Raw genomic sequence first — 57,403 nt, 5'->3', positions numbered from 1 at the left:
GGCTCCCGCCGGGCGGGAGCGAAACGGGACTGCCCGGCTCCCCGTCACCGCCCGACCCGGCCGCCACGGTGGTGGGCGGTCGGTGCGGGCGGATCAGGCAGCCGTCAGACCAGGGCCGTGACGGGCCGGTGCGGAGCGATGACCCGGCCGTCGGGGAGCAGCTCGCCGGTGTCCTCGAAGGCCAGGACGCCGTTGCACAGCAGGCTCCAGCCCTGTTCCGGGTGGCCGGCCACGACGTGCGCGGCCTCCCGGTCCGGGCTGTCGGCGGTCGGGCATGGCGGTGTGTGCGTGCACAGCGAGTCCGGCAGCCGGGTGGAGCCGGTGGCAGTCGTCGCGGCGTCGAGCTGGATGCTGCTACACATGGGCTCTCCTGGGGGGAAGCGGGTCCGGGTTTTCCCGGGCTGGAGACGTGCGAAAGGCCGGCCGCCCGTCGTGCGGGCGGCCGGTCGGTGGCAGTGCTGGCGGGCCAGAAGTTGCCCGCCGGTCTCGTCCAGCGGTCAGGTGCCGGCGCGCTTGCGGGTAGCGCGGCGCTTCATCCGGCGCCGATCGTCCTCGTCGGTGCCGCCCCACACCCCGTGCTCCTGGCCGCTCTCCAGCGCCCACTGCAGGCAGTGTTCGATGACCGGGCAGCGTCGGCACACGGCCTTGGCCTCCTCGATCTGCAGCAGGGCCGGGCCGGTGTTGCCGACCGGGAAGAACAGCTCGGGGTCCTCGTCCTTGCAGGCGGCGCCGCGCCAGTTGGTGTTGACCGGCAGGTCGGCGGAAGGGGTGTAGGTGGTGCGCACGATGGACGCGCGATTCATCAGGGCCTCCAGAAGGTCCGTACGAGACAGCCCCAGGGGTGCGAGTCCTGGGGCTGCTTGCGTGATGGCGGCCGGACGGCCGGAGCAGGGATGACATCCCGACGCTCTCCGCCGTCCCCGCCGGTGAGGGCGGGAACGACGGGCAATGCCGGAGTCAGCGGCGCTGCTGCTTGGACTGGCGGGTGGTGTAGGCGTCCTGGAGCCGGGCAAAGCGCTCGTGAATCGGCGCGCCGACCGGACATTCCCGGCCGGCCTGACAGGCCGCGCAGTCGCTGGAGTGCTCGGTGGAGGCGCTGTACGCCTTCATGTAGCGGACGTACAGATCGTCGGTCGGGCGGCTCATCGACGGTTGTTCTTCGACTGCTTGTTCCGCTCCGCGTTCTTCCGCGAGAGCTCAGCACGCTCCTCGTCGGTCAGGCCGGTGATCACAAGACCATCTCCTCGGCAGCAGCGCCGCGTACGTCATCGGCCTCGCGCACCAGGTAGTCCGACGTGGTCCAGACGGAACCGATCGCGAACGGCTCGGCGCCCGGGCGGAGTACGTCCTTGACGATCAGTGCCCACTGGGCGCAGCGTCGGTTGAGCAGCGCGCGAGCGTGCTCCGGGTCGCGGATCAGGGCCAGGACCTCGAAGGCCCCGTCCTGGTTCTGATAGATCGCTCCCGCGCCACGCGGGCCAATCTGCTCGTCAACGACCCGGCGGAGCGCTCCGAGGATTACCGGGTCGCTCTGTGACGTGGAATGCTGCCGCGGGTGGGGACGGCCGCCGGCGGGGGAGGGCTGGCGGCCGTCACGCTCATGCGGGGTGGGCCGCATCGGAAGCGGCGGCCGGTCGGCCAGGACGGCCGAGGATGACATGATGCTGGTCATGCAGGTCGTGTCCTTTCCAGAGAGTGACCTGCGACAAGAACCCCCAGGGGGCCAGTCCCTGGGGGTTCGTCGCGTCATATGAGCCCCGCCGAGCTGAACTGCGGGGAGTGCGTCAGCTGGGCAGGCACCCGAGATGGCACCGGATCTGCTTGCCGAGCGGTGACGGCTCGACCGTCCAGCGCTCGGTCAGCAGGTCCAGCAGGTGCAGACCGCGCCCGGACATCGCCTCGGTGCTGTCCAGAGCGACGTCGCGGCGGGTCGGCTGACCCGGCACGGCATCGTGGACGATCACCTCGATGCCCGGCGAGGTGGCGTACACCTCCACGATCAGAGGCACGGGCCCTTCGGTACTGGCCCGCACGGCATTGCCCATCAGCTCGGACACCACGAGCTCCGCGGTCTCGCCGAGGTCGGGACCGGGTCCGTACCGCGTCGGAACGGACCGGGTCAGCGCCCGGACAACGCTGAAGGCCTCGGGGGAGGCCGTCAGCACGGCGTGGAAGCCCTTGTCGCGTTCACTCACTACCAGGCCCGGGGCAGGCGCGGGCCACTCGCTCAACGCCACGGTGTGCAGAGCGTCGGAGACGGCCGCGGTCACCGTCCTCCTCCTCCTCCTCCTCCGCCCTGCCGGGCTCGGCGCAGGGCCTCGTCCAGGTCGGGGTCGGAGTCGGTCGGGTGCTGTGCGATGCTGTTGTGCATCAGGTCCTCCAGTCAGGTCCTGGACAGCCCCGGGGGGTTCCAAGTCGCCGGGGCTGTCGTTGTGTTGGCTGTCGTACGAGCAACCACGGCCCCGGCCGCCCCCTTGATGCAGGGCGGCCGGGGCCGTGGTCGTTCGTTCGGAGCGGGTCAGCGGGTGGGGCGCTCCGGGTGGAGCGTCTTGAGTGGCACGCTGCGGGCCTCGGTCGGCGCGTCCCCGACCGGCAGCTGCGAGCGCCGGATGTCGGCGTCCTGCACCTTCGGGAGCACCGAGGTCCACTCAGACGTCCGCTTCGAAAGGGCGGCGTACTGGCGATCGAAGCGCTGGCGTTCCCGGGCGAAGAACTCGCGGACGGCCCGGCGCCTGGGCTCCTGGCGGTACAGCCGGAGGAAGGTGACGGCTAAGCGCTCACCGTCGTGGCAGGGCAGCGGCTGCCCGTCGCGGCCCGTCGCCTCGCCCTTGCAGGCCGAGCAGCGCTGCTGGTGCTGCCGGAACACGCGGCGGACCTGCTCCGCGCTGAGCGGGACGGACCCGATCTGGCTGGCGGCCGGGGCGGGCTTCACCTTCGGCTTCGGCAGCACCTTGGTGGCGCGCCGAGAAGCGGTGGTCGGGGCCGCCTCGATCAGCTCCGTGCGCCAGGCGTCGACCTCAACCTCGATGATGACCCGGCGGTTGCTGCCTTCCGTGCAGCGGCGTCGTTCGGCCGCGCCGGCGCGGCCGGTGTGGTGCGGCACCAGCTTCGGTGTGCCCAGCATGCCGGTGATCGGGACCCAGGTGGAGCAGTCGGGGCAGACCAGGTGCTCCTTGCCGGGGGTCAGGTCGAGCGCGTTGGCCTTGAGGTCGGAGGCGATGATCGGCGGGCGGTGGCTGACGTTCGGGGTGCGGGTCTTGCGGCGGCGCTTGCGGGCCTTCGGCATCGCGGGCGTCGTAGTCGTCATAGGGGACTCCTCGTGATCGGAGGAACGGAGCGCATCGTGGTGCTCTCTCCGCCCGTCAGGCCACACGGGTCGACCCCGGCGTCCTGATGGACGGACAGCGCATCTGCGCTGCGACGTGCACGCGGGAGCCACACCAGCCAGGGGACTGGTCCGGGGGATTTGGTGGAGCTATCAACCCCGGCCCTCCCCGTCAGGGGAAGGGGCTTCCTGCGGTCTTGCTGCCGGTCGCTGCTTCTGAGACAAGCGGACGCACACGACCAGCCACTACACCCCGCACACGGCTACTCACCGCTTGCCGGGCATCTCGATTAGAACCCCGCTATCCCCTCGGGGTCAACCTGTCTAGCTAACTACTTTCTTACACCCCGTCTGACCTGGTACTTTGTTGGCAAGATTAAACACAGGCGAGTCTCGCCTTTCGAGAAACAACTAGACATGCGATGCTGTGCGCACCGGGTAGCGAGATCCGCTAGCCGCACGATGCGCACGGGAGGGGGAGCAGTGGCCGCCAAGAGGGAGCCTGGGAAGGTCGAACGGATCACGTCTGAGATCCGGGACAAGATCGCGAAGGGCGCACTTGCGCCTGGGTCACGCCTGCCTGGCGTGCCTCAGCTTCAGAGGGAACACGGCATCGCCTATCAGACGGCTCGTGACATCTACGGCACGCTCGAGGGTGAGGGCCTTGTGTTCTCGCGTCGCGGCAAGGGGACGTTCGTTTCCCTGGTAATCGGAAAGATCATCTCTGATCGCACGACCCGCTACCTGGCCGTGCTCCGTGAGGCCGGCGGCGCGGCCGGGGCCTATGAAGCGGAAATGAGAGCGAGGGGACTCGAACCAAAGAACACCGTCGTCATCGACCGTGATGTGCCCCCCAAGAAGGTGGCCGAAATTTTTCGGATGCACCACCGTGCCAAGACCCTGAAGCGTCAGCGGATCATGTCTGCGGGTTTGCCTGGCAACGACGAAGCGATCGAGGTCGTCCAAGTGGCCACAAGCTGGTTCCCCCCGGACATCGTCGACGCAGTCCCTGTGCTTGCCGAACGTGAGACGGGAGTCGGAGGCAGCAAATCACGGATGGCGGAAGCCGGGTTCAAGCAGGTACGCCTTCGTGAGGAAGTCGAGGTTAGACCCCCTACGGCTAGCGAAGCTGCCGCACTTGGCGTGCCGGTTGAACAGGCCGTCCTAGAGATCACGCATATGGGGATGACCACTGAAGGCCGCGTCGTGGAGGTCTGTGTGCATGTGCTGCCTCGGGCCAAGTGGCGCCTCGCATATGAGTGGCCCATCGACACCCAGGAACCCGGGTGACATGTAGGAACGCCCGACCTGCTCCGGTGAGAGCCGGGGTGGACCGAATACCCATCGACTACAACAGCTAGGAGCTTGCACCACATGGCTAACAACCGCATCGACGAGACCGGCACGATCCTGCGCGACGCCAGCACTCGGTACACCGCTGCCCGGCGTGAGGAAAACGGCGCGCACGGTGCGTTCGACGCAGAGCTGCAGCGTGCTGGCCGGGCACCGCGCTCCGAGGTTTCTGTCAGCCGCGCGGCCGCCCCGGCCGATGTCGCCGAGCTGCTGGGCACCGACGGCGAGGTTGTCGTCCGCGCCCGCGAGATGTACGACGGTGACCGCCCGGTCCAGCTCGCTACCACGTACATTCCCGTTGATGTTGCTGAGGCTGCTCGCATTGAACAGGACGACACCGGCGTGGGCGGCATCATCAGCCGCATGAAGGAGGCCGGATTCGACCAGGGCGACGCTGCCACCGAAGACGTCACGCTGCGGCCGGCTACCGCTGACGAGGCCGCTCGCCTCGGTCTGCCGGAAGGCGCGGACGTTCTGACCATCAACCACATCGGACGCACGGCCGACGGGCGGGTCGTTGAGGTGACCCAGCACGTGCTGGCCAAGGGCTGGACGCTGCGGTACTCCGTGCCGCTGGCCTAACTTCGCACGCCCCGTGTCGGTGCCCTGCCTAAGACAGGGCACCGACCGGCACCCTCCTTTTTGGACTCCAGGAGATTGAGCCCTTCATGAACGCCGGAAAGCGCCTAACCAGCGAAGAGTTGGTGGAAGAGCTCCGCAGCGCGCTGGATGCTGAAAACGGCTGGCTTCCAGCCCTCGTGAGCCCCGAGGGGCCAGCTGGCGTCTCCAAGGAAGCAACGCTCACCGCGGTGGTCAGAGGGCTGCAGGAGTTTGCGGAGCTGCCCGTTCTACCGGAAACCGTCGCTCGCCAACTTAGAAGCGCGGCCGACGCGGCTGACGCCGCCCTCGTCACTGAGGGCAGTGCACAGTACGGGGCCCTGGGGGCCGCCTACGCGTACATCGTCCAGGCTCGGCGCGCGGCCATCGAATGATGATGTCTGGTGGCATTCCGACTTCGCGCCCTGCGGGATGGCCAGTGACTTTCCCGTGGGGCGAGTGGTCTTCTACGTATTTCCTGCATAGCAGGCCTGGCATTTTGGGCACATCGGGCGTTGCGCGACACCTGATGGAAGGTGATCGCGGACTGAAGAGTACCGGTACCCGCGGAACTGCATGTGCAGCCGTGCTGTCTCGTCATCGTGATCACGTCGGCGCGAGCGTTTTCAGGTATGTCGACGCCGACCTCGGAATTAAGGAGGTCGGGGTGACGTAGCCGCCACCGACCGCGTGCCAAGGAGTGGACTCGCAATCCACCGTGGCCACGCGGCCCGTCTCTCCGACCGGGATTCGCACCCGTGTCGGCCGCCCAGTCTCCGGCTCGCACCCGGCTCTGGGCTCCAGCTCATCGAGCTGGCTCATCACACACGGTCCATAAGGACCACCACAACCGCAGTCACCTCTCTCGCAAAGAGGCTTCTGCATCCGGTTCCGCCGGCTTCGCGGGCCGTCGGGACCAGCACGACCAGCCCGAGGGCTGTTCGCACCATCCGTCCGACAAGAGACCAGGGAGGCCCTTCTCGTCCGGTGCCCGCTCCTCGCGGAGAGGGCTGCCACCCGCATCCACTCGCCGGCCCTTCCCGTTGGCGCGGGACGGTCCGACTTGCACATGGAAGTAGGTGCCCCGCCATAGTGCACGACCTCGCGTCCCGTTGTCAGCTCAGCTGTGTCCGTTTGGTTCGGTTTAGACTCAATTGCGCTTCTCGCCTGACGGGATTCTTAGACTTTTTTGGCCCCATTAGCGTCATTGGTCGCAATGATTCCCCAGCTCGGTGTGGCACATCAGCCTGGGGCCGACAAACCTATTCAAAGTTCAGCCGCGTGCGACCCGTCGCTGTCCACGGCCCCGGCGCCGGATGCCGGACTCTGTCCACAGGTGACTTGCTCCAAGGGCGTCTGACGGTCCGCGTTCAGGCCTCTCCGCGGATGGACCGGTGAGCGGCGTGACGGCGACGTCCCCCGTGACGGTGCGCGCTCCGCGTCCTTCCGACGATGAGGCGGTCGACATGCTGCCGGGCCTGTTCGTGCCGGAGGCGCGGCAGTGGCTGTCGACGTCGACGGGCCGGGTCGCGCCGGACGGTTACAGCTGGATGCAGGGCGTGCACTGGGTGGCGGGTTCGGGCTTGTACGAGCCGCGGCGGCACCGCTCACACGGGCCTCGCTCGTTCGGGCCGACGACGGTGTTCATCGCGCAGCTGCTCAGCGAGCTGTCGCCGTGCCGTCCGGGGATCGAATACCTGATGCGTCGCACCGGCCTGTCCGAGCGGTCGGTGGAGTACCACCTGCAGATTCTGCGGGAGGCCGGGCTGCTCGCGTACATCGTGAAGGGCACCCGGCAGCGGAGCGGACCATCGCTGGCATCGGAGTTCGCGCTGATGCTGCCGCCGGCGTTCGATGCCGCGCTGGGGATTCGTACGGCTGGTGAGGGCGCCGGGCGGCGGATGACGGGAATCGCAGAAGCGGGCCGGGAGCTGATGGCGAAGCTGGCGGCGAAGGCGGCCCGGAAAGTGCGACGGCCCCGGCCGACGATGTCCTCAAGGACGGTGGCGAAGGGCGCCCGGAAGAGGGCTGCTGAAGCCTCTGGGACCACTGTTTCGGCTGGATCGCGTTGCACCCCAATGGGGGGTGGTGCTGATGGTTCTTCTACTGCGGGTGCTACTCCTATCCCCCCTGAGAGCAAGCTCGCCAGCGGGAAGCGCAAGTCCCCCACCCCGAAAGAGCCCAAGGCGAAGGCCGTCGGCTGCCGGAAGCTGAACCGCGTCGGCCGTCGTTTCCAGCTCGCCCGGGAGCTCACCCAGGAGCTGGACTGGCTGCGCGGCTGCTCAGTACCCCGGATCGCCTGGGTCGCCCGAAACGTTGCTGACGCCGGGTGGACCGTGACCGATGTCCGCGCCTGGCTGCACCTACGCGGTGAGGCGGCCCGGGTCCGGCGTGGCTCCGGCCTGCTTGCGGTGCTGCTGTCGAACGCGGTGACCGTGCTGGACACCCCGGCCAAGCGTGCCGAGGCCGTCGCCCAGTGGCGAGCTGCTCAGGAAGCGGCCCGTCGTGACCGCATCCAGCAGGTCCGTACCCAGCGGGAGCGCTTCGAGGGCGACTGGCAAGTCCCCACCAGCCGCGCCGTCACGCGCCAGGTGGCTCAGGCGATGGCCCACGTCCACGAGACGGCTAACGGCGGCCGCCACAAAGACCAGGCCCCGGCCGCGGACGACCGGTGCGAGGACGTAGGGCTGACTGACCTGCAGATCGACCAGATGCGTGCCCAGGCGCGAGGCGAGCTTATGCGGGGCGTGACCGATCTGATCGACCTGGCGGTCGACTCCATGGGCCGCGATGCCGCCGAACAGCTCTACGGCACAGACCTGATGCGCCGCGCCCGCCAGCTGGCCAGTGCCGCCCGCAGCTTGCACATGACCATCACCCACCGCTAGGAGGCCTAGATGACCGAGAGCACCACCCACATCGAGCAGGCCGGCATGGACGGCCCGGAGCTGTCCGGCGTCGACCTCGCGCGGGTCGCGCTGCACGCTGCCCGCGAGGCCGCCCGCAAGCGCGGCGACAGCGAGGCCCGGATGCCGCGCCGCCGCACTCAGCGTGCCGTCAAGCGCGACGGCCGCGAGCCGACCGGGTTCGCCGCCGTACTCCAGGGCTTGATGGCGGAGCGGGCCTGGGCCATCCCGGCCGCTGGCGGCAGCGTTCTGGATCGCTGGCCGGACATCGCGGCCGCAGTCTCCTCCAGGTTGCCCGAGCACGTCCAGGCCGTCGCGTTCCACGCTGAGTCCGGGCAGCTGGATCTGCGCCCGGACTCGCCGGCCTACGCCACCCAGCTGCGGCTGATCACCGCCCGAATCGTCGCCGCGGCGAACCATGCGGTCGGCACCGACGTTGTCCGCACCATCCGGGTCCTGGCCGCCGGCGCCGCACCCGAGCCCCGCACGACGGAGCCCGCCCCGCAGACCGCTGCCGCGCACCAAGCACCGGTGAAAGCCCGCGAAATGGCCTGCGAGGGTTACCACCAAGCGCTCACCGCGCACCAGGCGGCCCGGCCCGACCGGCACGTCGACCCGGCCATCGCGGAGGCGATCGAGTCGCAGACCCGCGCCCTGCGCCAGCTCAGCCGACATGCCTTCCCCGACCCGGACCCCGGCGATCAGCCCAGCCCGATCGAAGCCGCACAAGCCCAGCACCGCCGCCAAACCGCAGCCACCGAAGCCGCTGCGCTGCACCGGGCCCGGACGGAGCGTAACCGTGCCCGGATGGGTGGTACCGACACCGACACCGAGGAGCAGAGGAGTAGACGGCGATGAGCCTGCACAGGAAGGCCCGGATGCGGCTCGCGCAGGGCTTGGAGCTGGACGCCCCGCCAGCGCCGCTGCCGGTGTCGCATAGCTGATCACAGTAGGCGTCTTTCGGCAGGCCGCCCGCCTGTTTCTACTGCTTTCTCATGCGGCTCGCCGCCATCATCTGCCCTTCTTCAGACCGCCTGCCTCGCCCCTTCTAGACTGGCGACGCCACACGAAAGGATTGATCATTTATGCGCCCTTTGGACTACCGCGATTACCTAGTTGACCTGCTGAAAAACTCCCCCGACGTGCAGCGGGTGGAGGTCCTGGAGAACGGCCCCTACCCGTATGCGCTGGCGGCGACGGTCGCAGGCCGTGAGCAGCGTTGGCAGGTGATCGGTCAGCTGGCCGACGGCGCGAAGCACGACAACACGACGCCGCCGGTCCAGGGGCAGCCTCCTGCGTTCGTGGCGGCTCCGGCGACGGCTGCTCCGGATGCGTGGCTGGCTGGGGTGATCGGTTCCGCGGAGCCGGTGGACACGGAGCGCATCGAGGTGTGGTCGACGCGCGAGGATAACAACGCGCAGGGACTGACCGTCTTCTTCCGAAACAGCGAGCGTGCATTCGTGCGCCTGATCTGACCCCTTTCCGGCTCTTTCTCTCTGGCCTCATGGTGCGGGGAGTGATCCCGCCGAAAGGGGGCCGGAATGTGTGATCAGCAGGGTGTGCGACGGTTCGACCCGGGTCGGGTTGGGGCTGCGTGCTCGCAGTGCGGGTCTTGGGTGGGTGCGGAGAAAGGTCAGCCGGCCGCGCATCATCAGAAGCCGGGCAGTCGGGAGACGTGCCCGGGAAGCGGACAGCCCGCGCAGTGAGTAGAAGCCCCCGGCCGCACAGTCTGCGGCCGAGGGCTTCGTGCTGTCACTGTTCGATGTCGGATGCTTCGTCGGCTGCGGCGCGGTCGTCGATGATGATGCGGACGGGTGTCCCGTCGCCGTCGCGTCCGGGCCGGTCGATGATCTCCTGCACGGCGGTGGTGATCTTGCCGTGGATGTGGGCGGCGATGGCCCGGGTGACGGGGCTCTCGGCGGTGTGGTGGACGTGGTCGAGGCTGGTGATGGCGGCTACGAGACTGGGCCCGGAGAAGCGGACGCTGACGAACCCTTCGTGGTCTTCGACGCGGCCGGGAATGTGGAAGTGCTCTTCATTGCTGGCGACTTGAATAAGGAATGCCCAGGTGTCGCGGTGGGCTTCGACGGTGGCGTGGGCGATGCCGGCGGCGGCGTGGAGGATGTCCGGATCGGGCTCGGATGCGGGTTCGACGTGCAGCTCGGGTTCGGGTGCCGGCTGCTCGATGGGCTGCGGCTCGGGGGCGGCGGCGGGTTCCTCCCTAGCCGCCTTCACCTCCGACGCCGTGGCCGGCGTCTCCCGCAGCCGAGTGTCCAACTGGCCGACGACACCGCGGATGGCGACGAGTTCGCTGCCGATGTTGGCGAGATGCCCGGTGGCGGCGTCGCTGGTGCGGCCGAGCGCTTCACGGGCGACGGCCCGGATTTCGGCGAGGCCGCTGGTGATGGCCGCGGTGGCGTCCTGCCGGGCCTGGTCGATCATGTGCTGCTGGTCGGCGACCTGCTGCTTGACGGCGGCGAGGTCGGTGGCGAGTTTCCCGAGCTGCTCGAGGACCTGCTGGATCTGGACCCTGTCTCCACTGCCGAAAAGCACGTATTCCCCCTTGCGGTCACTAACGACCTTGAAAGGGTGGAGTGGGAGCGACTTGTCGGCAAGGTCGTGAACCGGCCAGCGAATCGTCGCCAGCCGGTCACCTGCCAGCCCGCCGGCAGATGACCGGCCAATACGGAGAACCCATATGGGTTAATGAGGTTGAAGCTGCCTAAGGATGCCGCTTTGACGCTGCCACCAGCGCATCTGCCCGTGGTCTTGCGGGTACCACTTCAGTGGGCTTCACTCTCTCGGATGCTGTGTCTGCGGGGTGCCCGACTGGATGTCAGTCGGTGGTGCTTGACTGGCAGTCAGCAACGAACTGGGGGTTCGCTATGACGACGGTGATCCATAAGACGCCGGAGGAGTTACGCGAGCAGCGTGCCAGGCTGCTCGCCGAGGTCGGCATGTCCTACGAGCAGCTGCGCGATCGGGCCGAGGTGTACAGCCTGTCGATGGATGAGCTGGACGTGTGGCACACGATCGAGGGGATCGACTACCTTCTCGACGGTGAATGCCGAGGGGACGTCGAAGCTCGACGAGTTAGCAGCCGCGTTCGCGGATGATCTTACTTCTTTGACGCGGGGTGTCCTAGGTGAGGACACCCCGCGTTTCGCTGCCCTGAACACGGGGACGCGTGTTCGTGTCTCGCCGATAGCGGCGGACGAGAGGGAACTGCGAATCCCTGTCTCGATCAACGATGAACCGGTACTGAGTCTCCGAGCCCGCTACTTCTGCTGCTGGGACGGCAGCAGCACCTTCTTAGCGACGGACCAGGCGGACATCCACCTCCACTACGTGGGGATCCCGGATCCGCTGATCCGCTTCGAGTACGTGCGGAACAGCAAGGAGCCGCCGGGTGCGCACATTCAGGTGCACGCCCACCGGGACGAGATGGCGTACCTGCTGCGTCTCGCTGACGCCGGGAGACCCAAGCAGGGGTTCAAGCGACGGAAGCTGCCGCGGTTGTCGGAGATGCACTTGCCGGTGGGCGGGCATCGGATGCGGCCGGCGCTTGAGGATGTCCTGTTGTTCATGAAGCGGGAGTTCGCGATCGAGACGGCGCCGGGTTGGCGGAAGGTGATCGATGACCGTCTGCGGAACTGGCGGGAGATCCAGTTGATGTCGGCGGTCCGTGATGCGCCGGAGGCCGCCGCGGAGGTGCTACGGACTTTGGGGTACACAGTGCAGCCGCCAACGGTGATTCGGCCGCGGGTGGCTGCCGAGGACGTCAAGTTGTACTGGCCGTAGGTAGCGACGTAGGCGCCCTCGCCCCTCTCCTGAGGGTGCGAGGGCGTCGGCGTGAGCTGAGGGTTTCTTTCCTAGGTAAGTTGACGCATGCGTTAACTACCCTCTACGGGGGCCATCCCCGCAGGTGCGGGGAGCAGGGAGTGGCAGAGACGCAGCCGGGGATCGGCACGGGACCATCCCCGCGGGTGCGGGAAGCGGAGAGGCCGGGAGGTCGTGCTGTTCGCTGTTGAGGGACCATCCCCGCAGGCACGGGGAGCAGTTCGTGTTGGTGCCGCCGACGATGTGCACCTCGGGACCATCCCCGCGGGTGCGGGGAGCAGCCGGGGCCGCGCTCGGGTGGCCCCAAGAGGTCGGGACCATCCCCGCGGGTGCGGGGAGCAGACCTACACCCTGCCCGCTACCCTGCCCGCCCTGGGAGCATCCCTGCGGGTGCGGGGAGCAGACCTCGTCCACGACGTTCATCGCGGACGTGGAGGGACCATCCCCGCGGGTGCGGGGAGCAGAAGTGCTCCTCGTACTTCTCGGGAGGCATCTTGGGACCATCCCCGCGGGTGCGGGGAGCAGGGCGAGCAGCTGATCCTGCACAGCGCGCACGAGGGACCATCCCCGCGGGTGCGGGGAGCAGCTGCTACGCGGGGACTCCTCGGCCCGGGCGACGGGACCATCCCCGCGGGTGCGGGGAGCAGTTCATGGAAGGTGCGCTGTCCGGCGGGGCCTGGGGACCATCCCCGCGGGTACGGGGAGCAGAACTCCCGCACCACCAGGTTGTTGAAGGTGTCGGGACCATCCCCGCGGGTGCGGGGAGCAGTGCGGCGAAGCCCTCGAACACATCAAGAGCTGGGGACCATCCCCGCGGGTGCGGGGAGCAGACCGTCGGCCGCAGCATGCCCCTCGACCACGGGGGACCATCCCCGCGGGTGCGGGGAGCAGACCGTCGGCCGCAGCATGCCCCTCGACCACGGGGGACCATCCCCGCGGGTGCGGGGAGCAAATGTGCGCACACCGTCGTGATCCGAATGAGCGGGGACCATCCCCGCGGGTGCGGGGAGCAGCTGACGGTCGCGCCTGCGGGGGGCGCCGGCCAGGGACCATCCCCGCGGGTGCGGGGAACAGTGGTCCAGCCGGGTCACCCTCATGACGTCGGCGGGACCATCCCCGCGGGTGCGGGGAGCAGCGACCGGTATATGGTCGTACGCATCGCAACGGGGGACCATCCCCGCGGGTGCGGGGAGCAGTCGTCCCACGGGCGGGGGACGGGCCGGTACGTGGGACCATCCCCGCGGGTGCGGGGAGCAGGACATCTCGATGTTCTGGGACTCCAAGAACCTGGGACCATCCCCGCGGGTGCGGGGAGCAGACGTCGGGGCCGATCTGGATACGGCCCCAGAAGGGACCATCCCCGCGGGTGCGGGGAGCAGCGCTCCAGGCCGGGCGGGGTGATGTCGGTGACGGGACCATCCCCGCGGGTGCGGGGAGCAGCCGCTGTTGCACGGCTCGCAGGACGTCACGAGGGGACCATCCCCGCGGGTGCGGGGAGCAGGACGAAGGCTCCGCGGTCGGCGTTGCCGTGACGGGACCATCCCCGCGGGTGCGGGGAGCAGCCGGGCCGTCCGCTCCCAATCTCGCGCCCACGGGGACCATCCCCGCGGGTGCGGGGAGCAGGGCGAGGTTCGCCCGCCATCCTCGACCCGAGCGGGACCATCCCCGCGGGTGCGGGGAGCAGCTCCGGGGCGCCGTCGGAAAACTCCGGGCTGAGGGACCATCCCCGCGGGTGCGGGGAGCAGTGGGAGGGGCCTGGCTGGATCAGCAGGACGCTGGGACCATCCCCGCGGGTGCGGGGAGCAGATGGAACCTACGCGGCAATCGAGTGCGGTGAGGGGACCATCCCCGCGGGTGCGGGGAGCAGGCCTGCGCCACCCCCAACACCCGGATGATGTTGGGACCATCCCCGCGGGTGCGGGGAGCAGGTCCGCGTGCTTCCGGGCCGTCTCTTGGGCCCGGGACCATCCCCGCGGGTGCGGGGAGCAGGGCTCTCTCTTCAGGCCGGCCTGTCCTGCGTAGGGACCATCCCCGCGGGTGCGGGGAGCAGGGGGGGAACACGAGCCCGGATCCTGGGGCACCGGGACCATCCCCGCGGGTGCGGGGAGCAGGGGCGGGATCGGCTTGGGCCGGTTCTCGGTGCGGGACCATCCCCGCGGGTGCGGGGAGCAGGGACACCATCAGCACCCCGTCATCGGCCAGTCGGGACCATCCCCGCGGGTGCGGGGAGCAGTTCCTCAACCCTGACGAGGCGACGCTCGACGAGGGACCATCCCCGCGGGTGCGGGGAGCAGTTTCCAAGGGGCCGCCAGCCGCCGCGTATCCGGGGACCATCCCCGCGGGTGCGGGGAGCAGCTCAGGCCGCACGCGGTGCGCCAGTCAACGGAGGGACCATCCCCGCGGGTGCGGGGAGCAGTATCCCCAGCTCTCCAGCTCCTTATAGGCCCTGGGACCATCCCCGCGGGTGCGGGGAGCAGACGACGAACGGCGTCTTGAGCTGCTCGAAGTAGGGACCATCCCCGCGGGTGCGGGGAGCAGAACGCCAACCAGCCGGGCGAGTGCGCCGACCCGGGACCATCCCCGCGGGTGCGGGGAGCAGACTGTCTGACCTGCAGGTTTATTGCGGCAGGGACGCGCTGTGGATGACTTTTGCAGATTCCGGCAAATGGGCCATAAGGCGCATCCTGGCTTCGTAGGTGCTTCTCGATGGATCGACGATGAGCCGATCATCGTACGTCGTGCGGATGCTGTCTTCTCGTGAATGCTTCTGTTTGCCCATTTTGGTGTGCGGAGTTGGGCTCTGCCTGTATCAATCCTCCATGAGTAGTGGGGGGAGCCGTCGTTCCGGCATGTTGGTCCGGCTCGGGGAGCCGGCTCGGTCGGTGTGGGCCAAGCATGACCGGGACACCGACGGTTGGCTGCCGTTGTGGCGGCACATGGAGGACAGTGCCGCGGTGGCCGGCCTGTTGTGGGACCGGTGGCTGCCCGTCGGGGTGCGCAGGCTGGTGGCCGAGGCGTTGCCGCAGGGTGAGGCGGACGCGCGTGCCCTCGCCGTATGGCTCGCCGGTGTGCACGACATCGGTAAGGCCACCCCGGCGTTCGCCTGTCAGGTCGATCAGCTCGCCGACGCGATGCGCGGCCAGGGGCTGGAGATGCGTTCGGCGAGGGCGATGGGGCCGGACCGCCGGATCGCGCCGCACGGTCTGGCCGGGCAGGTGCTGCTGGGGGAATGGCTGGAGGAGCGGCACGGGTGGGCGTCCGCCCGGACCGGGCAGTTCACGGTTGCCGTGGGCGGACATCATGGTGTGCCGCCCGAGCACGGCCAGATCAAGGCCCTGTACGAGCGTGAGGAGTTGCTGCGCACCCCTGGTGCGAGCAGTCGTGTCTGGCGGCAGGTGCAGACCGAGCTGCTGGACGCCTGCGCCGAGTGTTTCGGTGTGGCCGAACGGCTGGGGGGATGGCGGACGGTCAGGCTGCCGCAGCCGGTGCAGGTGCTGCTGACCGCGCTGGTCATCGTCTCCGACTGGATCGCCAGCAACCCGGACCTCTTCCCGTATTTTCCCGATGGTGCGTCCCGCGACGGCCAGGAGCGTCTCGCCGCGGCCCGGCGGGGACTGGACCTGCCGGGCCCTTGGCGGGCCGAGGAACCGGAGGGAAGTGCTCAGGAGCTGTTCACCTCGCGGTTCGAGCTGCCGGCGGGAGCGGAGACACGCCCCGTCCAGGAAGCGGCCGTGGAACTCGCCCGGGAGATGGAGACGCCCGGTCTGATGATCGTCGAGGCGCCGATGGGCGAGGGGAAGACGGAGGCAGCGCTCGCCGTGGCCGAGATCTTCGCGGCGCGCTCGGGTGCGGGAGGGGTGTTCTTCGCCCTGCCCACCATGGCCACCGGCAACGCGATGTTCCCCCGTCTGCTCGGCTGGCTGGACCGGTTGCCGGGGGTGGCGGGCTCGCGCCGCTCGGTGCAGCTGGCCCATTCCAAAGCCGCTCTCAACGACGACTTCGCCGGCTTGATGGCCCGCACGGGACGGGTCGTGGCCGTCGACGTGGACGAAGCGGCGCCCGCGCCTCGGCGGCAGCGGGACGAGCGGCATCGCGCGGGTGCCGAACTCGTGGCGCATGCCTGGTTACGGGGCCGCAAGAAGGCCATGCTGGCCTCGTTCGTGGCGGGTACCGTCGACCAGTTGCTGTTTGCCGGGTTGAAGAGCAGGCACCTGGCGCTGCGGCACCTCGCCGTCGCCGGGAAGGTCGTCGTCATTGACGAGGCGCACGCCTACGACACGTACATGAGTGTGTACCTGGACCGGGTGCTGTCCTGGCTGGGTGCGTACCGGGTCCCGGTGGTGGTGCTGTCCGCGACGCTGCCGGCCTCGCGCAGGCGTGAACTCGTCGCGGCGTACTCCGGCCGGGCCGATGCGCTCGCCCACGGGGACACGGCCGCATCGGACGCGTACCCACTGCTGACCGCCGTCGCTGCGGGCGGCGCCCCGCTGGTCCGCCGCCCGCAGCCGTCGGCCCGGTCGACGACCGTCCAGGTGGAGCGCCTCGCCGACGACCTGGACGTCCTCGCCGACCGGCTGGAGGGCGAGCTGGCCGACGGCGGGTGCGTCCTGGTCATCCGCAACACGGTCAAACGGGTACTGGAGACGGCTGGTGCGTTGCGCGCCAGGTTCGGCGCCGAGAACGTGACCGTCGCCCACTCCTGCTTCGTCGACCTCGACCGGGCCGACAAGGACAGCGCACTGCTCCAGCTCTTCGGGCCTCCGGAGAAGACGGACGAGCGGCCCACGGGCCGGCACATCGTGGTGGCCAGCCAGGTCGCCGAGCAGTCCCTGGACGTCGACTTCGACCTGCTGGTCAGCGACCTGTGCCCCGTCGACCTGCTCCTGCAGCGCATGGGCCGCCTGCACCGCCACCGGCGCGGACAGGGCCAGAAGGAGCGGCCCGAGCCCTTACGGACGGCACGCTGCCTGGTGACGGGAGCCGACTGGACGACGGACGTACCCGCCCCGGTGCGCGGATCGGTCGCCGTGTACGGGCGGTACGCCCTGCTGCGGTCGGCCGCGGTGCTCCTCCCCCATCTCGACGGCGGGCCCCGGCGACCGGTGCGGCTCCCGGCGGACATCAGTCCTCTCGTGCAGAGCGCGTACGGGGAGGCACCGGTCGGGCCGGACCATTGGCAGGACGCGATGAAGGAGGCGCGCGAGCAGTTCGAGCGGCGCCGCGACGACCAGGCCGAGCGCGCCGCCGTGTTCCGTCTGGGGGACGTCGGCAAGCCGGGGCGGCCGCTGTTCGGCTGGGTCGCCGCCGGTGTGGGGGACACGGATGACACCCCTACCGGGCGTGCCCAGGTCCGCGACAGCCGGGACAGCCTGGAGGTCGTCGTCGTGCAGCGGCGCGGTGACGGAAGCCTCGCCACCCTGCCGTGGCTCAAGCCGGACCGCAGGAACCGGCAGCGCGCCGACCTCGAACTGCCGCAGGACGCGACGCCGACGCGGTTCGCGGCCCGTACGGCCGCGAGCTGCGGACTGCGGCTTCCCCTGCAGTTCTCCGGCGAGAGCATGGACCGGGCCATCGAGGAGCTGGAGCAGTTGTACCTGCCTGACTGGCAGGGCAAGGACAGCCCTTGGCTCTCCGACCAGCTGATTCTCGCTCTGGACGAGGACTGTCAGACCCGGCTGGCAGGATTCTCGCTCCGGTACAGCCCTGAAGACGGCCTCGAGGTGACCCGTGACGAAGACGACTGAGTTATTCCCCGGTGCCGGTGCCGGTGCCGGTGCCGGTGCCGGTGCGGGTGCGGGTGAGGCGCTGTCCTTCGACCTGACCGGCCGGCCGTGGATCCAGGTGCTGCGGTGCGACGGTTCCCAGGACGAGCTGTCGCTGTGCCAGGTCTTCGCCCAGGCCGACGAGTTGCGGCGCGTCGTGGGCGATCTGGCCACCCAGGAGTTCGCCCTGGTCCGTCTCCTCCTGGCTGTCGCGCACGATGCCCTGGACGGCCCCGGCGACATCGAGGAGTGGGCGGAGCTGTGGGAGGACCCGGACTGCTTCGCCCCCGTCCAGGCGTATCTGGAGGAGCACCGTGAGCGGTTCGACCTTCTGCACCCGGTCACGCCGTTCCTGCAGACCGCGGGGCTGCGCACGGCGAAGGACGAGGTCTTCTCCCTCAACCGGATCGTGGCCGACGTGCCCGCCGGGGAGCCGTTCTTCAGCGCGCGGATGCCGGACGTGGAGCGGCTGGCCTTCGCGGAGGCCGCCCGCTGGACCGTCCACGTCCACGCCTACGACACCTCCGGTATCAAGACCGGCATGGCCGGCGACGACCGGGTCAAGGGCGGCAAGGTGTACCCGCTGGGCACCGGCTGGGCGGGCGGGCTGGGCGGTGTCTTCGTGGAGGGCGGCACACTGCGCGAGACCCTGCTGCTCAATCTGGTGGCGGCGGACACCGAGGGACTCGAGTTCTCTCCCGAGGACCGGCCGGCCTGGCGTCGTGAGCCGTGCGGGCCGGGTTCCGACGGGCGTGCCGCGACCGGCCCCCGCGACCTGTACACCTGGCAGTCGCGCCGGGTGCGGCTGCACCACGACGCGGACGGCGTCCACGGTGTCGTCCTCGGCTACGGCGATCCGCTCGCCTGGCGGAACATGCACGGCCGTGAGCCGATGACGGCGTGGCGGCGCAGTCCCGCGCAGGAGAAGAAGCTGGGGCGGTCACCCGTGTACCTGCCCTTGGAACACGATCCGGCCCGCTCGGCCTGGCGGGGCATCGCCGCGCTCCTGGCCGACCGGCTGGAGGAGACCGGCGGCGCCGAGGCACCCTCGCGTCTGCGTCCGCGGATCCTCGAATGGGTCGCCCGGCTGGTGACCGAAGGCCGTCTCTCCCGCCGTTTCCTCGTCCGTGCCCGGGTGGTGGGCGTCAGGTACGGGACCCAGCAGTCGGTGGTCGACGAGGTCGTCGACGATCGGCTGCTGATGCCGCTCGTCCTGCTGCACGGGCAGGACCCCACCTACGCCCGGCAGGCCATCGCCGCGGCCGAGGACGCCGACCGGGCGGTGCGGGTCCTGGGGGACCTCGCGGCCGACCTGGCCCGGGCGACCGGAGCCGAGCAGGAAGGGCCGAGGTCCGCGGCCCGTGCCGAGGGGTTCGACGCGCTGGACCATCCGTACCGCGGCTGGCTGGCCGCCATGGCGGAGGCTCCCGATCCCTTCGAGCACCGGAACACCTGGCAGCGCCGGGTGCGGCAGACGGTGGGCCGTCTCGGTGACCGTCTCATCGGCGCCGCGGGCGACGCGGCCTGGGAGGGGCGGGTCCACACCGACACCAAGGGCGGCACCCACTGGCTGAACGCGGGCCTGGCCGACGTGTGGTTCCGGGGGCGGCTGGCCAGGGCGCTGGGAGACCCCGGTCCCTCCGCCTCCCCGGAACCCCCGGGATCAGATGAAAGTTCCGCCCCGGCCGGCGACGGTCCGCCCGGGTCGGGGCCCGCCGGCCTGCCGGAAGCCGATCACACCGCGACCGCCCCGGAGGTGCACGTATGACCACCGCATCCGCATCCGCGTCAGCCCCGCCCGTCGCGGTCCCGGTTCACCAGCGGGTCGCGGAGCTCGCCGCCGCGCACATCGGCCCCTGGCAGGAGGGGTATCTCAAGGACAGGTCCCAGGCCGTGGCCGCTCTGGCCCGCCTGCGCCGCGGTGCGGGCCGCGAGGCGGGCGAGACGCCCGACCTGTGGAACCTGATCGACACCGATCCGCTGCACACTCCGGCCGAGGGGGCGCGGCCGTTGAGCGAGCAGGAGGTGGTGCGTGCCGAGAACGCGCTGCACGCGGCCCTCACCCTGTGGGCGTTCCACCAGCAGGCCCGCGGCGTCCCCATGCACCGTCGGCACACCCGTGAGCGGCCGGGCGGCCTGGGCGCGGCGGTCCGGCGCCTGATGCCGGCCGACGGCGTCGACGAACCCGTCCGCAAGCGCCTGGTCCGCGCGGGCACCGCCCCCGACCTCGTCACCTTGACCCAGCGCCTGCGCGACATCGTCGCCCTGCTGCGCCGTGAGGACGTCCCGCTCGACTACGCCCTCCTCGCCGGCCAGCTCTACCTCTGGCAGTGGCCCGACGGGCCCGCCGCCGTCCGCCGCCGGTGGGGCCGCTCCTTCCACGAGCTGCGGCGGACCCGGCCGGCCTCGGACGAGAACACCACCCCGGACACCGACAAGGACGCCTCGTGAACCGCATCTTCCTGGACGTGCACGCCCTGCAGACCGTTCCGCCCAGCAACCTCAACCGGGACGACACGGGCGCGCCCAAGACGGCCGTCTACGGCGGGGTTCCCCGCGCCCGTGTCTCCAGCCAGGCGTGGAAGCGGGCCATCCGCACCTGCTTCAGGGACGAGCACCTGCTCGACCCCGCCGAACTGGGCGTGCGGACCAAGAAGGTCGTGGAGCTCCTGGCCGACCGGATCACCGGGCTCGACGCGTCCGTCGAAGGGGAGCCGGCGCTCAGGCTCGCCGACGAGACGGTCAAGGCCGCGGGCTTCAGGACCGAGGTCCCCAAGCGGAAGGCCGAGCAGGCGAAGAAGGACGGCGGTCCCGTCCCCGCGCCCGAAAGCAAGTACCTGGTCTTCCTCAGCTCCCGCCAGCTCGACGGCCTGGCCCGCCTTGCCCTCGAGGGCGCCGCCGACATCACGGCGTTCTTGAAGACCAAGGAGAACAAGGCCCGGGCCAAGGAGCTCGCGGACACCCGTCACTCCGTGGACATCGCCCTGTTCGGCCGGATGGTCGCCGACGTCGCCGACATCAACGTCGACGCCGCCGTGCAGGTGGCGCACGCCCTCAGCGTCCACCGGGTCGACAACGAGTCCGACTACTACACGGCCGTCGACGACGAGAACACCGACGAGGAGACCGGCGCCGGAATGATCGGCACCGTCGACTTCAACTCCGCGACCCTCTACCGCTACGCCGCCCTCGGCGTGCACCAGCTCGCCGCCAACCTCGGCCAGGGCCTGCGCGACGACGAACCGCGCACCGAGCCGGTACGCCGCGCCGTCGAGGCGTTCGTGCAGGCCTTCGTCTCCTCCCTGCCCACCGGGAAGATCAACACCTTCGGGCACCACACCGAGCCCGACGCCGTCGTCGTCAAGCTCCGCACCACCCGGCCGATCAGCTGCGTCGCCGCCTTCGAGGACCCGGTCCGCAGCGACGGCGGCGGGCACCTGCGCGAGGCCGCCGACCGGCTCGCCGCCTACGCCTCCGATGTCGAACGTGCCTACGGCGACCCCGAGACCACCCTCACCTGGGTCCTGCGCGTCGGCCCCGCCACGCAGAAGCTCGCCGGTCTCGGCACCGAGACCGGCACGCTGCGCGAGCTCGCCGCCGCCGTCGGCCAGGCCGTCGCCGAGCGCCTGGAGAAGCCCGCATGAGCCGCACCGGCGTGCTCGTCCTCCGCCTGGCAGGCCCCCTGCAGTCCTGGGGGGCCTCCTCCCGTTTCACCCGCCGCACCACCGAATCGGCCCCGACCAAGAGCGGCGTCGTCGGCCTGCTCGCCGCGGCGGCCGGCATCGAGCGCGGCGACGACGCGCGCCTCGCCCCCCTGGCGGCACTCCGGTTCGGGGTCCGCATCGACCAGCCCGGCACCCGCATCCGGGACTTCCACACCGCCCACCACGGCGTCACCGGCGCGTCCATGCCGCTGTCCGAGCGGTTCTACCTCGCCGACGCCGTCTTCGTCGCCGCCGTCGAGGGCGACCACGCCCTGCTCACCGGTCTGCGCGACGCCCTGCGCGCCCCGGTCTACCCGCCCTACCTCGGCCGGCGTTCGTGCCCGCCCTCCGAACCGGTCGACCTCGGCCTGTACGAGGACGCCCGCCTGGAGGACGTACTGGCGGGCGTGCCCTGGCAGGCCTCCGCCTGGTACCGAAGGCGCCACCGGGCCCCGCAGACCCTGACCGTGCTGCGCGAGACGGCCGCCGACGAGCCCGCCGCAGCGGCGGACGTCCTGCGCGACCAGCCGGTCAGCTTCGACGCCGCCCACCGGCGGCACGCGCTGCGCACCGTCGTCACCGCCCCCGTGCCCACTCCGATCCCGTCGGGCGGCGGCGGCCCGCGGGAGGACGCGCACGATCCGTTCACCGCCCTCGACGTCCTGGAGGATGAGAGCGCCTGATGTTCATCACCCGCTTCCGCGTCAACACCGCGCGGCCCGGCGCCCGCCGCCTCCTGTCCTCGCCTCAGGCCATGCACGCGGCCGTCATGTCGTCCTTCCCGCACATCCTGCCCTCCGACAGCCCGGCGCCCGACGCACCACGCGTGCTGTGGCGCCTGGACCAGCAGGCCCGCGCCGAGGTGCTGCTGTACGTCGTCAGCCCCGACCGTCCCGACCTGACGCACCTGGTCGAGCAGGCCGGATGGCCCGCCGTCGCCGGCCCCGAGAACCCCGGCTGGCAGACCCGGCCCTACGCCCCGCTCCTCGACCGGCTGACCGCCGGCGACCACTGGGCGTTCCGCCTGACCGCGAACCCCGTGCACACCATCCGCCGCAAGGAGGGCGAACCCCGCAAGCTCACCGCTCACCTCACACCCGTCCACCAGATGGGCTGGCTGCTCGACGAGGAACGCCAAAAACGCCTCGGCTTCCGCGTCTGCGAGAAACCGGCCGACCGGCGGCTCCTGCCCGAGGGCACCACCCACCACAAGCGCCCCCACCCCGGCGACCGGTACGAGCTGGCCGTACGGGACACGCGGTCCCTCTCCTTCGACAAGTCCCGCGGCTCCGGCGGCCGTCGGGACAAGCCGGTCACCGTCGTCACCGTCACCTTCGAAGGGCGGCTGGAGGTCACCGCCCCCGACGCCCTGCGCCGCGCCCTCACCCAGGGCATCGGCCGGGCCCGTGCCTACGGCTGCGGCCTCCTCACCCTGGCCCCCCTCGCCCAGCCCGGCCGGCAGGCGCCGTGAGCACGGTCTCCCGGCGCCCGGCACTCACTCCCCGCCAGCTCACCCGCACCGACGAACGCCTCTCCTTCGTCTACCTGGAACGCTGCACGGTCCACCGCGACGCCAACGCCATCACCGCCCAGGACGCGGAGGGCACCACCCACATCCCCTCGGCGACCATCGGCACCCTCCTCCTCGGCCCCGGAACCCGCGTCACCCACCAGGCCATGAGCGTGCTGGGCGAGACCGGCGCGGCGGTCTGCTGGGTCGGCGAACACGGCGTGCGCTACTACGCCTCCGGCCGCGCCCTCAGCCGCTCCTCCGCCCTCATGGAAGCCCAGGCCCGGCAGTGGGCCAACCCGCGCAGCCGCCTCGCCGTGGCACGCGAGATGTACCGGCTGCGCTTCCCGGACGAGGAACCGGCCGGCCTCACCCGGCACGAGCTCCTCGGCCGTGAGGGTCGACGGGTCAAGGACTGCTACCGCGCCCAGGCCGCCCGCACCGGCGTCCCCTGGCGGGGCCGCCGCTACACCCCCGGCGACTTCACCAGCGGTGACGCCGTCAACCAGGCCGTCACCGCCGCCGCCCAGTGCATGTACGGCATCGCCCACGCCGTCGTCACCTCCCTGGGATGCAGCCCGGCCCTCGGCTTCGTCCACTCCGGCCACGAACTGTCCTTCGTCCTGGACGTCGCCGACCTCTACAAGACGGAGATCGGCATCCCGCTCGCCTTCGACGTGGCCGCACAGGACGAGGAGGACGTCGGCCCCCGCACCCGCCGCGCACTGCGGGACCGCATCAACGAGACGTCCCTGCTGAACCGGTGCGTCGACGACATCAAACGCCTCCTGCTGCCGGAGACGGCCGGCTCCAGCGACCCCGGCGGCGACCGGGACGTCGTCACGCTCCAGAGCGACCACGGCCACCATGTCGCCTCCGGCATCAACCACGACGGCCCCGAGGACTACGGAGACGAGCTCTGGTGACCGTCATCGTCCTCACCAACTGCCCCGCCGGACTACGCGGCTTCCTCACGCGCTGGCTGCTGGAGATCTCCGCCGGCGTGTTCGTGGGCAACCCCTCGGCCCGGATCCGCGACGTGCTCTGGGAGGAGGTCCAGCAGTACGCGGGACAGGGCCGCGCCCTGCTGGCCCACACCACGAACAACGAGCAGGGCTTCACCTTCCGCACCCACGACCACGCCTGGCACCCGACCGACCACGAGGGCGTCACCCTGATCCGCCGCCCCGACCCGAACGCTCCCGCTTCCGCTCCCGGCTCGGCTCCCCGGAACGGACCCCCATCAGGCTGGAGCAGGGCTGCCAAACGCCGACGCTTCGGGAGGGGCTGATGCACACCTGCCCCCTTACGCCTCATTTGCCGGAATCAGAGAAAGTACTCGGAAACCGCCCCCGACGCCAGTAAAGCTGCAGGTCATCCAGTCTGCTCCCCGCACCTGCGGGGATGGTCCCTGACCACCCGAACCGCCGGAAGGACGAAACGCCTGCTCCCCGCACCTGCGGGGATGGTCCCCATGTCTGAGGGATAGGCGTGAGTCAAGCAGTCTGCTCCCCGCACCTGCGGGGATGGTCCCGCATACCCACACCGGGGGTTGCAGCTGTAGACCTGCTCCCCGCACCTGCGGGGATGGTCCCGGGGGACGCAGCGAGCTGCAGATCCCGGCGAGCTGCTCCCCGCACCTGCGGGGATGGTCCCCCGTCGGACGCGTTCCTGCGGCTGCTGCTCATCTGCTCCCCGCACCTGCGGGGATGGTCCCGGGTCGAAGTCCTCCGCGGACTCGTCCGCGCCCTGCTCCCCGCACCTGCGGGGATGGTCCCAACGCGGCGGCGGACCTTCCGGTAGCGGATCCCTGCTCCCCGCACCTGCGGGGATGGTCCCGTGGCCGCGCTCGCGCTCGGTCGGCGGAAGCTCTGCTCCCCGCACCTGCGGGGATGGTCCCGGGCGATGCTGCCGCCGATCGTCTGCCGCAGGCTGCTCCCCGCACCTGCGGGGATGGTCCCCTGTACGGCAGCGACGCCAGCCCTGACGGGATCTGCTCCCCGCACCTGCGGGGATGGTCCCGGCCGGCGGGCGCGGCGGGTACCGGGTCCATCCTGCTCCCCGCACCTGCGGGGATGGTCCCCGGGCAGCGACCCAGCCCGTCGACCACCCGGTCTGCTCCCCGCACCTGCGGGGATGGTCCCGGCACGCCGGTGCACATGTCGTCCTCGTACTACTGCTCCCCGCACCTGCGGGGATGGTCCCGCAGCAGGCCCCGCCGTGTGGCGGGGCCTGCGCTGCTCCCCGCACCTGCGGGGATGGTCCTTGGCACTATTGGGCACTTCGGCAAAGACCGAACTGCTCCCCGCACCTGCGGGGATGGTCCTCGTCATCGGAAAGCAGGACATGGTGTCCTGGGCTGCTCCCCGCACCTGCGGGGATGGTCCCGCACACCAGCACTTCCGCGCGCTGAAGACGTTCTGCTCCCCGCACCTGCGGGGATGGTCCCCTGCATGTTCCCTACGAGGCGCGGGACCCGGACTGCTCCCCGCACCTGCGGGGATGGTCCCAGCGGCCACCCGGACGCGATCAGGTCGGCGGCCTGCTCCCCGCACCTGCGGGGATGGTCCCCCGCCACCGTCAACGTCAGCGGTGTCGTAGCCCTGCTCCCCGCACCTGCGGGGATGGTCCCGTCCGCCTCGCCGGCCGCCGCGCCACCGCCGGCTGCTCCCCGCACCTGCGGGGATGGTCCCGTGGACGCCATGTCCGGCGTCTCGATGGGGCTCTGCTCCCCGCACCTGCGGGGATGGTCCCTCGCTCTCAGCTTCACAGCCGTCCGCCGGGAGCTGCTCCCCGCACCTGCGGGGATGGTCCCCCGTGCCGGCGCCAGACGACGCTACGGGTTCCCTGCTCCCCGCACCTGCGGGGATGGTCCCGGCTGCGGAGGGGAAGAAGAAGAGCAGGACGTCTGCTCCCCGCACCTGCGGGGATGGTCCCTTGCCCAGCGCGGAATGCTGCTGGAGCGCATCCTGCTCCCCGCACCTGCGGGGATGGTCCCCCCCCAGCAGGAAATCGACGCGGCCCGGCGGTCTGCTCCCCGCACCTGCGGGGATGGTCCTTGGGGTGTGCGGCTCTACCAGCGCGCGGTCCGCTGCTCCCCGCACCTGCGGGGATGGTCCCGGCGCGTGCAGGAGCGGATCGAGGAGCGGGAGCTGCTCCCCGCACCTGCGGGGATGGTCCCCTGTCGACGCTCGCCCGGATGGCACGCGCCGCCTGCTCCCCGCACCTGCGGGGATGGTCCCTGAGCGCAGTTTGACGCCAAACTGAGCACAAACTGCTCCCCGCACCTGCGGGGATGGTCCCCACCGCCTGAGCCCGCGCTCGTACGCGCGGGTCTGCTCCCCGCACCCGCGGGGATGGTCCCCCCGCGACCAAGGAACACCTCGCGGGAGGACGCTGCTCCCCGCACCCGCGGGGATGGTCCCGAGGTGGTGGACGGCGGCGCTCGACGCCGGCCCTGCTCCCCGCACCCGCGGGGATGGTCCCTGCCCCCGGCATACCCGCGCCGCCCCCGGCGCCTGCTCCCCGCACCCGCGGGGATGGTCCCGGCAGGATTCCCTCGACCTTCATCGAGATCGTCTGCTCCCCGCACCCGCGGGGATGGTCCCTCCCTGCCGCAGAACAACGACACCTCCATTGACTGCTCCCCGCACCCGCGGGGATGGTCCCACCGCCCCGACCACCAAGCAGGTCGACCTGGCCTGCTCCCCGCACCCGCGGGGATGGTCCCGGGGCGCCGTCGTCGCGACCGGGCTGCGCGAGCTGCTCCCCGCACCCGCGGGGATGGTCCCGGCGGACCGGCTGGCCCCGCAGCGATCGCGAACTGCTCCCCGCACCCGCGGGGATGGTCCCAAGGATGGCGAGCCGCTGATGGGGGCAACCGACTGCTCCCCGCACCCGCGGGGATGGTCCCCACCTGGCCGATGTCGGCGCCCTCGCCGATGGCTGCTCCCCGCACCCGCGGGGATGGTCCCGTCGTCGACTACCGCGCGGTGCGGGAGCTGATCTGCTCCCCGCACCCGCGGGGATGGTCCCTTCGGGCCGGGCACGTCCCCCAGGGAGTCGGCCTGTTCCCCGCACCCGCGGGGATGGTCCCTACCAGCCGCAGATCATCCAGGGCCTTCTGCACTGTTCCCCGCACCCGCGGGGATGGTCCCCTGCCTTTTCACGCACAAGGGGGAACCCGTGGCTGCTCCCCGCACCCGCGGGGATGGTCCCGCAGGATCGAACTCCTCGCCGCACTGGAGGCGCTGCTCCCCGCACCCGCGGGGATGGTCCCACGCCGTCGCCGCCGAAGCTTTGGATGAGCATCTGCTCCCTGCGCCCGCGGGGATGGTCCCCGGCGGTGCCGCGCCAGCAGCTGGCCGAGGCGCTGCTCCCTGCGCCCGCGGGGATGTTCCCAGGCCGTAGGTCCGGGCGAACTCCACCAGGGCCTGCTCCCCATACCCGCGGGGATGCTCTCGGGCTGGCGCCTCCCTCAGCAGGGATGCGCCAGCCCGACACTCCGGTCAGCCCTCCGAGCTGGGAGGGCTCGGCTCGGGCATGGCGCAGCGCGGCAGCATGGGACGCTTCGGTCTCCCGTCGACACTCGGCACTCGGCACTGGCAGCATCGAGCCGAGCCGGTCTGCCGTCGAAGTCCGGTTCGAGATCGGGAAGGTGCGGCGGCTGAGTTCTCGGATCTTCCTCGTCTACCCTTTTCTGGCCTCCGCGTTGCCGGGATTCACCCGGCGTGCGGGCACGGCGGCCCGGTGGGCAGTGAGCTCGCGACGACAGCCGTCCGAGGCGGTCTCCCCGGTCTTCAACGGACCTGCGGGCACGGGGGTATGAGCTTGTCCGGTCTTCGGTCACATCCCGGTGCGGACGCCGCTGCCCGGTTGCAGGTGCCGGGCCGGTTCGCGGGTCTGCTGGGCGCTCAGCGCGCCCGGGCGCTGCTCCTGCTGCGGCGCGGCGGTGCGGGCCGCCTCGTCGGCCGCGTGCCGCTGCGGAGCCTGGGCGCTGATGTGCCGGCGCAGTTGCTGCTCGGCCTGGAGTTGCTCGGCGACCGTGCGCAGATCGCGGGCCCTGGTGCGCAGCGCGGCGGCCTCGCGGCGGGCGTGCTGGGCGGCTTCGGCGCGGGTCGTGTTGATCTGCATGGCCAGCGTGGACAGGTGGGCGTGCACCGCGGCGAACCGCTGCCGCATGATCGCCGGGTCGTCAGGGGCCTCGCCGAGCGCTTCGTGGGCGCGGAGGGTCTCGGCGTACGGGGAGGTGTGCAGCGTCTGCCAAGCCTGTCGGCGGGCAGCGGCGGCGGCACGTTCGGCACGTTGCTGTTCCTCGCGTGCTTCGGCGAGCTGCCGCGTGTACTGGGCGAGCAGGGCCTGCTGTTCGGCGCGAGAGGTGTCGGCCAGCCGCAGGGCGATCCGGCCGCGGCCGAAGGCCGCCTCGGCCTTTTCCCTGGCTCCTTCGGCCTGTGCGGCGGTGGCCGCGGCGCGGCGCGCGATGTCGTCCTCCTGCTGGGCCCGGGCGGCGAGCCGGTCGGCCGCCGCGAGGATGGCGGCCACGGCCCGGGCGGTGCGCTGACCGGCACTGGGCTCCTCCGCCGCAGCAGCCTCCAGTTCCCGGGCCTGGCCGGCCTGCGTCTCGGCAGCGTGCTCGGTGGCCGCGGCCGCCCGCAATACCTTCGCCAGCCGGGCTTCGAGCTGGGCGGTGGGCAGTGCTCCGTACGGACGGGTATCACGGTCGTCCCAGGCTGGGAAGGCGGGCTCGTCGACCGCGGGCGCCGGCAGGACGACCGGCTCGGGGGCGGCGCGCAGCCGGTCGCTGACCATGGCGTCGGCGCGGTCCTGGCGCAGCAGCGCGGTGTACGCCTGCAGGGCGCGTTCCAGGAGCTCGGTCTCGTCGCGGGGGTCGCCGAGCCGGGCCCGGGTCTCCGGGTCCTCCAGGGCGGCGGTGGGCAGCCACACGTGGTTGGCCGTGCGGGCACGGGTGATGCCGGGGTGGAGGGCGTGGGCGTTCGCGCCCAGCCCGTACACGAGGGCGGTGTCGGTGGTCAGGCCCTGGGATGCGGCGATGGTCATCGCGTACCCCAAGGAGAGGGCCCCGGCGGTGACCTGACCGAGGTCGAGCCAAGCCTGGCCGGTGCGGGTCGTGCCGTCGCCGTTCCTGCGCCGCCAGGTGATCTGTACCCGGTGGTCGTCGGCGATGTCGGTGACGACGGCGCGGTAGTCGTTGAGGACGTCGGGGCCGGCGCCGCGGCGGGAGCGGTGGTGGTCGGCGCGTACCCGGACGACGTCGCCGACGGCCAGGGTGAGGTGGTCGCCGCCGGGCAGGGCGTAGCGGTGGGCGCGGCCGAGTTCGCCGGCCGCCCGACGCAGAGCCTGCGCACCGGCGTTCAGCAGGGCGGCGTCGTGGTTGCGGGCCGCCTGCACCACCAGATTGTCGAGCATGTCGTACGCGTCGCCGTAGCGGGCGCGGGCCTCGTTCCAGGCGGTGAGGACGGAGCGGCGGGCGTCGTCGGCGTTGTCGGCGGCGTGGATACGGCCGCGGTCGGCCAGCAGGTCCAGAGCCTGCTCGCGGGCACCGGTGCGCCAGGCCTCCAGCGCGGCCCGCTCGCCCGCTTCCTTCTGGCGCCGGTTGACCGTGAGCGTCTCGCCGCCGACCAGGCGGTGCACCTCGGCGAAGCCGCCGCCGGGGCCGACGACCTGCAGTTGCTGCGGGTCGCCGACCGCGATGACCTTGGTGCCGGTGCGGGCGGCGTCGGTGAGCAGCGCGGCCGTGGACCGGTCGTCGGTCATCGCCGCCTCGTCCAGGACCAGGACGTCGATGCCGGTGAGTCCGTCGCCGTCGTGGATGCGCTGCAGCCAGGCGGCGACGGCGCGGGAGGGGATGCCGGCCTCCTCGTACAGGTTCTGTGCGGCGACCGCCGACGGGGAGGCGCCGGCGTACGTCAGGCCGACCCCGTCCCAGCCGATCCGACAGGCCTCCATCAGGCTCGTCCTGCCCGATCCGGCCACGCCGACGACGGCGTCCACGCCGTGTCCGGCCGTCAGCAGCCGTTCCACCACGCGCCGTTGCCCGGCGGTGAGGGGGAACCCGGCGGCCACCTCGAACACGGAGAGAGCGGCCGCCGCCTGATCCGCGCTCAGGCGGGCGGAACCGTCGGCGTATCGGGCCCGTGCCTGATCCACGATGGTCCGCTCGGCCCGGAGGATGCCGCGGGTGGTGTAGCGCTCGGCGTGCGCCATCAGCTGCGAGCCGTGCGGCGGCAGCGCCTGGGCGTACCCCTCGACCGCGAGCACCCGCTCCGCCAGGGCTTCCGGCTCGGCCGCCTCCAGGCCGATCGGGCAGGCGTCCGCGACCCGGGCGAGCAGCTGGGCCTTGCTGAACTCCTTGTCGAACGCGGTCAGCCCGCCTTCCGGGCCGAACACCTCGGCGGCGATCCGCCCGGGCGACGGGGTGCGCGGACCGTCGGGCCCGGCCAGGACGAGCGGCCCGTCGGGGCCGGGCGGCCCGGGGGCGGCTGCCGCGACCATCGCGTCGACGTCGTGGCCGAGGCCCTCGGCGCGCCGGCGCCAGGTGGCGTGCAGGTCGATGACGCCGGTGTCGTGCTTGGCGTGCCGGGTCCTGGCCGACACCCGCAGCTTCTCCCCGCGGCCGGCGTCGGCGCCCGCGAGGACGTCGACCTGGGCGGCGCGGCGGGAGTAGTGGTCGCGCAGCGGCTCCGGGATGCCCTCGACCTCCCAGGCGCCGGTGCGCGGTGAGCGGGCGTGACGCACACCGAACCCCTCGTGGGCCAGCGCCCGCACGCGTGCCTTGAACAGGGCGTCGAAAGCCTTGGCGTGCCGGTGCAGGTCCATGCCGCCGTTGGCGATGGCCCGCCACCGGCCGTCCTCGCAGCGGGCCATGTTGACGATCACGATGTGCACGTGCAGGCGGGGATCGCCGGGGGTGTCGTCGACCGGGCGGGCGGACCGGTGCTCGACGCTCCAGCCGAGCAGTCCGCCGGTGGCGATGCGGCGCAGCTCGCCGTTCTCGCCCGCCAGGCCGTAGCCGATCCACTGCTCCAGCTCGGCGAAGGCCTCCCGTTTGGCCCGGTGGACCAGGGCGCGGAACTCCTTCTCGTGGCGCTCGGGGAGCAGTGCCCACAGGGTGGAGTCGCTCTTGGGCAGGTCGGCGACGAGGTCGTAGGCGCGGATGCGGACGCCGACCCGCTCGCCCTCGTGGGCGCGGGCATCGGCGAGCTCTTCGGCGTCGTAGACGTCCTCCAGGGCGAGCCCGGCCGCGCGGGCGAGGCGGTGCAGGGAGTCGATCTGCAGCCGGTGCCGCTCCCCCTTCCGGTGCACCATCCGCACGAGCGTCGCCCACTTCTCCGCCTGCTTGGGCTTGCCGGCGAACAGGCCGACGGGCTCGCACCCGGCGGCCTCGGCCGCCGCCTCGATCGCCTCCACGAGCCGGGCGCCGGTCAGTTTGGTACGCGGGTGCGCGCGCAGCTCGGGGCGCACCAGCTGCTCGCCGGTGAGGGGATGGGCGCCCTTGGTCAGGGCCCGTGCGGCCTGCCTGCCCGCCTCGTCCAGGACTGTGCCGGGGGTCTGGCCGACTTCGGTGAGGCCTTCCCCGATCCACACGAGCGTGCCGTCCTCGGCGGCGTCCATGCGGTGGTCGACCCGGTCGCCGGTATCCGGTCCGGCCTGCCCGCTGGGGCCTTCGCCGTCGTGCCGGACGTAGCAGCCGGCATGGCCGGTGAGGCGGTACTCGACCTGCCCGTCGTCCACGATCCCGGTGATCCAGGCCATCGGATGCCGCCCCTCCCCCGGTCTTCGGCGGCCGACGGCTGACGGCTGACGGCCGCGTACGCTCCCGCAGGGGACGTACCTTTGTCCATTCGACTTTGATCTTGACCGGGTAGTGAAGGTAAAGCGGTGGGCAGGAGGAATCAACGGTGACAGGCGCGACGAACCCCAAAGAGGGAATGCCTGATTGAACGTCGCACGACCGGGGTCGGCCGGACTCCGGGACCTCGTTGCGGACGTCGATCCGAGCCTGCGCGGCTCGCCTACGCCGAGGACGGTCAGGGCCGCGGCTCGGGGTGTCCTTTCTCCTTGGCGGTGAACGTCCCCTCCGGGCCGCCCAGCAGCAGCACAGCCAGGCCCTGCGCGTCGAACCGCTCGGTCCTCCAGAACCCGTCCATGAGCGTGGCGAGCTCGTTCTCGTCCAGGGCGATGTGACGCCGCTCCTCGGGCATGTGCGCCACGACGGGAGTGACGGCGACGAGCACTTCGCCCTTGCTTCCTCGTTCGTGCACGTTTCAGGCCCGGTGTCCTGTCTCGTGCGGGGCGGGGAAGGGAGGGCCGCTGATCTGGGTGCCGTCACTCTCAAGTGGGACTACGCTCGTGGTCACTGACGAGGTGGGCTGGCTCGCCATCGGGATTCGGCGGGACTTCGGAGTTGCTCGTTGGCCGGCGGGACGTCGGCAGGTCGCGGCATCGCCGGATCGGGGAGAAGAACAGGATCAGGGCGGCGAGCGGGATCCCCGCTGTCGTGATTGCCATTGCTGCGCGGATGCCGAGCGCGGTTCCGAGCGCGCCGCCGAGCAGTGCTCCGAGGGGGATCGTCCCGTAGCTGAGGAATGCTGTGCTTGCGGTGAGGCGGCCGAGGAGATCCGGCGGGCAGTAGCGTTGCTGGAAGCCGGCCTTGATGACGTTGCCTGCAACGACGCCTGCGCAGACGCAGAAGCCGCCTGTCACGAAGAGCAGGATTCCGGCTCCGCCGACGGTCAGCGGGATGAGCAGAGCGAGCATCGCAAGACCCAGTTCGAACAGCAGCGTGGCGCGGGCCGTGCCGACCCGGTCGGCGACCCGGCGTGCGACGAAGGCCCCGGCGACGCCTCCGCTGCTGGTAGCCGCGATGAGTGCGCCGACCTGCCCGGGAGGCAGGCCGACGCTCCGGACCAGGAAGACCACCTGGATCGACTGATATCCCATCAGGGCCAGGTTGGAGGCGGCCCCGAAGAGCGTCAGTGTGCGGAACCAGGGGTCTTCGGCGATCAGCCGCAGGCCTTCGCGGACTTCGCTGACCAGTGTTGTGGGGCGGCGTCCGGCTCTGGTGACGCGTGGCTCGCGGTGCTGGATGCCCGCCAGGCAGAGGAGTGAGACGAGGAATGTCGCGGCGTTGGCGAACATTCCGTTCACGGCGCCTGCCACCTGTGCGATCAGGCCGCCGGAGCCGAGCCCGGCGATCTGCGCAGCGGACGCGCTGCCGTGCAGTTTGGCGTTGCCCTCGGGCTGGTCATCGGGTTCCAGGATGCTGGGGAGATAGGCGCTGTAGGCGGTCTGGAAGAACACGGCGGCCGTGCCCGTCAGCAGCGCGACGGCCAGCAGTAGTCCGATAGTCAACCAGCCGAACCATGCGGCGACCGGGACGCCGACGAAGAGTAAGAGGGAGACCGCGGCGGCGGCCAGCATGATCGGTCTGCGCCGCAGCCGGTCCACCCAGACACCGACGGGGAGACCGATGATCAGCCAAGGGGCCCAGGCGGCGGCGCTCAGCAGGCCGACCTCGAACGTGCTGGCGTGCAAGGTGGAGACGGCGACCAGCGGCATCGCCACCCCGGTGACGGACGCGCCGAACTTGCCGGCGGTCTCGCCGCACCACAGCAGCCGGAAATCGCGGTGGCGACGCAGGAGGCCACCGCGTATGCCCCGGCTCATGCGGTGCCACGTTCCTTGCGGGGAAAGGACTGCAGCTGCACGACGACAGGGAGCGCGTCCGGGTCGGGCGCAGCGTCAGGGGCAGGGGTGTGGCGGGCGATGACGCCCATCAGCTCCGCGTTGAGCGCCTTGAGCTGCTGAGGTGTCATCCGCAGGTCACGCCAGTCCGAGACGGTGCCGGCACTCCGCCACCTGTCGTCCCAGTCCTCGTTGATGTACTTCATGACACGGCTGAAGTACTGCTGCACCATTTCGTGCAGGTAGACCGACAGCGCACCCCGGATGTCGGGATCGTCGCGGAAATCTGTGGTGTTCAGCTCGTTCGTGACGCCGGTCCTTCTCCACCAACGCTCGCGTTTTGTGCCCCGTCCGGTCTCTTCCTCGATGAAGCCGTGCTCGGCGAGGTGGCGCAGGTGCCAGCTGATGGTGCCGGTGTTCTCCCCGAGGCGTTCGGCGAGCCCGGTGGCGGTGGCGGGGCCGTCCAGACCGAGCAGTTCGAGGATGTTCATCCGTAGCGGATGGGCCAGTCCTCGCAGGCTGCGCGCATCGATGCGCCGGGCGGGCCTTGGTGTGCGTTCGGGTTCGTCGGTCATGCCACCAGCGTATATTGCAGAGTTTTCTCTGCAGAGGGTTCTCTGCAGAGAAAACTCTGCAATATACAGCTACAGCTTGGGGCCCTGTGACCGTGCCGCGCTCACGTTGGCCGACCAGTACGGGCCCGAGTAGTGCTGCTGCCCCTTGAACCATCGGAACGTCCGCCACGGCCGGGCCTCCCGCAGCAACCCGAGCGGCACCGGCGGCCACTGCAGGGCCTCCACCACCACCTGGTCCGCGTCTCGCCGAAGGTGGCGTGGGGTGCGCCGCAGCACCCCTCAGTGCGGTAAGCCCTCCGCCGGCTCCGCGCACCGCCCGGGCGGCCGATCCAGCGGCACGCCGGTGCCGCTGCTCAGGTCCAAGGCGAGCGAGAGCGGCATGACGGCGTTGCCGATGGCGGGCGGTTACGGATCGGCTCCCGCGACGACGCAGTCGTACACGCCGAGCGCGTCGCGGTAAGCGAGGACGGTGAGCGAGAAGGCCGGTCGACTCGTTGCGCGAGCACTCCGTCCGAGCGGGCCGCCTGCCCCGCCCGCGCGAGCGACTCCATGACGGACGCGTCGCCTCCGGCTGCCCGCTTCGCAGCACCCGGCACGGCCCCGCTCACCACCGTGGGGGAGAGCGGGGCCGAGGGGCAACTCTCCGCTACCGGGCTCCCAGCTCGGCCAGCAGGGCCTTGTACTCGTCCGGGTGCTGCTCCCGCAGGATGTCCATCCACAGCCGGGCCCCCTGGACGAACGTCTCGGGCTTCATCTTCTGGTGGAGATGGTGCACGCAGTAGAAGGCGTCGTCGTAGGGGAGCCGCTTCGGCTCCCTGGACTGCGCTGCCTCTGCGTTCGCTGTCCTGGGTTCTCCTGCTTTGGTGCGCGGTTCCGGGACGGACTCGGAAGGCTGCTCGCGCTGGGCGGGCGGCGTGGCCGCGCCAGCCCGGGGCGCAGGGGCCGGCGAAGCGGCCGGGCTGGCAGGCGCCTTCGGGATTATCACGTCGTGATAATTGGCGGGCCCTGCCGAGCGCTCGACGACCTGCTGCGCCCGGGCCTCCGCCTTCCTGCGAGCCGCCTCCGCCCGTTCGTCCGCTTTGGCCTTCTGCTCCTCGGGGGACAGCTTGCCGAGGTTGCGGACGTGCTCCACCTTCCGCACCCCGGTCACCAGGTCCTTCTGGAGCTCGGGGGTGAGCTTCAGAAGGGACAGCTTGCTGGAGATGGTGTTCTGCGGGATGCCCAGCCGTTTGGCCGCCTTGGTCTGGGAGCCGTAGTAGTCGACCAGGGTCTTGAGGGCGTGGGCCTCCTCCAGGTCCGTCATGTCGTCGCGGTGGTAGTTCGCGACGAGCGCGGCCTCGAGGAGGGTCTCGTCGGTGGCGACCCGGCCGTTGTCGACGCGGACGGGGATGGTGGCCATTCCGACGCGGCGAGCGGCTTCGAGGCGGCGGTGGCCGTCGACGACGATGTACTGCGCTCCGTCGTCGAGGTCGCCCGCGCGGTCCGGCCGATTGCGCAGGTAGGCGTCGACCGTGGCCACGGCGATGGGGATGATGATGCCGACCTCGCGGACGGTCTGCACCGTCTCGTCGAGGTTGCGCAGATGGTTGCGCGGGTTGTCGGGGTTGTCGCTGATGAGGGTGACCGGCAGCTCGGTGATGGCCGCCGTGGTCGACTCCTCGCCTGCGATGGTCTTGTCGATGAGGTTGCGCCGGGAGGACCGGGCGCCGCGGGCCGCGCCGAACGCGGGTGCCGATCCCAGGGTGTCCGCCTTGCTCAACGGGTGGCTCCCCTCGCTACCTGCCGCATGGCTTCGGCCTGGTCACTGTGGGGGACGTAGGACAGCAGCGGCATCCGCTTGCGGACCGCTTCGCGCTGCTCCTTCAGGTCGCCGATGACGGCGAGGACCTTCGGGTTGCCGAGTGACTTCCAGTTGTCCAGGGACGAGGTGGCGACGTAACCGCGGCGGGAGTCGTACAGGTTGACGACCAGGCCGAGGTAGTCCATCTCGAGGGAGAGGTCTTCGCAGAGGCCCTCGATCTGCTGGGCGAGCATGCCGTAGGCGGTGGCGGAGGAGTCCTCGGCGAGCACGGGGATGATGACTCCGGAGACGCTGGCGGGTTCGCCGCGGCGCCGGCGCCCGTAGTAGAGGGCGGCGTCCATGGCGATGCCGAGGCTGGGCGGGCAGTCGACGATGATGACGTCGTAGTCGGCTTCCAGGGGGCGCAGGGCCAGCTCGAGGGCCGCTTCCTTCTGGAAGCCGCGCTTCTGCGTCGCCACGACGGCGATCTTCGCGTCGAGGAGGAACCCGTCGAAGCAGGCGGGCAGGACGTGCAGGCGCTTCTCGAACCGCGGATCCTCTATCACCACGACGAGGTCGCGCAGATCCCCGCTGCCCTCGCCGCACATGTGGGAGACCAGGCTGTCGTGGTTGGGTTCGATCTGGGGGACCCCGAGCTGTTCGCTGAGGTGGCCCTGCGGGTTGAAGTCGACGACGAGGACGCGCTTGCCCGCCTCGGCGTAGGCCTGGCCGATGCCAGCGGTACGCCGGCCACGTCCGCGAACAGCGCCACGGAGGAGCCGGAGGCGGCGGAGTTACGTCACTGGTTCACCCCGGCCGCCACCTCACTCGCCGGTCCGCTGTCAGTGCTCAATGCCGGACTGCGCACCGGGAGGGACGGCCTCTGGTACGGGCGCGAGGCGGCCGCCCTGCTCACCGGGCTGCTCGCAGCGGATCCGGCGCGCTTGCCCGCCTCCGCCAGGTCGGCGCTCTCCACACTGGCCGAACGGCTCGGCGCCGACCCGGCTCTACGCCACAGTGCCCGGCTGGCAAGCACCCGACTGACTGCTCCCGAGCCCTCGCCCGCCTTCATGAATCTGCCGCTGACCGTGCGCCTCGACTCCGAGTTCGTTCTGCTCGCTTCCTCGCGGGAACCGGAGGATGAGGACGAAAGGGTCGTAACCTTGTAGGAACGACCAGTGACCGCCAAGGTCGTGGTGACGCGGGACGGCATGGTGGACATTGAGCTGGCGATCGAGGACGACGGCACGGCACCCGCCAGAACCGTGGCACAGGACGGGCCGCTCTGTTACCCGGTACAGGTGAGCCCTGTCCGGGGAACTGCGGGAGCGGGCACCCCCGCCCGGTACTGGATGGTGCTCGACCGCGCCAGCTCCGCCTGGACGGGCAGAACACCCAGGCAGAAGTGCCCAGCCGCCGCGCGTACCAAAAAGCGCAGGCCAACCTGCGCGCGGGATCGCAGACCTATGCCGTGGACGAGGGCGCTCGTTGATGCCTTTCCGACGACGCCGGAGATGTACCGCTGATGATGCCTATTCTCATTGCGCCGTTTCGCCGGGCCGCGCGGCCGGGGACGCGGGCGTCATACCGGGCGACGGCCCAGGCGAGGGCTCGGTAAGTGTCAAGGAATCAGCGCCGGGTGCCACCCGGAGACAGGGACGGAGGTCAGACGACGAAGGCGACGTAGGTGCCGAGGGTGAGGCCGGAGAAGGTGATGAGCTGGCGGGGCTTGAGGCAGGTGAAGGCGGCGTGCATGCCGATGCCGGCGACGACCGCGTACGGCGTCGTCTGCTCGATGAGTAGCGTGGGCGGCAGCGCGATCTCCGCGGCGATGACGGTGGCCGCGACCGCGCGCCAGAGTCGGACGTCCCAGGCGGTGAGGTTGCCCGCGTGGCGGCGGACGATGCCGGGGACGGCGAACTGGCGCCGGTAGGCCAGCTGCTCCCTGACCTGCGTGTAGGTGTGGACCCACTGCGCGAGGTACAGCCCGCTGCGGAACTGGGGGGAACGGACCTTCTGTCAAGCGCTGTTCCAATAGATGTCGGTCGTGACCAGCACGAGAAGGCACTGCGCCCACGTGTTCGCCGTGCTCAGGCCGTGCTCGACGACGAGGCCGTGGCCGAGGTCTCCGGCGAGAAGGAGGCAGGTGCCGGTCAGCAGGGTGTACCGGACGGCGTTGGGGCTCTTGAGATACAGCAGCTCCATGGCGGCGCCGGGCAGGACCACCAGCAGCGCGAGGCGCGGGGCGAGGCCGAGCGCCAGGGCCGGGGCGGCGGCCGTACGGACGATCAGCGCGGGCCGGTAGAGGGTGATCAGGAGGCGGGCCCGGGCGGGGCCAAGGCGCTGCTCGGCGAGGTGGGCGCTGAGCGAGCTGGGGTTGAGGCGGTCCCAGCCGCCCTGGCCGAAGGCGAGGGCGAACCGCGCGGTGAGCACGGTGCCGAAGATGATCCGGAACCACTGGAGGTGTCCGGGGTCGGTGGGGCGGGTGAAGCCAGAGGCGAGGGCGTCAAAGAACCACACGGCTGCCCCTCACTTCCACCTGCTGTTCGCCGCGGGCGGACAGGAGGCGGCCGTGGCCGTCGATCCGGTCGTACCGGCCGCTTGCGGTGAGGTGGTCGAGGATCGTCTGGAGCTGGGGCGGGCCGAGGATGAAGGAGCCGGGCGAGAGGTGCTCGTAGACGTTCACGGGCTCGGTGCGGCCGTCCTTGGTGGTGCCGGTGAGGGTGATGATCGTGAAGGTGGCCCGGCAGAACATCTTCCAGCGCAGCCAGCGGCCGGGCAGGCGGGTGAAGCCGGTGATCATCCAGCCCACTAAGGCGAGGGTGATGGCGATCTGGGCAGCGGACAGCAGGGATGTGCGCATGGGCAGGAACCTCCGGGTGGGGAGGGTGAAGGTGAGAGAGGGGCAGCCCCGCGCGGGCGGGGCGCCGGGGTCAGCGCTCGGGCTTGGTGGGCCGCTGCATCAGCGCGGCGGCGGCCTCGTTGAGGGTGACCTTCTCGTGCAGCAGGGCGGAGATCACTTCCGTGATCGGCATCTCGACGTCGTGGGCGCGGGCCAGGGCGAGGATCGCCTCTGCGGACTTGACGCCCTCGGTGGTCTGCCGGGTGGCGGCCGTCGCCTCCTGGACGCTCATCCCCGTGCCGAGGTGGGTGCCGAAGGTGCGGTTGCGGGAGAGGGGGGAGGAGCAGGTGGCCACCAGGTCGCCCAGGCCGGCCAGGCCGGAGAAGGTGAGCGGGTCGGCGCCCATGGCGACGCCGAGGCGGGTGGTCTCCGCCAGGCCGCGGGTGATGAGCATGGCCTGAGCGTTGTGGCCCAGGCCCATGCCGGAGGCGATGCCGACCGCGAGGGCGATGACGTTCTTCACGGCCCCGCCCAGCTCGCAGCCGGTGACGTCGGCGGATGTGTAGGGGCGGAAGTAGCTGGTATGGCACGCCTTTTGGAAGCGGTGGGCGGTGGCCTCATCGGCGCAGGCGACGGTGGCGGCGGCGGGCTGGCCGTCCATGATCTCGCGCGCCAGGTTCGGGCCGGACAGCACCGCGATCCGGTCAGCGTCCACGCCGGTCACCTCGGTGATGATCTGGCTCGCCCGCAGGTGGCTGCCCTGCTCGATGCCCTTCATCAGCGACACGATCACCGTGTCGGGCCCGATGTGCGGCGTCCACGCGGCGAGGTTGCCCCGCAGGCTCTGCGCGGGGATGGACAGCACCAGGAAGTCCGCACCGTCCAGCGCGGCGGCCGGGTCGGTCGTCGCGGTCAGCGAGACGGGCAGCTCGATGTCCGGGAAGTAGCCGGGGTTGCGGTGGGTCATGTTGATCGCGTCGGCGATCTCACCGCGGCGGGCGTGCACGATGACGCTGGTTCCGGCGTCGGCCAGGATCTTGGCGACGGCGGTACCCCAGGACCCTGCCGAGAACACCGCAGCACGGGTGGAACGGTGCGGGGTCACTGCGGGGTCCTTTCGACGGGGTGCCGGCCGGGCCCGGTCATCGTATCGGCCTCACCGGGCCCGGCCGGGGAGGCTGCGGGGTGCCGCAGGGTCAGCACCACCGCGCGGCGGCCCGGCAGCGCGGGCAGCATCTGGTGCGCCTCGCGCAGCATGTTCTGTGCCTGGTCCTCGCCCAGCTCGCGCCGGAGGTCGTCGGCGTGGGTGATCCAGAGGCGGTAGAGCCGTTCCCACAGTGTGGGCTCGGCGGGCCGCTCGTCCACGTGCTCGACCGTGAGGCCGGCGGCGAGGGCCTGCTCCGTCCAGGCGGGGGCGGCGCCGTGCCGCGCGGCCCGGGTCATCACCAGCCGGCCGCCCGGGGCCAGGACACGCCCCAGCTCACGCAGTGCCGCGGTCCGGTCGGCGGCACCGCCGAAGGCGTCCACGCACACGATCCCGTGAGCGCCGCCGTCGGGCAGGCCGGTGTTCTCCAGCTCGGCGACGCGAAAGGCGGCCCGCTCGGCGGGCAGGCCGAAACGGGGTCGCCGCTCGGCGGCCTGGGCGATGGCGACCGGGGACAGGTCGAAGCCCTCCAGGCGCAGGGCGAGGGCGCGGGCCAGCCACAGGCCGATGCCGCCGGTGCCGCAGCCCGCGTCCACCAGCAGATGGCCGGGCCGCATCTTGAGCCGTGCGGTCATCAGCCCCAGCAGGGGCCAGTCGCAGGAGCTGGAGGCGGCGACCTCCACCGGGTAGTCCTCGCCCATCGCCGCGGCGTAGAGGCGGGCGACCAGATCGGTACGGGCGCGGGCGGCGTGGAAGGCGTCGTACTGGACCGAGCGCTGCCCGGCGGGTGCGGGCGGCGCGCCGGGCGGCGCCGTGGTGGGGTTCATCGGGGCATCGACCTCCTGATCCGTGAGCGGGTGCCGGGGCAGACGAGCTGCACGGCGTGGACGGGGGCAGCTGTGGCGGACAGGTCCAGGGCCGCCGGCTCGTGTCCGGTGACGTGAGCGACCCTGCGCGCCACATCACCGGCCTGCTCGGCGAAGCCGCCGCCCGCCGGGGTGAAGTGGCCGGTGACCTGTGGCCACGGCGTGAGCCCGGTTGTCGTGGCCGGGTGGAAGGGGGCGGTGTCGAAGCTGCCGGGGTCGCTGGGCAGGTCGTCGCGGGTTCCGGCGATGGCGGTCAGCCGGGACTGCGCGGCCTCGGTCAGCGCCCGGGTCAGCGCGATCCCGGGGGCGTTGTGGCAGCCGCCGCCGGCGAAGACGACCGGGTAGTCCTCCGACCACAGATAAGCCACGCACACCGGCAGCCCGTAGGGGCCGTCCACCAGCGCGATCTCCAGCGCCATGCCCGCGGCCGCCAGTTGGTCGACCACCTCACGGCCGTGCGGGTCGTCGACCGTGCCGGGCGCGATGAGGGTGCGCCGCCGCCCGCCCGCCTGCCCGTCCCGGTGCAGCACGTCCCGCTCCACCACCTCGAACAGGGCGTGCAGCAGGGCCTCATCGCGGGTGTTCCCGCAGGCCAGGCCGGTGCTGGTCGCGCGCAGCAGATCCGGGCTCCACTCCGGCCGCTGCACCCGGCGCCGGACCAGGTCGACCGGCAGCAGCACCTTCTGGCCGCTGATCAGGCCGGTGGCGGCCGTCCACTCCCACACCATCCGGGCCAGGGTGTGCTCCGGGTACGGGACGGTCATCGGCAGGGCCGTCACGGGGCAGTCGGGGGCGATCTGGGAGGCCGGGCCCAGTGCGGCGACAGGCAGCGGCTGCTCGACGTGCCACAGCTCGATCGCCTCCATGACCGCCGACAGCTTGGCCAGCAGGGCGGTGGCGCCCTTGCCCTGTGAGGTGCTCAGGGTCTGCGAGACGGGCCGGATCGCCGTCCACACCGGCAGCCCGATCACGTCCAGGCCGGTCAGGTCCGCGAGGCGGGTGATGCCGAACTCCGGCAGGACCCCGGCCACCGCCTCCCACGTCTCCTCCGGCGTCCGGGCCCGTACGGTGCCCGGCATCGCCACCAGGCCGTCATCGCGTAACACAGGCTGCCTCCGTCCGCTCAGTCGTCTTTGTGATCTCCTGGAGCAGTTCGGGGACGAGCCGCTTGGCCGCCGCGACGGCGCGCGTCCCGCAGACCAGTCCGCGTGCGGACGCCTCCGCGTCGAAGTCCTGCTCGGGGCACTGCCACACCTGCATCAGGAGCCGGCGGGTGAGGTCGTCGCGCACCGTGTCGACGGTGAACCCGGGCCGGGTGCGGCGCTCGGCCGTGAGGGCGTCGGCGTACCGGGCGACCGCCTGGCGGTCCTGCTCGGTCTCGCCGGCCAGCAGCAGGGCCACGGTCCGCTCCTCGCGCAGGTCCACCGCGGGGTGGAACACGCGGTCGGCGGGCAGGTCGCCGCCGGTGACCTGGATCAGCCTCTCGGCCAGCGGCAGGCCCTTCCCACCGTCGGCGGGGTGGAAGGAGCGGTATTCGAGATAGACCGCCCACGTCTTGCCGAAGGCCGGATCGAACACCTGCTGGTAGACGAGGCGGTCCTCGGTGCACAGCTCCAGTCCGCCCACGCGACTGTGGGCGAAGGCGTTGGACCAGCGCCGGAAATACGCCGTCTCCCACACCGCAGGCACCGGCCCAGGGCCGGTCTGCGGCGCTTCGCCGCCCTCCAGCGCGGTGCGTACGGCGGCGAGGGCGTCGGCGCGCTTGAGGTCGCCGAAGTGCTCGTCCTGCGCGCGTCGCTCGGCGACCCAGCTGGCGAACTTGATCTCGCCCTGGCGGTGGCAGACGGCCCGTACGGCGGCCCAGGTGCGCTGCGGGTAGTAGACCGCACGCAGCGCCGCCAGGAGCCGGGCTGCCCGTTCGCCGTCGACGACCCCGGCCGACCGGGCGAGCTGGAGGATGTGCCGGAGGTTGACCACGGGCCAGGTCAGCGCGCCGAACTCGCCGTCCGGCACCTGTCCGACCGCCACCTCGTCGTCGCCGTCGATCTCCCCCTGGGCGTAGGCGGCGTAGATACGGCCGACGCCGAGCATCCCGAACCGGGTCAGCTCGGCGGCCCGCAGCGCGCCGATGCTCGCCGCCCCGATCACCCTCACTCCCCGGCCCATCGCGGCCAGGATCTCCTTGTGGCGCAGTGCCGGCGCCTGGTGATACACCCCGTCGATGATCAGCGCCGTGTCGCCGCTGCGGATCGCGGGATCGAACAGGTCACCGTGCCGGGCCGGCGGCCGCACCCGTATGCCCGGGGCGGAGAGCTGCGGCTCGGAGCTGGGCAGCGTCGGCCCGACGAACGCGTGAATCACTTCCGACCCCCTACTTCTCAAATCGAAGGGCGCCCCCTTTCCCGGGCCCGGGCGGGCCCGGGAAAGGGGGCGCCCAGGTCAGGACGCGTGAGACGAGGGCTACTCCTCGTCCTCCACGTCGACGGCGACCACCATGGGGCCGGTGATCTTCTCGGTCTCCTCCGCCTGGGCGCTGACGGCGGCGACAGTGGACTTGGACTCCACGGGCCTTCTCCTTCGGTGCGTGGTTGCGGACGTGCGGGCGCCTGCCGCCCGCGTGCCGGTGGTACTGCGGGCCGCCGGGGCGTCTTGCCCTGCGGGGCCCGCCTGCCCGCCCCTGGCCGGGGCGGGAAGCCTGTGTCAGCCCTGGCTGAGGGTGCGGTGGTCGGCGACGATCCACTCCGTGCCGCCGCCCTCCGGGCGCAGGAAGACGGCGCAGTCCGTGACGCGCCGGGTGGCGGGATCTTCCCACTCGCCGATGAACTGCACGATGCCCCGCCGTCCCTGGTCGTCGACGGCCGCGGCGCCCTCGTTCAGCCAGTCGGGCAGGCGGCGGTGGGAGACAGACCGGTGCGCGGTGTTCATGACGCAACCTCCATCGGTCGGGCTCCCGCAAGAATGAACCGTGACGAGGCAACCACGGAGGGGCATCCTGGGGGGCATCATGTGCCCATGCCGATCGGACAGTTGATCCGTGATCTGCGATTACTCAAGCCCTGGACGCAAGCCAAACTCGCCGAGCAGCTGACCATCTCCGCTGGTGACCCCACCGGCGCCCCGGGCCGGGACGCGGTCAAGCGGTGGGAGACGGGCAAGGTCATCCCCGGCAGGCACTGGATCGGGCACCTGTCCCGCGTACTGGGCGCCTCTGTCGGGCAGTTAGAGGCGGAGGCTAGGCTCGACCGCGTGAACCGACGAGCCTTCCTGGGACTGTCCGCCCTGGCCGTCACCCACGGCGCGCTCGCCACCGAGATGGCGGCCAGCATCGCCGCGAGCGACCCGGTCCCCCTGGCCCGCGTCCAGACCACGCACGGCGCGGACATCGTCACCGCGTCGCTGACGGACAAGGCCGCCACGGCGAACCTGCGCCGGTGGATGCTGGACGGCGACGTACCGATTCTGCGCGTCAACGCCACGGGCATCCTCGCCAAGCTGCCCGGCCAGGACCAGGCCGACCAGGTCGCCCGCGTCCTCGCCCACGACGAGGAGGTCCGCCACCTCTACATGACGGCCGTCACCTCCCGCGTGTGCGCTGTGGACTGGACGACCGCCGGCCGGATCGTCTCCCAGCCCGCCTCCTACGGCCACCGGGCGGACTTCCTCGCCACCCGCTTCGCCAGGGAGACCCTCAACCCCCGGGACTCTGGCGCCCGCTGGTGCTCCTCGGTCATGCTGCGGGAGCTGAGCCCCATGATCGGACGGAGTCCCGCATGATCGTCTTTGAAGTCCCCGCCGGCGAGCTCGTCGACGAGCTGAACCGCCAGGCCGCCGAGGCCGGCATCACCGACGCCGCGATCGTCTCTCTGATCGGGGCCGCCGACTCCTTCACCGTCTCCACCATGCCCGAAGGCGACGCGCTCAAGGACAACATCACCACGTACGACCTGCCCGGCGAGATGACCGGCACCGGCGAGATCCGCAACGGTTTCGCCCACCTCCACGTCGTCATGGGCGTCGAGGGCGACCGCGCCATCGCCGGACACCTCCACGAAGCCCGCATCGGCACCCACTTCGCCCGCGCCTACGTCATCCCCGTCGGCTGACCAGCCCTTGCGCCGGGGTGCCCGCGCCTGGCCCGGCGGGCACCCCGGCAGGCTGCGCTGGGTCAGCGTTTGACGCGCACTGCCCACCGCGCCTTTGCCGCGGCTGCAGGGAATACTCCCGTATCGCTCTCAACTACGAGGGCACAGGCGGCCAGGGTTCCTACTACGTGAGCTTCATCAACGACCACTGACAGCCGAGCGGCCCGCGCGGCGCGCCCGGGCCGCTGCCGCCGGGCAGCCCGCGCCCGGTCGGCCGCGCAAAATTTCACCGGTCCGCTCGGCAGCCGCGACGCTGTCCCGCATCCCGTCCGGTTCGAGCGGCCCTCGAAGTGTCACCATGCTCGAGCACGTCGCCTTTACCGCCTGACCGTCCCTTTCAGGGCCGCGCTGCCATCGCCGGGCCCGGCCGTCGGGGACGGCACGAGGTCGGCTGGGCTCGGCGTGAGACGTCGCAGCCGGTCCTTCGCGGGATCTGTCAGGGGCTTGCGACGGTAGGGCCGGTGGACACGGCGTCACCGAGCCTGGTGACGCTGGGAGGGGGGACTTGTTGATGTACGGGGAGGCGACTGGCCTGGTGTGTTGCTGGTTCGTTGAGAGGAAGCGTGAGGGAGGCGGGCGAGAAGATCAGGATGTGTGAATTGAGATTGTGTCTTGTGCGCTGAATGGGGCCGGGCTCGTTGGAGGTGTCGGTAGCGCGAAAAGGCTCGGTTGCATTTACGCTGGTCACCGACCGTGCCAGCCACAAGTACGGCAGCGTCAGAGCAGGACACCCCGCGTCGGCGGGGAGGCCCTAGTGCTGTGACCGCATAGGTTCACCGGGTTGCTCGTTGTGCTGGTTGGAAGCGATGTCGCTTCCAACCAGCAGGGGAGGCGGGATGGCACCACCGGTCAGGGTCCGGAGGCTGACGGAGCAGGAGGGGCAGAAGCTCCAGCAGATCGTTCGGCGGGGCAGTACGAGCTCGGTGCGGTTTCGGCGGGCGATGATGCTGCTGGCCTCGGCTGGCGGCAGCACGGTCCCGGTGATCGCGCGGCTGGTCCAGGCGGACGAGGACACCGTCCGAGATGTGATCCACCGCTTCAACGAGATCGGGCTCGCATGCCTCAACCCTCAGTGGGCGGGAGGCCGTCCCCGCCTGCTGAGCAGTGACGACGAGAACTTCGTCATCCAGACGGCCACCACCCGCCCGACCGTGCTGGGCAAGCCCTTCACCCGCTGGTCGGTCCGCAAACTTGCCGACCACCTGCGCCGGAACGTAGCCAGGCCCGTCCGGATCGGCCGCGAGGCCCTGCGGTGCTTACTGGCCCGCCGGGGGATTACCTTCCAGCGGACGAAGACCTGGAAGGATTCCCCGGACCCGGCCTTCGACGCAAAGCTGGAGCGAATCGAGTACGCGATCAACGAGCGTCCTGACCGCACGTTCGCCTTCGACGAGTTCGGGCCACTGGGCATCCGTCCCACCGCTGGCTCCTGCTGGGCCGAACAGAACCGCCCCGACCGGCTGCCGGCCACCTACCGCCGCACCCACGGCATCACCTACTTCCACGGCTGCTACTCCGTCGGCGACGACAAGCTGTGGGGTGTCAACCGGCGCCGCAAGGGCATCGACCACACCTGGGCCGCCCTGCGGTCGATCCGCGCCGCCCGACCGGACGGCGGTCCGATCTACGTGATCCTGGACAACCTCTCCGCCCACCTGAACTGGAAAATCCGCAGGTGGGCGGCCAGGAACAAGGTCGAGCTGTGCTTCACACCCACCTACGCGTCCTGGGCCAACCCCATCGAGGCCACTTCGGGCCGCTGCGGCAGTTCACCCTCGCCAACTCCCACCATCCGAACCACACCGTCCAGACCCGGGCCCTGCACGCCTACCTGCGCTGGCGCAACCAGAACGCCCGCCACCCCGACGTCCTGGCCGCCCAACGCCGCGAACGCGCACGCGTCCGCAGCGAACGAGGTCTCCGCTGGGGCGGCAGGCCACTGCCGGCCGCAGCCTGACCCCGCTCAACCCGGCGAGGTCACAGCATCAGTCGTCGAACTCGAAGCCCGAAGCCTCCGCACGGGCAATGATGCCGCGGACTGTCTCGGGGCTCGTGATGACGGATTCGACGGCCGTCTTGAGTCGCGCGAGGTCGCTCGAACTGCCGACCGCGCAGAACATGCCAGCCTCGCTGTCGAAATCGACGTGCTCGGCAATATCCGGCCAGGCAAACCGTACGAGACCCTCCCAGAAGTACCCGTTCGGCTCGTGCCCGGCGGCAACTACTGCGGCATCGGCAGCCAGACCGCCGGCATCCAACGTCAGCGAGTGCTCGCCATCGAAGTCATGAAGGTGGATGGTCACTGCGCGATCGTCTCACCCACCACGCGAACCGTTCGTCCGGTCCCTCACAGCTCTCGAACCCGGTGAACCTATGCGGTCACAGCACTAGCGTACTCGCGCAGCGAGCTTGGGACGATACGAGGCTGACGGCTGCGTGCTGAGCGACTACTTCCCGACCTGTCCGAGGACGTCCTAGCTGGTGCCGTGCGGCTCGGCGAAGGGGGTGAAGCGGGCGGGGGGATGGTCGATGGGCAGGTCGGGGCGCCAAGCGGTGAGGATCTGGGCGCTGCACTCGAACAGACTCGACGGCAGCGCGTCCAGCGGCCACCACCCCCAGTCGCCGACCCGCTCGCCGGGCTGGTCGGCGGGCTCGCCGCGCCACCGCGTGACAAGCGCGCCGAACGTGATGCGGACGACGCCGTCGACCTGGTCCAGGAGCATGCCCAGCAGGCGTACGTCGGCCGGGTCCGCGTGCAGGCCGGTCTCCTCGGCCAGTTCGCGCACGACCGTCTCCTCCAACGCCTCGTCCGGCTCCACCATGCCGCCGGGCAGCTCGATGGTCCCTCGCCGGTGGCGGCCGAGCAGCAGACCGCGCGGTCCCACCAGCACCGCGCCGACGCCGACCGCCACGTGCGCGACGGGCGGTTGGGCCGTACGGGGACGAGAGGTGATCCGGGCCGGCCTACGGACCTGGAAGAGCCGGTAGGAGGCCTGGTTGCCTTCCTCGGGCGCGTCCAGCACGGTGACCTCCTCGCTGCGCAGCCCGTGCTGGGCGAGCAGGTCCGTCCACAGTTTTGTGGTGAGCACCCACATGTTCCCGGTCAATTCGCCGCCGCCGGCCAGGCGCAGAATCTCCGGGCGGGGCTTCACTCGTGAAGAAGGGCCATTGCCGGACGAGTTGGTGTGCAGCACGGTGAAGTACAGCCGTCCACCGACCCTGAGGGCCGCCGCCAGGGCGGGCAGCAGTCGGTGCGGGTCGATGAAGTGGACGGCGGACAGGGAGTAGATCACGTCGTACGGCGCCGAAGTGCGCAGATGCCCGACGGCGTCGGCCTGGATCAACCGCAGACCCGGCAGGTCGCCGTAGCGCGCCCGCGCACGCTCGATCTGAGTCGGTGAGAGGTCGACGGCGTCCACGGCGGCGTGATGGGTACGGGCGAGGTGGGCGGCGTGCCGGCCCGGGCCGCAGCCCAGGTCGAGCACGCGCAGCCCTGTCAGGTCGCCGAGGACAGCGTCCCCCGGCCCTGTCCCCGCCGGGCCCCAGGCGATCTCGTCCACCTCGGGCAGCGGCGTGGCCCGGTCGAGGTGGTGGGCCCGTAGGTGTGCCACATCGCGGCGTTGACCTGCTCGGCATCGGCCGTACCGGATGCATCGGGTGCCGTCATCGCGTCCCCTCCTCGGGCTCGTTGCCGAGCCGCCTCGTCACATTGTCCCGCCCGTTGCTGGGCGCTGTCCCGTTCTCTGGCTCGCTGCCGAGCGCCGATCCACCCCTCCTCCGGCTGTTCTTCCTCGCTCGCGCCGGAGTGCGAGGCCGGACAGCACTTGAGCTGATGCGGCAGGTATGCAGGCAGGTCCACGCCGTACCCACCCCGCTGGGCTGCGCCCCACGCCCCTGCAAGCACAAAGGGCGTCGACGCATCGGACACGCGGGATGGCCGGCTCGTGCTGCGCCTATGGGGTACCACCAAGGGCGATTCGGACGGAAGGCCTCTTTGGGCCCCGTTGCCGAGGTGCTGACCGCCCGCGCCGCCACGCTGCCGGTGGCCGCGTTGCAAGGTGGGGCAGAGGGCGGGCCCATGCCCCATGCACGGTGACAGCCAGTCCGGTCATTCGGGTTTGACGGTTCCTACCGTGTCGCAGGGATGGGGGAGGGGAGCGTGCCCGGGCTGAAGTGTTCGGGGCGCTGGGAGGCTACATCAGAGGGAGACGCTATGAGTTGGATTCGTCCGGTCGCCAATGGGCTGCGTACTGATCACCCGTTTCCGGGTCTGCCGTTCATCAACGACGAGCGGCTACCCTTGGACAATCCCGACGCGATCGAGCGGACCGGCCGCAACCAGGGTGAAGGACTCTGGGGACGCACGGACCCTTTACCTGGCGGGGGGTGGGTGGCTTTCACCACCGAAACGAAGAACCGCGCCTACGCGTGGGCCGTCCACCAGCACCCCACGCACGGCCGCACTGTCTTGCTGATCCGCGATGAGGACATGAGCTCGCTGCACCACGACTGGATGTTCGGGCGCAACGGGTTCCTCTACCGCCACGGCGGCTACTGGTGGGACGGAACCGCATGGCACCGGCCGGGCCAGGTCGTGGACCGCGCCTACGAGGGATACGACGCCCGCCCGGTGAAGGACGCCGTCACCGTCACCGCCGCCGACCTCTTGGCCCACCCGGCAGAACCGAGCAACGCCCGGATCGCGAAGATCGCCGACTTCACTGCCCCCAAGGAACCGCTGCTCCACTGGCGCGACCATCTCGCGCTGTGGGCCGCGTCCCGCCGACCCGGCTCCCTGCCGCTCGACCGATGTGTCGTCGACCTGCGGGCACCGGAGCTCGAACCGGCCCACCTGGTCGACCGGACGGGCCTGGCACAGATCGCGGGCCTGGCACCCGACGACCTTCCCCACCCGAAGTACGGACGCCGCAGGCTGCCCGTTCCTCAGGTCGAAACCGCCGAGGGCCCCCGCTGGTCCCAGCCCGTCGTCCGCGACTGGGCCGAGCAGCACCGCAGGACTCACGGACCGCAGATGCTCCTGTCTGCCACGACGGTGTTCGGTACCGATCAGCCGCTCGGCCTCGTCGCCGATCACAACCACCTGACAAAGGTCATCCACGACAGCCTCAAGGACCCCGACAACCACCAGCAAAAGCGCGGCCTCAGTCGAAGCAAAACGACACACGAGGAACTGGCTGCAAAGCTCGCCTGGTGGCCCGCCGTCGCCCTCAGCGACGGCACCGACGGCTTCATCCCCGTCGCAGCCCTGCGCACCACGCTGGTCGAGGCGATTGTCGGCGGCCTCGCCGAAGACGTCAACCGGGCCGCGAAGACGAACAAAACCGGCGTCTCCCTCGGCGACATCAGACGCGACGTCGTCAAGCTCCTCGACTGGTACATCCTGCGGGAACCGGACGGGACGCCGACACTCTTCGGCGAGATCTGCCTGCTCGCCCGCGTGCGCCTCGGGCTGGAGCCCAAAGACGTCGGTGACCTCCTGCGACGGTCCCTCCACCTCGACAGCGAGTTGGACGGCGAGACCGTCGACGCCCTACTGGACCTGGCGCTTCCCCCTTCAGCCCTAGAAGCCGAAGACGGCTGACTCCAGGTCTGCCCTCGATGAGGGCGAGCCCACTACGGGGTGGCGTCACCGATCATGAGGACCCGCTCCAGGCCAGCCGATGAGCCCCCGCGCCCGCACGGTCCGGACGGTGCTTGTTGGCGCACCCTACGGATCACGAGATGGGAGAGCGGGGGAGTGATGGCGGCACGTCGACGGCGCCGGCGCTTGAAGAAGCAGACCCGCAGGCAACTGCAGGGCTGGGGTGCGGTGGCGGCACTGGCCGCAGTGGTGTGGGTCGCCGGGAACTGGTCGAGGGTGTGGCCCGTCCTGTGACCGTACTCGCCGTGGCCGTGGCCGTGGTGGGCGGGGCGGGCTGGGTGCTGCTGCAGGCGCACCGTTGCGCGGTCGGCCAGGACCGGGCGTGGCGGACGCAGGAGGAGGCCCGGGCGCGCGAGTTGTCCATGGCCGAGGTCGACGCTTTGTCGTGGCAGGAGTTCGAGACGTACATCGCGCAGCTGTGCCAACGGGACGGCTGTACGAAGGTGGTCGTCAGCGGCAAGAGCGGCGGTGCCCGTCACCGGCCGCCGCGCGACTTCCCGTAAAAAGGGGCGGGACGCGTGAGGAAACCGATGGGCGCGAGGCCCTGGAACTCTCGCGGGGCGGACTGACCACCAAGATCTATCTACTGTCCGACGACCGGGCACGCCCGCTGACCTGGCAGACCTCCCCGGGTCAGCGAGGCGACAGCCCCCATGTTCGTAACCGTGCTGGAAAGCCTACGGATCCGGCGGCACGGGCCCGGACGCCCGCGCAGCCGCCCGGACCGCGTCCGCGGCGACAAGGCGTACTCCAGCCGGACAACCGCACCTACCTGCGGCGGCGGGGAATCAAGACGACCATCGCCCAGCCCGACGACCAGCGGGCCAACCGCAGGCACAAGGGCCAAGCCGGAGGACGGCAGAGCACCGGGAAGGGCATACAGGGACGGGAAGTCCGGGGCCGCCGACCGTCGGGTCGGCGGCCCCGGGGATCTGAGGGCCGGATCAGCCGCTCCAGAGGGCTTCCGCGCACGGGCTGGCAAGACGGTGCCCTCCGAGCGGGGCCTGATCGGCCCCGGTGTCCGGCACGTTCCTACGTCAGGGCGTCCACCATCTTGCGGAACCAGTCGGACACGGAAATGCCGTCGTCGCGCGGATCGTAGTAAGCCAGGCCCTCCTCGAGCCACAGGGCGGCGAGCTCCTCCTCGGAGACCCCCGAGTCGATCAGATCCTGCAGGGCTTCACGTGTGGCACTGACGGTTTCCTCGTCGTGGACTTCCCGGTAATCCTCCAGCGCCTGGATCGGCGAGTCGTATTCGAGATCGTAGTCCTGGTGGAAGTAGGCCCGAGCAAGACGGGTGATTTCTTCGGCAAGCATCAGATTTCCGGATAGGAGGTGAGGATGTAGTAGCTGCCATCGCGCTTCTTCTTCAGCACGGTGACCACCCTATTGGGGTTGACGAAACTGTCGGTGGCTCGTACGTAGATCCTTCCGCCTGAGGAATCCATCGCGTGGGTGAAGGGCTCCTTGTCACCGGCCGAGGCCGATGCCAGCCAGCGCTGGATCGCCGCCTGATTCGCCGCGAGGTTGTCGGCCGTGGCCTTCTCGGCAGCGGTGAGGTCCTTGAAGGTCGAAGACCCGATATACGCCGCGCTTTCAGCTGGTCGTCGGTTTTGCCCACGTGGCGTGCGATCGTGTGACCGCCCGCCCTCTCGTGGAGAAGGAGACTGCACGCCGAGTTGTGGACGAGCAGCGGCGTGCTGCCCGCCAGCACGTAATAGGTGTGCAGTCCGGACACCGTGAGGTTGTACGTGCGCGCGTTGCGACCGGCCTGAGCCTGGATGGCTGACCGAACCCGGGAACCGGTCCCGCCTCACTCGTCCCAGTCCGCACAGTCCCCGATCGCTACGTCGTCGCAGAAGGTCTCCCAGAACCCGTCGTGCACGAGAGCGGTCTCGTCGATGCCGGAGACGAGACCGCGCAGCTCTTCCGCCACCTCCTCGAACCTCTCATCGTCGCCCTCAGCATAAAACGGAAAGCGTGCGATCACGGCCTCGACGCATCGGTTGAAGGAGTCGATGTCTCTGTTCACGTGACTGGTCGTCGCTGACTCGATCGTGGGAGCCTGCACCACGTGACCACTGGCCACGTCGACGCCGATGCGTCCGAGCAGGCCACTCGTCGCGATGGCGACCAACCCCCGCTCGCCGATCCGCCCGAGGTACACCGGCTCGCTCAGCGGCCGGTACTCGTGTCCGATCAACCCGCCTGGGATACCAATGTCCCCAAGATCGACAGCGATCCGGGTGGGCGCCTCGGGTGGGACCTCGATGCGAATCAAGACGAACTCGGGCTTTGGCAACTGTGGCAGGGACTGGCTCACGGGAGGATCCTCTCCCGACGGACTACCCGGCAACGCCCACCGGCCCGCGAGACGGGCGACTCATGCCGGGTGTCCGGTCCCGACATCACGCATTCAAGTTCAGTAGTTGCACCGTTCATTTGGGTCTTTTCCGTAGTCGGTGGTGACAGTGAGTGCTCGTCTGTGATCATTGAGTGTGCATGATGCGAACGCGCTTATAGGAACGGTGTTTTCGGGGTTGTCGGCGTTGGTCATCGAGGATGTGGCGGACGGTGGCGAGATGGTCCGTCCGGGTTATGGCTCGGGCCCGGGATGTTCCCGTTCCCTGTCCGGTGTGCGGGGTGGTGACGGGGAGGGTCCACGGGTATCACGGCCGGACGGTGCGGGATGCGCCGGTCGACGGCCGGCAGGTCGTGGTCCGGGTGAGGATACGACGGCTGGTCTGTCCGGTCCTGGGCTGCAGGCGGCAGACCTTCCGAGAGCAGGTTCCCGAGCTTCTGGAGCGCCATCAGCGCCGCACCATCCGTCTGACCGGTCAGCTCTCCGAGCTGGTCAAGGAGTTATGCGGCCGGGCGTCCGCCCGGCTTACCCGATCGCTGGCCGTGCCCGTGTTGTACGCCTCCGCCCTGCGGCTGCTGCGGCGGGTGCCCGTGCCGGCGGTGCGGATCCCGCGGGTGATCGGGGTCGACGACTTCGCCCTGCGGCGCCGGCACAGCTACGCCACGATCATCATCAACGCCGAGACCGGCCAGCGGATCGAGGTACTGCCCGGCCGCGAAGCCGCCACTCTGAAAGCCTGGCTGCGCGGACATCCGGGCATCGAGGCCGTGTACAGGGACAGGTCGGCCACCTACGCCGAGGCGGTCCACCGGGCCCTGCCCGACGCGGTCCAGATCAGCGACCGCTGGCACCTGTGGCACAACCTCGCCGAGGCCGTCCGCAAAGAAGTCGCCGCGCACAGCACCTGTTGGGCGAAAGCAGGCCCGCCCCCGGCCGAGGGGAGACAGGCCGCCACCACACGCGAGCGCTGGCAGCAGGTCCACGCCCTGCGCGAGCGCGGAGCCGGCCTGCTGGAATGCGCACGGCGCCTGAACCTCGCCTTGAACACCGTCAAGCGCTATGACCGTGTCACCGAGCCCGCGCGCCTCATCCGCGCCCTCAACTACCGGCCCACCCTTGTGGACCCCTACCGCGATCACCTGCGCAAGCGCCGACTGCAGAACCCGGCCGTCCCCGTCACCCATCTCCTCCAGGAGATCAGAGAGCTGGGCTACACCGGCAGCTCGAACCTGCTGGTCCGCTACATCAACCAAGGCCGTGTCGAGGCCGACCGGCCCGCCCTCTCGCCCCGGCGCCTGGCCCGCTACCTGCTCACCCGTCCCGACCGCCTCAAGGGCCACCAGCGCGAACGTATCGAGGCCGCCCGCACTGCCTGCCACGAGATTACCGCTCCGGCCGACCTCATCCACCACTTCGCCGCGCTGCTGGATCCCGCCGACGGCAATGCCAACCTGCTGAGCACCTGGATCACCTCGGCCCAAGCCGAGGACCTGCCCCACCTGCATGCCTTCACCCGGGGCCTCGAGAAGGACCGCGCCGCAGTCGACGCCGCCCTCACCCTGCCGCACCACAACGGCGGCACCGAAGGCATGACAACAAAACCAAGCTGATCAAGCGCCAGATGTATGGCCGCGCGAGCTTCCCCCTCCTCCGCCACCGCATCCTCCTGGGCTGACCACACCCTCCGTCACCACCGACTACGGAACAGACCCGTTCATTTGACAGACCCTGTGCCGGACATACTGGATGCGTCAGTTGACGCGTGGATGGCTTACTTGTCCTGGAGGGATATCTCGTTGCCTGTCTGTCAGTCCTCTGTGCTTTGATCGGATCGACCCGGCGCGAACATGCCAGATGAGTGGGTGGGTTCGTGCTGTTCTGACCAAACAGGGGGTTACAACTTGAGACCGAGAACGTTACTGGCGGTGGGGGCTGTGACGCTGGGGCTGCTGGGCAGCCATCTGGGCGTTGCGCAGGCGACAGGCGAGCCGGGAACGGGTGCGGGCACCTCACCGACCACGGGTGTGACCGTGACCGATCCAGTCGCTGATGAGGTGTCGCCGGACTCGGAGCTCGACGACGGTGACCCGGACGTCGCACCTTCAGAGGAAGACCTGGCTCTGGGCGCGGACAGTACGGTTGAGGAGCCGGAGGCGGCTCCGGAAACCGCGGAGGACGGAGGGCGGGTCGGTCTGGTTGCCGGCCAGAAGGCCGTCTGCGATAAGCAGGTGAAGGACGTTGCCGATACTCCCGGGGCACAGTTCGTGGCCTGCGCGTCGTCTCTGGAGCCGGCGGTCGAGCTCAATACCGACGAACAGGCTGCTCTGTCGCAACTGGACGCTCCTGCCGACACCTCTGCGGCTGAGTCGGCTGTCTTGGCCGACGTACCGGACGCTGAGCAGGCTGGATCGCAAGGCACGGCGCCGGATACCGCGGACGATATGGCCTCGACGGCTGCACCGGCCGACGAACCGGCTGACACGGCTGCGGCAGCCAAGCGCAAGCCCTGGAAGGAACCCAAGTGGTGCATCGATGCCGGAGTGGACTCCACGTGGTACATCGAGCGCATGCGCGGCTGCGGTATCTGGCGCGCTGAGGTCAACGCCGTCGACGTGCGAACGGGCCGCAAGGTTGGCGGTATCAAGTACCTCGTCATCGGGTACTCCTTCTCGGCCCGGGACTCCAAGACGTGGGCCTATCAGGTGAGGTTGCTGGAGTCGTCCCGGTGGGGGCGGGCGGTGAACGGCACCAAGGCGTCCGGGAGTGCCTCTTGTGTCGGCAAGTGCAAGGTCACGAACAAGAGCTTCCCGGCACAGACGATCTCCAAGAGTGCCGAGCCCTACGGGCAGTTCTTCATGGACACCACCATCAACACCACTGCCTCCAAGCAGCGGGGAACAGGCCGGAGCGTGGCGTCCTGGACGTTCAGCAACCCGGAATGGGTGGCACCATCGGAGCCGACGAAGCATTCCACTGTGGATGTCCGCTGCGATAACGCACTGCCCGGTGCTCCTCGCCAGGTCGGCTGCGTGAACCTGCAGGCGGTGCCGGTGATCAGCTACAGCCTGACCGGGCCGTGGCCGGAGGTCGCCCAGCACATCAAGGACGCCCAGGCCACCGGACTGCCGGGCAAGTACGGCACGACGAACTACCTGACACGGCTTACCGACAGCAAGAAAATCAAGGAGAACCGGGAAAAGGCGTGCCCGCAGAGCCTGCAGCGCCCACCGGGCAAGTCCTGCGACGAGTACCCCTTCGCCAGCACCTGGCAGGGCGCCAAACACGGCAACGGCAAGTTCAGCCGCCGCATGGTCAACGCCAAACAGAACACTGATGCAGGCAAGGCCCTCAAAGGCTTCTACACCTACAGCCGCGTTCTGGAAGGGGACCGGTTCCTGGTATGGATCAGGTAGACCAATCCAGATGAGACCACAAGAGGCCGTCGTGAATGAGCCAGCCCGTACAGGCACAGCCCTGGTGCATGCTGAGTACCACCTCTTCCAGATCACAGACCCGCACGGGCCTGTGGCCGACGACCTGGATGCAAGCCACACCGGCCTGGTGTCCGCCGATGGCGGAGCCATTGAGGTGACCACCGGGATCCACACCGGAGATGTTCAAGTCACGGTCGAGCTGCACCTCCAGCGGCCCGACCTGGCCCGGGGCTGGGAAGAGATCGCTGAGATTTCGTGCCATTCCCCTTCCGGGGAAGTGCTCGTGACGTCCTTCATGGATGATCCTGCGGACCTGCCCTCGCTGGCGTCCCAGGGCCCCGGCTCGTACCGGCTGCGCGTCCACGCGTGTGGCCGAGACAGGGCCGTCGACCAGACGACGGTGGCCGAAGTCGTTGAGTCGTATCTGATCCAGAGTTGGCCCGCCGCTCACCAGGACGCTCTCCTGCTGAAGGCGACGGACGTCTATGGGGCTCAGGTACGCGCTCAAGAAGCCGACGACACCATCGTCATCGACCACGAGGACTCACTGGACACCCAGACCGGCCGGGAACGCGACATCCTGCGCCGGGCCGAACGCGGCGACTACTCCTGACTGGCAACTTCGCGCCTTTGGGTGGGGCAGCTGTGCTGCCCCACCCAAAGGCGCCTGCTACTGGCCACACCTCACCCATCACTCCTCTGCCTGGCGGCCGTCGGCACTGTGTAGAAGGGACCCTGACCTGAATCCGTCCCCGGCCATCTGACCGGGGACGAGGCTGCTTCCTGTGCCGAGGCGCCCGTGAACCGCCCCGGGTTCGGTAGAGATCTCAGTTGGTGGTTGTGACCTGGGGTTTCGTGGTTGTCAGGTAGTAGCTGGTCTCGTATTCGACGGGTG

General features: G+C 70.6%; 48 protein-coding genes, 5 pseudogenes and 2 CRISPR repeat arrays. Of the genes and pseudogenes, 26 read left to right on the top strand and 27 right to left on the bottom strand.

The window, feature by feature from the left end:
• Positions 1-104: 104 nt before the first annotated feature.
• The 6 genes from AB0L29_RS26605 to AB0L29_RS26580 form a co-directional block, all read right to left on the bottom strand.
• Entirely contained in the window at positions 105-296 is a 192-nt protein-coding gene (locus AB0L29_RS26605) for a DUF5999 family protein (RefSeq protein ID WP_365830340.1), read from the bottom strand.
• Between the two features lie 201 nt (positions 297-497).
• Complete coding sequence (locus AB0L29_RS26600) at positions 498-803, bottom strand: WhiB family transcriptional regulator (RefSeq protein WP_365830293.1); 306 nt, start codon at positions 801-803, stop codon at positions 498-500.
• 154 nt (positions 804-957) lie between these two features.
• Positions 958-1,146 (bottom strand): hypothetical protein, encoded by a 189-nt coding sequence (locus tag AB0L29_RS26595; RefSeq protein WP_365830292.1) that lies wholly within the window; start codon positions 1,144-1,146, stop codon positions 958-960.
• Positions 1,147-1,228: 82 nt separating this feature from the next.
• Entirely contained in the window at positions 1,229-1,672 is a 444-nt protein-coding gene (locus AB0L29_RS26590) for a hypothetical protein (RefSeq protein WP_365830291.1), read from the bottom strand.
• A 112-nt stretch (positions 1,673-1,784) separates the two neighbouring features.
• Positions 1,785-2,270, bottom strand: a complete 486-nt coding sequence (locus AB0L29_RS26585) for an ATP-binding protein (protein WP_365830289.1) — start codon at positions 2,268-2,270, stop codon at positions 1,785-1,787.
• 248 nt (positions 2,271-2,518) lie between these two features.
• Complete coding sequence (locus tag AB0L29_RS26580) at positions 2,519-3,307, bottom strand: hypothetical protein (protein ID WP_365830287.1); 789 nt, start codon at positions 3,305-3,307, stop codon at positions 2,519-2,521.
• 501 nt (positions 3,308-3,808) lie between these two features.
• Between AB0L29_RS26580 and AB0L29_RS26575 the strand changes: the two genes are divergently transcribed.
• The 6 genes from AB0L29_RS26575 to AB0L29_RS26550 all read left to right on the top strand — a co-directional run bounded on the left by AB0L29_RS26575 (position 3,809) and on the right by AB0L29_RS26550 (position 9,656).
• Complete coding sequence (locus AB0L29_RS26575; RefSeq protein WP_365830285.1) at positions 3,809-4,615, top strand: GntR family transcriptional regulator; 807 nt, start codon at positions 3,809-3,811, stop codon at positions 4,613-4,615.
• An 84-nt stretch (positions 4,616-4,699) separates the two neighbouring features.
• The gene (locus tag AB0L29_RS26570; RefSeq protein ID WP_365830284.1) at positions 4,700-5,260 is read left to right on the top strand and encodes a UTRA domain-containing protein; all 561 of its coding nucleotides are present in this window, start codon (positions 4,700-4,702) and stop codon (positions 5,258-5,260) included.
• An 86-nt stretch (positions 5,261-5,346) separates the two neighbouring features.
• Positions 5,347-5,670, top strand: coding sequence for a hypothetical protein (locus tag AB0L29_RS26565; protein WP_365830283.1), 324 nt, complete (start codon positions 5,347-5,349; stop codon positions 5,668-5,670).
• A gap of 999 nt (positions 5,671-6,669) precedes the next feature.
• Positions 6,670-8,163: a helix-turn-helix domain-containing protein gene (locus AB0L29_RS26560; RefSeq protein ID WP_365830282.1), complete on the top strand. Its 1,494-nt coding sequence runs from the start codon at positions 6,670-6,672 to the stop codon at positions 8,161-8,163.
• A 9-nt stretch (positions 8,164-8,172) separates the two neighbouring features.
• On the top strand, positions 8,173-9,039 hold the full coding sequence (locus tag AB0L29_RS26555; protein ID WP_365830281.1) for a DciA family protein: 867 nt from the start codon (positions 8,173-8,175) through the stop codon (positions 9,037-9,039).
• Positions 9,040-9,266: 227 nt separating this feature from the next.
• Positions 9,267-9,656 carry a hypothetical protein gene (locus tag AB0L29_RS26550; RefSeq protein ID WP_365830280.1) on the top strand — a complete coding sequence of 130 codons (390 nt, stop codon included), beginning with the start codon at positions 9,267-9,269 and terminating at the stop codon, positions 9,654-9,656.
• A gap of 277 nt (positions 9,657-9,933) precedes the next feature.
• Here the strand turns inward: AB0L29_RS26550 and AB0L29_RS26545 are convergent, their stop codons facing one another.
• Complete coding sequence (locus AB0L29_RS26545; RefSeq protein ID WP_365830279.1) at positions 9,934-10,734, bottom strand: hypothetical protein; 801 nt, start codon at positions 10,732-10,734, stop codon at positions 9,934-9,936.
• A gap of 332 nt (positions 10,735-11,066) precedes the next feature.
• Between AB0L29_RS26545 and AB0L29_RS26540 the strand changes: the two genes are divergently transcribed.
• The 10 genes from AB0L29_RS26540 (at position 11,067) to cas2e (ending at position 24,288) form a co-directional block, all read left to right on the top strand.
• Positions 11,067-11,297 carry a hypothetical protein gene (locus tag AB0L29_RS26540; RefSeq protein ID WP_365830278.1) on the top strand — a complete coding sequence of 77 codons (231 nt, stop codon included), beginning with the start codon at positions 11,067-11,069 and terminating at the stop codon, positions 11,295-11,297.
• The gene (locus tag AB0L29_RS26535; protein ID WP_365830277.1) at positions 11,242-11,982 is read left to right on the top strand and encodes a hypothetical protein; all 741 of its coding nucleotides are present in this window, start codon (positions 11,242-11,244) and stop codon (positions 11,980-11,982) included. The genes AB0L29_RS26540 and AB0L29_RS26535 overlap by 56 nt, the downstream gene beginning before the upstream one ends.
• A gap of 108 nt (positions 11,983-12,090) precedes the next feature.
• A CRISPR array of direct repeats spans positions 12,091-14,620; the repeat unit is 29 nt; unit sequence GGGACCATCCCCGCGGGTGCGGGGAGCAG.
• Between the two features lie 337 nt (positions 14,621-14,957).
• Positions 14,958-17,765: a CRISPR-associated helicase Cas3' gene (gene cas3 / locus AB0L29_RS26530; protein WP_365830339.1), complete on the top strand. Its 2,808-nt coding sequence runs from the start codon at positions 14,958-14,960 to the stop codon at positions 17,763-17,765.
• Positions 17,766-17,862: 97 nt separating this feature from the next.
• Entirely contained in the window at positions 17,863-19,551 is a 1,689-nt protein-coding gene (gene casA / locus AB0L29_RS26525; RefSeq protein ID WP_365830338.1) for a type I-E CRISPR-associated protein Cse1/CasA, read from the top strand.
• Positions 19,548-20,234, top strand: a complete 687-nt coding sequence (gene casB / locus AB0L29_RS26520; protein ID WP_365830276.1) for a type I-E CRISPR-associated protein Cse2/CasB — start codon at positions 19,548-19,550, stop codon at positions 20,232-20,234. The genes casA and casB overlap by 4 nt, the downstream gene beginning before the upstream one ends.
• Positions 20,231-21,427 (top strand): type I-E CRISPR-associated protein Cas7/Cse4/CasC, encoded by a 1,197-nt coding sequence (gene cas7e / locus AB0L29_RS26515; protein ID WP_365830275.1) that lies wholly within the window; start codon positions 20,231-20,233, stop codon positions 21,425-21,427. Before casB ends, cas7e begins: the two co-directional genes overlap by 4 nt.
• Complete coding sequence (gene cas5e, locus AB0L29_RS26510; RefSeq protein WP_365830274.1) at positions 21,424-22,170, top strand: type I-E CRISPR-associated protein Cas5/CasD; 747 nt, start codon at positions 21,424-21,426, stop codon at positions 22,168-22,170. Before cas7e ends, cas5e begins: the two co-directional genes overlap by 4 nt.
• On the top strand, positions 22,170-22,958 hold the full coding sequence (gene cas6e / locus AB0L29_RS26505; RefSeq protein WP_365830273.1) for a type I-E CRISPR-associated protein Cas6/Cse3/CasE: 789 nt from the start codon (positions 22,170-22,172) through the stop codon (positions 22,956-22,958). The genes cas5e and cas6e overlap by 1 nt, the downstream gene beginning before the upstream one ends.
• Entirely contained in the window at positions 22,955-23,923 is a 969-nt protein-coding gene (cas1e, locus tag AB0L29_RS26500) for a type I-E CRISPR-associated endonuclease Cas1e (protein WP_365830272.1), read from the top strand. Before cas6e ends, cas1e begins: the two co-directional genes overlap by 4 nt.
• Positions 23,920-24,288 carry a type I-E CRISPR-associated endoribonuclease Cas2e gene (gene cas2e, locus AB0L29_RS26495; protein ID WP_365830271.1) on the top strand — a complete coding sequence of 123 codons (369 nt, stop codon included), beginning with the start codon at positions 23,920-23,922 and terminating at the stop codon, positions 24,286-24,288. The genes cas1e and cas2e overlap by 4 nt, the downstream gene beginning before the upstream one ends.
• A 92-nt stretch (positions 24,289-24,380) precedes the next feature.
• Positions 24,381-27,459: direct repeats of the CRISPR family, unit length 29 nt; unit sequence CTGCTCCCCGCACCTGCGGGGATGGTCCC.
• Between the two features lie 383 nt (positions 27,460-27,842).
• On the opposite strand, the gene mobF is transcribed toward cas2e, so the two are convergent.
• The 7 genes and pseudogenes from mobF to AB0L29_RS26460 form a co-directional block, all read right to left on the bottom strand.
• Positions 27,843-31,769 (bottom strand): MobF family relaxase, encoded by a 3,927-nt coding sequence (mobF, locus tag AB0L29_RS26490; RefSeq protein ID WP_365830269.1) that lies wholly within the window; start codon positions 31,767-31,769, stop codon positions 27,843-27,845.
• Positions 31,770-32,044: 275 nt separating this feature from the next.
• Positions 32,045-32,278 carry a hypothetical protein gene (locus tag AB0L29_RS26485; protein WP_365830268.1) on the bottom strand — a complete coding sequence of 78 codons (234 nt, stop codon included), beginning with the start codon at positions 32,276-32,278 and terminating at the stop codon, positions 32,045-32,047.
• 70 nt (positions 32,279-32,348) lie between these two features.
• Positions 32,349-33,683, bottom strand: a complete 1,335-nt coding sequence (locus AB0L29_RS26480) for an MFS transporter (protein ID WP_365830267.1) — start codon at positions 33,681-33,683, stop codon at positions 32,349-32,351.
• Entirely contained in the window at positions 33,680-34,276 is a 597-nt protein-coding gene (locus tag AB0L29_RS26475; RefSeq protein WP_365830266.1) for a helix-turn-helix domain-containing protein, read from the bottom strand. Before AB0L29_RS26475 ends, AB0L29_RS26480 begins: the two co-directional genes overlap by 4 nt.
• A 69-nt stretch (positions 34,277-34,345) precedes the next feature.
• Entirely contained in the window at positions 34,346-34,504 is a 159-nt protein-coding gene (locus tag AB0L29_RS26470; RefSeq protein WP_365830265.1) for a hypothetical protein, read from the bottom strand.
• 418 nt (positions 34,505-34,922) lie between these two features.
• Positions 34,923-36,035 carry a ParB/RepB/Spo0J family partition protein gene (locus tag AB0L29_RS26465; RefSeq protein ID WP_365830264.1) on the bottom strand — a complete coding sequence of 371 codons (1,113 nt, stop codon included), beginning with the start codon at positions 36,033-36,035 and terminating at the stop codon, positions 34,923-34,925.
• Positions 36,032-36,799, bottom strand: a pseudogene (locus tag AB0L29_RS26460) (ParA family protein); the annotation flags it as partial. The gene AB0L29_RS26465 and the pseudogene AB0L29_RS26460, both read right to left, overlap by 4 nt.
• Positions 36,800-37,234: 435 nt before the next feature.
• On the opposite strand from AB0L29_RS26460, the gene AB0L29_RS26455 reads away from it, so the two are divergent.
• A complete protein-coding gene (locus tag AB0L29_RS26455) occupies positions 37,235-37,582 on the top strand; it encodes a hypothetical protein (RefSeq protein ID WP_365830263.1) in 348 nt (115 codons plus the stop codon).
• Between the two features lie 493 nt (positions 37,583-38,075).
• On the opposite strand, the gene AB0L29_RS26450 is transcribed toward AB0L29_RS26455, so the two are convergent.
• The 7 genes from AB0L29_RS26450 to AB0L29_RS26420 form a co-directional block, all read right to left on the bottom strand.
• Positions 38,076-38,576, bottom strand: a complete 501-nt coding sequence (locus tag AB0L29_RS26450) for a hypothetical protein (RefSeq protein ID WP_365830262.1) — start codon at positions 38,574-38,576, stop codon at positions 38,076-38,078.
• Positions 38,563-38,919: a hypothetical protein gene (locus AB0L29_RS26445; RefSeq protein ID WP_365830261.1), complete on the bottom strand. Its 357-nt coding sequence runs from the start codon at positions 38,917-38,919 to the stop codon at positions 38,563-38,565. Before AB0L29_RS26445 ends, AB0L29_RS26450 begins: the two co-directional genes overlap by 14 nt.
• A 70-nt stretch (positions 38,920-38,989) precedes the next feature.
• Positions 38,990-40,003, bottom strand: coding sequence for an NAD(P)H-dependent glycerol-3-phosphate dehydrogenase (locus AB0L29_RS26440; RefSeq protein WP_365830260.1), 1,014 nt, complete (start codon positions 40,001-40,003; stop codon positions 38,990-38,992).
• Complete coding sequence (locus AB0L29_RS26435) at positions 40,000-40,869, bottom strand: class I SAM-dependent methyltransferase (protein ID WP_365830259.1); 870 nt, start codon at positions 40,867-40,869, stop codon at positions 40,000-40,002. The genes AB0L29_RS26440 and AB0L29_RS26435 overlap by 4 nt, the downstream gene beginning before the upstream one ends.
• Complete coding sequence (locus AB0L29_RS26430) at positions 40,866-41,987, bottom strand: YcaO-like family protein (RefSeq protein WP_365830337.1); 1,122 nt, start codon at positions 41,985-41,987, stop codon at positions 40,866-40,868. The genes AB0L29_RS26435 and AB0L29_RS26430 overlap by 4 nt, the downstream gene beginning before the upstream one ends.
• Before the next feature lie 13 nt (positions 41,988-42,000).
• Entirely contained in the window at positions 42,001-43,269 is a 1,269-nt protein-coding gene (locus tag AB0L29_RS26425) for a TfuA-like protein (protein WP_365830258.1), read from the bottom strand.
• Positions 43,270-43,608: 339 nt separating this feature from the next.
• Complete coding sequence (locus AB0L29_RS26420; RefSeq protein WP_365830257.1) at positions 43,609-43,833, bottom strand: hypothetical protein; 225 nt, start codon at positions 43,831-43,833, stop codon at positions 43,609-43,611.
• An 87-nt stretch (positions 43,834-43,920) separates the two neighbouring features.
• Between AB0L29_RS26420 and AB0L29_RS26415 the strand changes: the two genes are divergently transcribed.
• The 3 genes and pseudogenes from AB0L29_RS26415 to AB0L29_RS26405 all read left to right on the top strand — a co-directional run bounded on the left by AB0L29_RS26415 (position 43,921) and on the right by AB0L29_RS26405 (position 47,007).
• Positions 43,921-44,682, top strand: coding sequence for a helix-turn-helix transcriptional regulator (locus AB0L29_RS26415; RefSeq protein WP_365830256.1), 762 nt, complete (start codon positions 43,921-43,923; stop codon positions 44,680-44,682).
• Positions 44,679-45,011 (top strand): DUF296 domain-containing protein, encoded by a 333-nt coding sequence (locus AB0L29_RS26410; protein ID WP_365830255.1) that lies wholly within the window; start codon positions 44,679-44,681, stop codon positions 45,009-45,011. The genes AB0L29_RS26415 and AB0L29_RS26410 overlap by 4 nt, the downstream gene beginning before the upstream one ends.
• Before the next feature lie 875 nt (positions 45,012-45,886).
• Positions 45,887-47,007 (top strand): annotated as a pseudogene (locus AB0L29_RS26405) (IS630 family transposase).
• A 28-nt stretch (positions 47,008-47,035) separates the two neighbouring features.
• On the opposite strand, the gene AB0L29_RS26400 reads toward AB0L29_RS26405, so the two are convergent.
• Positions 47,036-47,353, bottom strand: a complete 318-nt coding sequence (locus AB0L29_RS26400) for an Imm51 family immunity protein (protein WP_365830253.1) — start codon at positions 47,351-47,353, stop codon at positions 47,036-47,038.
• Between the two features lie 171 nt (positions 47,354-47,524).
• Positions 47,525-48,661 carry a bifunctional class I SAM-dependent methyltransferase/NUDIX hydrolase gene (locus AB0L29_RS26395; RefSeq protein ID WP_365830252.1) on the bottom strand — a complete coding sequence of 379 codons (1,137 nt, stop codon included), beginning with the start codon at positions 48,659-48,661 and terminating at the stop codon, positions 47,525-47,527.
• Between the two features lie 602 nt (positions 48,662-49,263).
• On the opposite strand from AB0L29_RS26395, the gene AB0L29_RS26390 reads away from it, so the two are divergent.
• The 3 genes and pseudogenes from AB0L29_RS26390 to AB0L29_RS26380 all read left to right on the top strand — a co-directional run.
• Positions 49,264-50,652: a hypothetical protein gene (locus AB0L29_RS26390; protein WP_365830251.1), complete on the top strand. Its 1,389-nt coding sequence runs from the start codon at positions 49,264-49,266 to the stop codon at positions 50,650-50,652.
• 290 nt (positions 50,653-50,942) lie between these two features.
• Positions 50,943-51,215, top strand: a complete 273-nt coding sequence (locus tag AB0L29_RS26385; protein ID WP_365830250.1) for a hypothetical protein — start codon at positions 50,943-50,945, stop codon at positions 51,213-51,215.
• Between the two features lie 35 nt (positions 51,216-51,250).
• Positions 51,251-51,571: pseudogene (locus AB0L29_RS26380) on the top strand (transposase); the annotation flags it as partial.
• A 173-nt stretch (positions 51,572-51,744) separates the two neighbouring features.
• On the opposite strand, the gene AB0L29_RS26375 reads toward AB0L29_RS26380, so the two are convergent.
• The 4 genes and pseudogenes from AB0L29_RS26375 to AB0L29_RS26360 form a co-directional block, all read right to left on the bottom strand.
• Positions 51,745-52,029, bottom strand: coding sequence for a contact-dependent growth inhibition system immunity protein (locus tag AB0L29_RS26375; RefSeq protein WP_365830249.1), 285 nt, complete (start codon positions 52,027-52,029; stop codon positions 51,745-51,747).
• Positions 52,029-52,385: an RNase A-like domain-containing protein gene (locus tag AB0L29_RS26370; RefSeq protein ID WP_365830248.1), complete on the bottom strand. Its 357-nt coding sequence runs from the start codon at positions 52,383-52,385 to the stop codon at positions 52,029-52,031. Before AB0L29_RS26370 ends, AB0L29_RS26375 begins: the two co-directional genes overlap by 1 nt.
• 8 nt (positions 52,386-52,393) lie before the next feature.
• Positions 52,394-52,495, bottom strand: a pseudogene (locus AB0L29_RS26365) (hypothetical protein); the annotation flags it as partial.
• A gap of 30 nt (positions 52,496-52,525) precedes the next feature.
• Positions 52,526-53,035 carry an SUKH-4 family immunity protein gene (locus AB0L29_RS26360; RefSeq protein ID WP_365830247.1) on the bottom strand — a complete coding sequence of 170 codons (510 nt, stop codon included), beginning with the start codon at positions 53,033-53,035 and terminating at the stop codon, positions 52,526-52,528.
• A 205-nt stretch (positions 53,036-53,240) separates the two neighbouring features.
• Between AB0L29_RS26360 and AB0L29_RS26355 the strand changes: the two are divergent.
• The 3 genes and pseudogenes from AB0L29_RS26355 to AB0L29_RS26345 all read left to right on the top strand — a co-directional run bounded on the left by AB0L29_RS26355 (position 53,241) and on the right by AB0L29_RS26345 (position 57,121).
• Positions 53,241-54,749 (top strand): annotated as a pseudogene (locus tag AB0L29_RS26355) (ISL3 family transposase).
• A gap of 259 nt (positions 54,750-55,008) precedes the next feature.
• The gene (locus AB0L29_RS26350) at positions 55,009-56,487 is read left to right on the top strand and encodes a NucA/NucB deoxyribonuclease domain-containing protein (protein WP_365830246.1); all 1,479 of its coding nucleotides are present in this window, start codon (positions 55,009-55,011) and stop codon (positions 56,485-56,487) included.
• Between the two features lie 10 nt (positions 56,488-56,497).
• Complete coding sequence (locus AB0L29_RS26345; protein ID WP_365830244.1) at positions 56,498-57,121, top strand: hypothetical protein; 624 nt, start codon at positions 56,498-56,500, stop codon at positions 57,119-57,121.
• The last annotated feature ends 282 nt before the right edge of the window (positions 57,122-57,403 follow it).

This window comes from Streptomyces sp. NPDC052701, assembly GCF_040678355.1.
In the GTDB taxonomy this organism is placed as follows: Bacteria; Actinomycetota; Actinomycetes; order Streptomycetales; family Streptomycetaceae; genus Streptomyces.
Note: the sequence above shows the minus strand (reverse complement) of the source record. Positions and strands in the feature narration are given on the sequence as shown.

Excerpts from the sequence above, each read along its gene's own strand:
- AB0L29_RS26600 (WP_365830293.1), bottom strand. The coding sequence starts at position 803 with ATGAATCGCGCGTCCATCGTGCGCACCACCTACACCCCTTCCGCCGAC.
- AB0L29_RS26595 (WP_365830292.1), bottom strand. The coding sequence starts at position 1,146 with ATGAGCCGCCCGACCGACGATCTGTACGTCCGCTACATGAAGGCGTAC.
- AB0L29_RS26590 (WP_365830291.1), bottom strand. The coding sequence starts at position 1,672 with ATGACCAGCATCATGTCATCCTCGGCCGTCCTGGCCGACCGGCCGCCG.
- AB0L29_RS26580 (WP_365830287.1), bottom strand. The coding sequence starts at position 3,307 with ATGACGACTACGACGCCCGCGATGCCGAAGGCCCGCAAGCGCCGCCGC.
- AB0L29_RS26570 (WP_365830284.1), top strand. The coding sequence starts at position 4,700 with ATGGCTAACAACCGCATCGACGAGACCGGCACGATCCTGCGCGACGCC.
- AB0L29_RS26565 (WP_365830283.1), top strand. The coding sequence starts at position 5,347 with ATGAACGCCGGAAAGCGCCTAACCAGCGAAGAGTTGGTGGAAGAGCTC.
- AB0L29_RS26555 (WP_365830281.1), top strand. The coding sequence starts at position 8,173 with ATGACCGAGAGCACCACCCACATCGAGCAGGCCGGCATGGACGGCCCG.
- AB0L29_RS26550 (WP_365830280.1), top strand. The coding sequence starts at position 9,267 with ATGCGCCCTTTGGACTACCGCGATTACCTAGTTGACCTGCTGAAAAAC.
- AB0L29_RS26540 (WP_365830278.1), top strand. The coding sequence starts at position 11,067 with ATGACGACGGTGATCCATAAGACGCCGGAGGAGTTACGCGAGCAGCGT.
- cas3 (WP_365830339.1), top strand. The coding sequence starts at position 14,958 with ATGGAGGACAGTGCCGCGGTGGCCGGCCTGTTGTGGGACCGGTGGCTG.
- casB (WP_365830276.1), top strand. The coding sequence starts at position 19,548 with ATGACCACCGCATCCGCATCCGCGTCAGCCCCGCCCGTCGCGGTCCCG.
- cas5e (WP_365830274.1), top strand. The coding sequence starts at position 21,424 with ATGAGCCGCACCGGCGTGCTCGTCCTCCGCCTGGCAGGCCCCCTGCAG.
- cas6e (WP_365830273.1), top strand. The coding sequence starts at position 22,170 with ATGTTCATCACCCGCTTCCGCGTCAACACCGCGCGGCCCGGCGCCCGC.
- mobF (WP_365830269.1), bottom strand. The coding sequence starts at position 31,769 with ATGGCCTGGATCACCGGGATCGTGGACGACGGGCAGGTCGAGTACCGC.
- AB0L29_RS26480 (WP_365830267.1), bottom strand. The coding sequence starts at position 33,683 with ATGAGCCGGGGCATACGCGGTGGCCTCCTGCGTCGCCACCGCGATTTC.
- AB0L29_RS26475 (WP_365830266.1), bottom strand. The coding sequence starts at position 34,276 with ATGACCGACGAACCCGAACGCACACCAAGGCCCGCCCGGCGCATCGAT.
- AB0L29_RS26445 (WP_365830261.1), bottom strand. The coding sequence starts at position 38,919 with ATGCGCACATCCCTGCTGTCCGCTGCCCAGATCGCCATCACCCTCGCC.
- AB0L29_RS26435 (WP_365830259.1), bottom strand. The coding sequence starts at position 40,869 with ATGAACCCCACCACGGCGCCGCCCGGCGCGCCGCCCGCACCCGCCGGG.
- AB0L29_RS26430 (WP_365830337.1), bottom strand. The coding sequence starts at position 41,987 with ATGCCGGGCACCGTACGGGCCCGGACGCCGGAGGAGACGTGGGAGGCG.
- AB0L29_RS26420 (WP_365830257.1), bottom strand. The coding sequence starts at position 43,833 with ATGAACACCGCGCACCGGTCTGTCTCCCACCGCCGCCTGCCCGACTGG.
- AB0L29_RS26415 (WP_365830256.1), top strand. The coding sequence starts at position 43,921 with ATGCCGATCGGACAGTTGATCCGTGATCTGCGATTACTCAAGCCCTGG.
- AB0L29_RS26410 (WP_365830255.1), top strand. The coding sequence starts at position 44,679 with ATGATCGTCTTTGAAGTCCCCGCCGGCGAGCTCGTCGACGAGCTGAAC.
- AB0L29_RS26390 (WP_365830251.1), top strand. The coding sequence starts at position 49,264 with ATGAGTTGGATTCGTCCGGTCGCCAATGGGCTGCGTACTGATCACCCG.
- AB0L29_RS26375 (WP_365830249.1), bottom strand. The coding sequence starts at position 52,029 with ATGCTTGCCGAAGAAATCACCCGTCTTGCTCGGGCCTACTTCCACCAG.
- AB0L29_RS26345 (WP_365830244.1), top strand. The coding sequence starts at position 56,498 with ATGAGACCACAAGAGGCCGTCGTGAATGAGCCAGCCCGTACAGGCACA.